This is a genomic window from Agrococcus citreus (assembly GCF_039527715.1).
In the GTDB taxonomy this organism is placed as follows: domain Bacteria; phylum Actinomycetota; class Actinomycetes; order Actinomycetales; family Microbacteriaceae; genus Agrococcus; species Agrococcus citreus.
In genome coordinates this window covers 167,058-208,300 of the sequence record NZ_BAAAKK010000003.1, presented here as the reverse complement: position 1 = coordinate 208,300, position 41,243 = coordinate 167,058, and the positions used below count along the sequence as shown (strand labels likewise).

The following is a 41,243-nucleotide window of genomic DNA, read 5'->3' as shown; positions in this document are numbered from 1 at the left end:
GTCCGGCTGCCGATCTCGGGTCCGCGGCGCGGGGCGGGGGCGCTCGGCGGAGGGTCCGGCTCAGAGCACGAGGTGCTGGCGGCCGTCGATGAGCTCGCGCGCGGCGTCGAGGTGGCCGGCGTGCGTCGCGGCATCGAGGATGACGTGCAGCAGCACCGCTGCGAGGTCGGGGAAGCGGTCGGCAGGCCAGTCCGGCTCAGGGCGCAGCGGGCGGGCCTCGAGCGGCAGCCCCGCGAGGATCGCGTCGGAGCGCGCGATGGCGTCGCGGTACTCCTGCACCACGGCATCCGTCGGTTCGTCGGCGTCCACGCGCCAGTCCGCGGGCCTGCCGGCGTCGACCGCCGGGTCGTCCTCGGGCCAGTCGTCGAGCGGCTCGCCCGCCATCACCGTGTGCAGCCAGTAGCGCTCGCCCCCGAGCGTCAGGTGCCGCACGAGCCCGATCGGCGACCAGCCCGACGGCAGCGCGGGCTTGCGCAGCTGCGCATCGGTGAGCCCGTCGATCGCGGCGAGCACGTGCCGCCGCTGCGCGTCGAGCGCGCCGAGCAGGAGCGAGCGGATGCGGTCGTCGTCGGCCATGCGCCGATCCAAGCACGCCGTGCGCCACGCCCGCACGAACGGGACCCCTCCCACCGAGCCGGACCCGGTGCACCGGGTCCGCGAGGGCGGAAGGGGTCCCGTTGCGGGAGCGCGGGGCTCAGCCCGCGAACCAGCCGCCGTCGTTCGGGATGATCGCGCCGTTGACGTTGCTCGCCGCGTCGGAAGCGAGGAACGCGAGCAGGTTGGCCTGCTCGATGGGCTGGGCCGTGCGCAGGGCCGACTGGTGCACGGGCGTGATGGCGCCCAGGCCCTCCATGTCCATGTTCTGCTGGATGTCGGCGGTCATCACGTTGGTCTCGACGCCACCGGGAGCGACCGCGTTGGCGCGGATGCCCTGCTTGCCGTAGGTGTACGCCGTGTTGCGCGTGAGGCCGACGACGGCGTGCTTCGACGCCGTGTAGGCGGCGCCGGCCGCAGCGCCGCGGATGCCCGCCGCCGAGGCCACGTTCACGATCGACCCGCCGCCGGCCGGCAGCATCACGCGCAGCGCCGCGCGCGTGAGGAAGAAGGGGCCGTCGAGGTTGACGCGCATGATGCGGCGCCAGACGTCGTCCTCGGTGCTCGCCGCGCCCGCGAAGCGGTCCATGATGCCCGCGTTGTTGATGAGCACGTCGAGCTTGCCGTGGCGCTCGACGGCGGCCGCGACGATCGAGTCGGCGACGGCGACGTCGCCGATGTCGCCGATGACGGCGGATGCGGTGCCGCCTGCGGTCTCGATGCTCGCGACGGTCTCGTTCGCGGTCTCGGCGATGTCGCAGACGACGACGGTCGCGCCGAGGCTCGCGAAGAGCTCGGACGTGGCCTTGCCGATGCCGCTGCCGCCGCCGGTCACGATCGCGACCTTGCCGGTGAGGTCGATGACGCTCATGGGTCCTCCTTGGAGACGTTCGAAGTGCCAACAGTGTTGACGATGTCTCATCAGAGTTGCCCTGTCTCCTGTGCATCGCCTATGCGGCGCGCGGCCGTGGGGGACCCCTGATCGAAGGCTGAGGTCGACGCGTCGCCATCCGCATCCGCCCTCGGCTCACCGCCGCGGCTACGATGGGATCGGTCGCGACTGGCGCAGAGGTGGAGCACCACCGGGGAGCGGCCGAGCCAGTGGGAGACATCCCCGTGCCGCGCGCCTGGGCATCCGAACCCATGACGCGCGCCAGCGCACCAGCGAAGGAGCAACCGTGACCGACCGCCTGCCCTCCACCTTCAACAGCCCGCTGCTCGAGGTCGATCCCGAGATCGCCGCCGTGCTCCAGCAGGAGCTCGACCGACAGCGCGACTACCTCGAGATGATCGCGAGCGAGAACTTCGTGCCCGTTGCCGTGCTCGAGGCCGCGGGCTCCGTGCTCACGAACAAGTACGCCGAGGGCTACCCGGGCCGCCGCTACTACGGCGGCTGCGAGGCCGTGGACGTCGCCGAGTCGCTCGCGATCGAGCGCGCGAAGTCGCTCTTCGGCGCCGCGTTCGCCAACGTGCAGCCCCACTCGGGCGCGACCGCGAACGCGGCCGTGCTGCACGCGATCGCCCGCCCCGGCGACACGATCCTCGGCCTCTCGCTCGACCACGGCGGCCACCTCACGCACGGCATGAAGATCAACTTCTCCGGCCGCCTCTACGACATCGTCGCCTACGGCGTCGACCCCGAGTCGAGCCGCGTCGACATGGAGGAGGTGCGCCGCCTCGCCGTCGAGCACAAGCCGAAGGTGATCATCGCCGGCTGGTCGGCCTACCCGCGCCAGCTCGACTTCGCTGCGTTCCGTGCGATCGCCGACGAGGTCGGCGCGCTGCTCTGGGTCGACATGGCGCACTTCGCCGGCCTCGTCGCCGCCGGGCTGCACGCGAACCCGGTCGAGCACGCGCACGTCGTCTCGTCGACCGTCCACAAGACCATCGGCGGCCCCCGGTCGGGCTTCATCCTCACGAACGACGCCGACATCGCGAAGAAGATCAACTCGGCCGTCTTCCCGGGCCAGCAGGGCGGCCCGCTCATGCACGTCATCGCCGCGAAGGCGACGGCGTTCAAGCTCGCCGGCTCGGAGGAGTTCAAGGAGCGCCAGGAGCGCACGCTCCGAGGCGCGCGCATCCTCGCCGATCGGCTCATGCAGCAGGACGTGGCGGATGCCGGCATCACCGTGCGCTCGAACGGCACCGACGTGCACCTCGTGCTCGTCGACCTGCGCGACGCCGCGATCGACGGCAAGCAGGCCGAGGACCTCCTGCACGAGATCCGCATCACCGTCAACCGCAACGCGGTGCCGAACGACCCGCGCCCGCCGATGGTGACGAGCGGCCTCCGCATCGGCACGCCGGCGCTCGCGACGCGCGGCTTCGGCGACGAGGAGTTCACCGAGGTCGCCGACGTCATCGCGCTCGCGCTGCTCCCGGGCGCCGACCTGCCGGCGCTCCGCGCCCGCGTCGCGAAGCTCGCCGAGGCGCTCCCGCTCTACCCGGGCGTCGGCCCGAGCGGCCAGCCCGAGGCGGTGCACGAGCTGAGCTCGAGCGTGGATCGATGACCGCACGCACGCTCGACGGCAACGCCACCGCATCCGCCATCAAGGCGGAGCTGCGCGACCGCGTCTCGGCGCTCGCCGCGAAGGGCGTCACGCCCGGCCTCGGCACGCTGCTCGTCGGCGACGACCCCGCGAGCCTGTCGTACGTCAAGGGCAAGCACCGCGACTGCGCGGAGGTCGGGATCACGTCGATCCGCGTCGACCTGCCCACGGGCGCGTCGAGCGCCGACGTGCGCGCGGCCATCCGCGACCTCAACGACGCCCGTGAGGTGACCGGCTACATCGTGCAGCTGCCGCTGCCGCCCGGGCACGACGAGCACGCGATGCTCGAGCTCATGGACCCGGCGAAGGATGCCGACGGCCTGCACCCGGTGAACCTCGGCCGGCTCGTGCTCGGCGTCGACGGGCCGATCGACTCGCCGCTGCCGTGCACGCCCGCCGGCATCGTGCGGATGCTGCGGCACCATGACATCGAGATCGCCGGCGCGACCGTGGCGGTCGTCGGCCGCGGCTTGACCGTCGGCCGGCCGCTCGGCCTGCTGCTGACGCGGAAGGGCATCGACGCGACCGTGACGCTCTGCCACTCGCGCACGCCCGACCTCGCCGCGCAGGTGCGCGAGGCCGACATCGTCGTGGCGGCGGTGGGCGTGCCGGGGCTCATCAAGGCCGACTGGGTGAAGCCGGGCGCCGCGGTGCTCGACGTGGGCATCACGCGCGGGCTCTCGGCCGAGACCGGCAAGGTCAAGCTGCTGGGCGACGTCGACCCCGCCGTGCGCGATGTCGCAGCGTGGGTTTCGCCCGTGCCCGGCGGCGTCGGCCCGATGACGCGCGTCATGCTGCTCGACAACGTGGTGCAGATGGCCGAGAAGGCGGTCCGCTCCCGCTGACGCGCCGTGATCTCGAGACGCGGCCGGCTTCGCCGGCAGCTCCTCGATCAGCGTGGTGCTAGCGGGCGCGGTAGGCGTCGCGCAGGGCGGGGTAGTAGTCGTCCCACTCGGGCATCGGGTGCCCGCCGAGCGCCGCGACGAGTCGGTCGAGGTACCACTCCCACCCCGGCGCGACGTCGGGCAGCGCGGAGAGCGCCACGTCGTGGTGCGTGAAGCGGATCGTCGTGCCCGAGCCCGGCTCGTGGCCGCCGTCGATGAGCTCGACCTCGAGGCTCCAGGTGCCGGCCTCGTCGGAGGTGAGCACTGCCAGGCGCTCGGGCGCCTGGCAGTCGAGGATCTCGACCGCGCTCGTCGCCTCGCCCTCCTCGGCGGTCAGGCTCACGACCACCTCGCCCGAGTCGGGGTCGCCCGCGTAGGTGCCGAACCACAGCCCGAGCTCGCGCGACTCGCTCAGGAACGGCCACACCGCGATCGCATCGGCCGTCACCTTGCGCTCGAGCGTGAGCTCGACCGACTCGCCGTGCCGCGTGACGGTGCCCGTGCGTGCGATGCCCATGTCGCTCCCTCCGATGCGGCCGAGCCTACGCATCCGGTCGCGGCGATCGCCACCGCGAGATGCCCCGTGGCGACCGCCGCAGCGTCAGCCCGCGCCGAGCGCGTCGACGTAGACCTGGATGCGCGTGCTGTAGACCTCGGCGTTGCGCGCGATGCCGACGCGCTCGTCCTCCGTCGTCTCGCGCCGCACCTTGCCGGGCACGCCTGCGACGAGCGAGTTCGCGGGGATGACGGTGCCCTCGGTGACGAGCGCGCCGGCGGCGACGATCGAGCCCGTGCCGATGACGGCGCCGTTCATGACGGTGGCGTGCATGCCGATGAGCACGTCGTCCTCGACGGTGCAGCCGTGCACGACCGCGTTGTGCCCGATCGAGACGCGCGCGCCGATCGTGAGCGGCGAGCCCGCGTCGACGTGGAGCGAGCAGGAGTCCTGCACGTTGCTGTCGTCGCCGATCGTGATCGGCTCCTCCTCGGCGCGCACGCTCGCGCCGGGCCAGATGCCGACGCGTTCGCCGAGCGAGACGTCGCCCGCGACGACGACCCCCGGCATCACGAGCGCCGAGTCGGGCACCTGCGGTGCGAGGCCGGGCAGCGGGATGATCGTGGCGCGCTCGTGGACCGTCATGGCGCCAGCGTAGCCGGGCGTATCCTCGCCGCATGAGGATCGAATCGCTCGAGCCGCACCAGGTGTTCGTCTTCGGGTCGAACGCCTCCGGCCAGCACGGCGCGGGTGCCGCGCGCACCGCGCACGAGCGCTTCGGCGCGGTCTGGGGCGAGGGGCACGGGCTGCACGGCCAGTCGTACGCGATCGACACCATGAGCGGGCTCACGGTCATCGCCCACGAGGTCACGACGTTCCTCGCCTTCGCGGCGGAGCATCCCGAGCTCGAGCTGCTCGTGACCGAGATCGGCTGCGGCATCGCTGGCTACTCGCCCGAGCAGATCGCGCCGCTGTTCCGCGACGCGCCCGAGAACGTCGTGCTGCCGGCGCGCTTCCTGGCGGTGCTCGAGCGCTCCTGACCACCGCTTCGCAGCAGTGCTGATGCGGTTCTCGGAGAAGTGGGGTACTAAGTGGGGTGCGGCTCCACCGGGTCGCCTGACCCGCAGGAGGCACCGTGTCGACGACGACCGCAGCTCCCGGCGCCAACGGCGCCGCCGACCCGCCCACTGAGCCAGCGAGGCGCGGGCGGCGCGCGAGGGCCCCGAAGGCGCGGATGACGAAGATGCAGCGCCGCGAGGCGCTCACGGGCATCCTCTTCATCTCGCCGTGGATCGTCGGCTTCCTCGTCTTCACCCTGGGCGCGATGGTCTACAGCCTCGTCATCTCGTTCAGCCGCTACCAGCTGGCGACCGACACCGCCCGGCCGATCGGGTTCGCGAACTACCAGCAGCTCATCGAGGACCCGAAGATCGTCACGGCGCTCGGCAACACGCTGTACTACGCGGTGCTCGCGGTGCCGCTCGAGGTGATGCTCGCGCTCGGGCTCGCCATGCTCCTCAACAGCGCGAAGCGCGGTGCGGGCTTCTTCCGCACCGTCTTCTACCTGCCGAAGATGACGCCGGTGGTCGCCACCGCATCCGTCTTCCTGCTGCTGCTCAACGGCAGTCAGGGTGCGATCAACCGCGGGCTCGCGGCGATCGGCATCGAGGGACCGCAGTGGCTGCTCGACCCAGCGTGGGTCAAGCCGTCGATCGTGCTCATGACGCTGTGGGGCGTCGCGGGCACGATGGTGATCTTCCTCGCCGCGCTGCAGAACGTGCCGCGCGACCTCTACGAGGCGGCGTCGCTCGACGGCGCCGGCGCGGGGAGGCGCTTCTGGAACGTGACGCTGCCGATGATCTCGCCCGCCGTGTTCTTCAACGTGCTCGTGCTGACGATCGCGGCGTTCCAGATCTTCGACCAGGCGTTCCTGCTGTTCCACCGGCAGACGGGGGCGGGGACCTCGGATGCGTCGCTGTTCTACGCGATCTACCTGTTCGACCAGGCGTTCCGGCAGTTCAACTTCGGCTTCGCGGCCGCGATGGCGTGGCTGCTGTTCCTCATCATCCTGGTGATCTCGCTCATCCAGATGCGCGTGGGCAACCGGTTCGTCTACTACGAGAGCGAGGACGCCAAGTGAGCACGCCCATCCAGGCCGGTCCTGTGCAGGAGGCCTACGCGCTCGGCGCCGAGCGCGAGCAGGAGACCGCCGACACCGAGGGGTCGTCGAGCGACGGCAGCGGCGGCGGCCGTCGCGGTCGACCGCAGCGTCGCCGTCCGCGCGGAGCGCCGCTCTCGCCGATGCAGCGCGTCGGGGAGGTCGCGCGCTGGGTGCTGCTGCTCGTCTGCAGCGCGCTGTTCCTCTACCCGTTCGCGTGGCTGCTCGCCGCGAGCCTCAAGCCGCGCGGCGAGGTCTTCGACAACCGCCTCATCCCGCAGACCTGGGTGCCCGAGAACTACGTGCAGGTCTTCAACGAGCTGCCGCTGCTCAACTGGCTCGGCAACAGCATCCTGATCGCGGTCCTCGCGGCGGGACTCGTTACCCTCTCGAGCTCGCTCGTGGCCTTCGGCTTCGCCTACTTCCGCTTCCCCGGTCGCAAGGTGCTGTTCGGCGTCGTGCTCGCGACGATGATGCTGCCCGGCGCGGTCACGCTCGTGCCGCAGTTCCTCATCTGGAACCAGCTCGGATTCGTCGGCACGCACGTGCCGCTGTGGGGCGCGAACCTGTTCGGCTCGGCGTTCTACATCTTCCTGCAGCGGCAGTTCTTCCTCGGCCTGCCGAAGGAGCTGTTCGAGGCCGCTCGGATCGACGGGCTGAACGCGTGGGGGCAGTTCTGGCGGATCGCGTTCCCGCTCTCGATCCCGTCGTTCGTGATCGTGTTCCTGTTCGAGTTCCAGGCGAGCTGGAACAACCTGCAGGGTGCCCTCATCTACCTCAACGTCGGCTCGGCGGAGGGCTACACGGTGCCGCTCGGCATCGCGAGCGCCATGACGAAGTACGACCCGTCCACCGGCGGGCACGGCGACTACCAGTTCGTCATGGTGGCGGCGCTCATCGTCACGCTGCCGATGCTCATCCTGTTCGCCTTCGGGCAGCGGTCGTTCATCGAGGGCCTCGCGACCTCGGGTCGCAAGGGGTAGTCGAAGGCACCGGCGCACACGCGACGAGGGCGGGAGCGGCATCGCCGCTCCCGCCCTCGTCGGTGCATCGGTCGGCTACTCGACCGCGACCTGGTCGTAGGCGCGCTGCGCGGCCTCCTGCGCGGCGGCCAGTGCCTCCTCCGCCGAGCTGTCGCCGAGCAGGATCGCCTGCATGGCGTTCTGCAGCTCCGTCTGGATCTGCTGGCCGGCGGGGGAGCCGCCGATCGAGGTGCCCTCCGCGGCGACGTCGTAGTACGCGTCGATCGCCTCCTGGAACCCGGGGTATCCCTCGGCCGAGGCGAAGTTCTCGCGGATCGCCGTGTCGCTCTCGGGTGAGCCGGTGAAGAGACCGGCGTTGATGCCGAGCCGCTCGGGCTCCTCCTCGGTGGTCGCCGCTCGCGCCTCGGCAGCGGCCTGCCAGGCCTCGGGCGACGTGAGCTCGAGCGCCCACGCGCACGACGCCGAGGGGTTGGCGGCGCCGGCGGGGATGACGAAGGACGAGCCGCCCGCGGCGGTGAACGGGTCACCCTCTTGGTCGCGGATCGCGACCGCGCCGATCTCGACGTCCTCCGCGTACGGCGTGAGCACGTTGACGTACCACTGGTCGAAGACCGCGGCGCCGACCTGGTCGGTGACGTAAGGGTTCCCGTCGCCGAAGATGTCGAACGAGTCGACGAGGCTCGAGACCTCGGCGAAGCCGCCCTGCGCGTCGTAGAGCTGCTGCAGGAACTCGGCGGCCTGGACGTTCTCGGCGCGGTCGAGCGTGGGAGCACCCGACTCGTCGACGATGCCGCCGCCGAACGACAGCATCCACGCCGCAGCCTTCGAGACGCCCTGCGGGTCGAAGCCGACGCGCGAGAGCGAGCCGCCCTCGGTGGCCGTCATCGCCTCGGCGGCGTCGATCATCGCGACCGGGTCGCTCGGGTCGAGGTCCTCAGGGGCCACGCCGGCCTCCTCCATGACGCGGGCGTTCGTGAGGATGAGCGGCGGCTGGTAGAACTGCGGCACCGCCCACACCTGGTCATCCCACGTCACGTCCTGCACCACCTGCGGGTACCAGCGCTGCTGCGGGTCGACCTCGTTGGCCGAGAAGCACGCGTCGAGCGGCATGAGCAGCCCTTGCGCGGCGTAGGTGGCGACGAACTGCCGGTCGATCTGCACGACGTCGGGCACCGAGCCGGACGCCGCGAGGGTGGTGAACTTCTGCGCGTCGAAGGCGGTCTGGTCGAGCGTGATCTCGACGCCCTCGAGCTGTGCGGCGGCGTGGTCGAGTCGAGCCTGGCCCACGTCGTCGGTGTTCTCGAAGCCCCAGCCGCTCATCGCACCGCTCGGGTCGGCGCCGAAGTCGGCCTCTTCGCCGGCCGTCCCGCCGCCGCATCCGGTCAGCAGCAGCGCTGCTGCGATGGCGCCGGCGGCGCCTGCACGTGCTCGCATGTCGGTCTCCTCGTGTCGGATGGCCGGACGCGGCCCGCGTCGGCTCTTGGCCGGAGCGTACCGCCAACGTGTACCCCGGTCGAGAAGCGCTTCTCCAGGTTCGAGGGGCCCGTTCGGCCGACCGCTCGGCTTGCCTCTACGGTTGGGGGAGGATGCTCGCGTCCCGCCCCCGTAGCCCAACCGGCAGAGGCAGCGGACTTAAACTCCGCCCAGTCTGGGTTCGAATCCCAGCGGGGGCACGAGCGCTGCAGGCCGGGTGGTCGGCTCAGGCGCCGCTGCGCCGATACCCGCCGCTCGCGGTGCGCTCGACGAGCCCCTCGTCGACGAAGGCGTCGAGCCAGCCGCGCATGGGCCACGACCCCCACCGATCGTGGAAGAGCGCGCCGTTGCGGAGGATCGCGTCGAGGTGGCGTCGGGGTGGGTCCTCGATCGGATGGTGCTGGTGGAAGGCGCGCGCGCTGCCCACCCACGCCATGGGGACGTCGAGGGACCGCGCGGTCCACGCGAAGTCGGTGTCCTCGCCGCCGTAGCCGACGTAGGCCTCGTGGAAGCCGCCGATCCGCCGCCAGAGGTCGGCGGTGAGCGCGAACGAGAGCGACCAGAAGAGATCGTGCGAGCCGCCGATGACGACGTCGCCGGGCGGGGGAGCGGGTCGGGCGGGATGCGGTCGGTCGAGCGAGGCGAGCCCGTCGAGGTCGTAGCCGCCGGCGGGCGCCGGATCGAGGTAGGTGACGGGTCCCGACAGCAGGTGCTCGCGCGTCGCCGCGGCGCTCGCGGCATCCGCGTACGCATCGACGAGCCCGGGCGCGGGCAGGCAGTCGACGTCGAGGAGCACGAGCACGTCGGCGCCGCGCGCGAGCGCCTCCCGCGCGCCGAGGTTGCGCGCGCGGGCGAGCGGCAGGGAGCCGGCGTCGAGGTCGGTCTCGACGACGCGCGTGCCGCCCGCGGCGCGCGCCTCGCGCGCGAGCACCGGGTCGTCCATCACGACGAGGATGCGCTCGTCCGGCCTGCGGCGGGAGCGCTCGAGCGCCGCGCGCTGCAGCGCCCAGTGCTCGTGCCGGCCGTGCGCGATCGTGACGACCGCGACCCTCGTCACGCGGGCACCCGCTCGGCCGCGGCTGCGATCACGGCAGCCGCGCGCTCGGCGCCGCGGCCGTCGTTCCACGCCTGCCAGCGGCCGGCGTCGAGCCGCGAGGCGGCGCGCAGCAGCTCAGGCCATCGGGTCGCCGGCAGCTCGGGCAGCACGAGCGCGGGCCAGTCCGCCCCCGCGAGCACGGCCGCGGTCACGTGCTGCTCGTCATGGGGCCGGGGCTGCGGGATCACGACCGCGGGCCGCCGCGCCGCCGCGACCTCGGCGATCGCGCTCTCGCCCGCGTGCGTGATGACGACCGACGCGGTGCGCAGCACCTCCCACGGATCGTCCGACCAGCTCCCGTTCGCGCCCAGGTGCATCCAGTCCCACTCCGGTGCCTCGGCGCGCGCCCGGCTGATCGCCTCGGCCGTGAAGCCGTCGCCGCCGGCGCCGCCGAAGACGACCGCGCGGCGACCGGGGCCGGGGGCGGCAGCGCTCGATGGCGCGAAGCGCGAGATCGCGCCGACGGCGTGCAGGCGCTCGCCGAGCGGCGGCAGGCCAGCGAGCATGCCCGTCGCCTCCGGCGGCCACGCCCCGATGATGCCGGTCGAGACGCCGAAGCCCAGCTCGTGCGCCGGGTCGGTGCGCCGGCCCGGCATCGCGACCGTGACGACGGGCACCCCGTGCAGTCGCGCGAGCACCGCGACCTCGACCGAGACGTCGACGACGAGCGCCCGCGGCCGCTCGTCGGCGATCCAGCGCGCGATGCGCGCCATGCGCGCACGCAGGCCCGGGTGCCCCAGCGGCGCCCAGTGGAGCATCGTGCCCGCGTCGGGATCGAGGGGCGCTGCCGTCTCGTCCGAGTCGAGCGGCACCCAGGCGCCGGTCCACTCGGCCGGCCTCGGCAGGCTCGAGAGCCCCGTGACCGGGCCGTCGAGCGCCGACGCGATCGCGATCGCTCGAGACAGGTGACCGCGGCCGTGGTGGTGGATGTAGTAGCCGATCACGCCGCTCGCCGCTCCTCGGCGAGCGACGCGTAGCTGCGCTCGTACGCGTCGACCATCGCGTCGATCGAGCAGTGGGCGACCGCGTGCGCCCGCGTCGCCTCGCGCGAGAGCTCGCGCGCCTCGAGCATCGCGCGAGCGAGCTCTGCGGTGTCGTCGGTCGCGCAGAGGCGGCCGCTCTCGGGCGAGATCACCTCGGTGAGCCCGCCGCGGGCGAGGGCGGCGACGGGCGTGCCGCTCGCCATCGACTCGGCCGCGACGAGCCCGTACGGCTCATCCCACACGGGGGTGACGACCGTCACGGATGCTCGCCCCACGTGCCGCGCGAGCGCCGCGGAGTCGAGGTGGCCGAGGTGCCGGATGCGGTCGTCGAGGTGCGGCGCGATCTCCGCCGCGAAGTAGTCCTCGTCGAGCACCGGCCCCGCGAGGTCGAGCGGCATGTCGGCGAGCTTCGCGGCCCGGATCGCGAGGTGCGGGGCCTTCTCGGGCACGAGCCGCCCGAACCAGATCGCTGGTCCGCCGCCGGGGCCGGGCGTCCATCGGCTCGTGTCGACCCCGTTCGGGATCACCGTCGCGTGCACCGCGCGCTGCCACTGCCGAGCGGTGAAGGCGCTGACCGAGACGAACCGCGAGCGCGCCTCCGCGTAGTGCGCTGCCGACTCGAGCCACGGCGTCGGGGGTGTGTGGAGGGTCGTGAGCATCGGCACGGGGATCGCGGTCGACATGGCCACCGGCAGGTGATGCAGGGAGTTGTTGTGGATGACGTCGAACCGGTCCGCGCCGGTGGCGACGAGGTCGAGGCAGAGGCCGAGGTAGGCGTGGTGCTCGCTCATCCACTGGTCCGGCGGGGCGGCGATGTCCCGGCGCGCGCCGGGCGAGGCCTCGAAGGGCGCGGTCTCGAGCGTGTGTGCACCGAGCAGCGGGTCGGAGCCCTCGGCTGCGAACAGCGTGACCGAGTGCCCGCGGGCGACGAGCGCGCGCGTGAGGGCGTGCGTGTGCGCCTCGAGGCCGCCGACGAAGGGCTCGGCGACCGGGAACCGGCTCGAGGCGATGAGGCAGATCCGCAGCCCGCTCACGTCACGAGCGATTCGTAGAGGCGCGCGTGCGCGCTCGCGATCTCGTCGCGCTGCGACACCCGGTGCTGCACGCGCAGCGGGGCGGGCGCAGGCGAACCGTATGCGCGGTGGAGCGCGGCGCGGAGGGACGCCGGGTCGAAGTCGTCGTCGTGGTTGCGGTACTCGAGCACCGGGCCCTGCTCGCGGTAGTAGCCGCAATCGGGCGCGATGACCGCGGTGCCGAGGTCGCGGCACGCCTCGAGCCACCCCGAGTGCGTGCCGAACCGGTACGGGAGCACCGACACGTCGAGCGACCCGAGGTAGGCCCAGAGCGCGTCGTCGTCGAGGAAGTCGTGCACGTGGAGCTCGAGCAGCCCGTCGGCCGCCGCCCGCTCGAGGAACTCGGCGAGCGGACGCTCGAACCGCTCCCCGGCGCGCAGCACGTCGGTGTGGCCGTTCACCTGGAGCACCGCGTTCGGCAGCTCGCGCACGGCCTCCGCGAGCACGCGCAGCACGGGCAGCGGATTCATGCTCGAGCGCAGGCTCTTGACGTGCACGCCGACGCGGAACGGTTCGCCGGCGGCGCGCTGCATGCGGTCCGCGGTCTGGCGCATGGTCTCGAGGTCGACGACGTGCGGGTGGGGCAGCACGAGCGCCTCGACGCCCCAGCGTCGACGGATCTCGGCCGCAGCGCCCGGCGTCAGCGTGATGAGCGCATCTGCTGCGGGGACGAGCACGTCGAGCTGCTCGTCGTGCGCGTTCCGGGTCGCGTGGTGGGGGTTGCGCAGATCGTGCACCGTGTAGACGAGCGGCCTGCCGGTCTCGCGCAGGGCGTCGACGAGCTCGGCGAGCTGCGCGGGCGTGCGGGCGTCGAACCCGAACTGGAGGTGCATGAGGTCGAACTCGGGATGCGTGCGCACCCACTCGGGCTCGAGCATCGTGGGCGGCCACCACTTCGCGCCCGCGGGTCGTGCCGGATCATCGGGGTCGGGATCCGGCAGGCGCTCGACGAACGGCAGCTGCAGCCGGTCGGTGACGGGCGCGAGGTGCTGCACGTACACGTGCGCGGCCGGGACCGAGGCGACGCGGATCGTGCGGCGGTCGCTCGGTCGCGCGTCGATGGCAGCGCCGCTCGGGCGCGTCGTCGTCATGCTCGTGCTCCTCCATCCCCGTCGGCGCGTGCAGCACGGATGTACCCCACTCCCCGTCCGCAGTATGCACCGAAAGGCTGGATGCGCAACCGCGAGCGCGGAGCCGCCCCGATCTCCTAGGCTCGCGGCATGCGGCCGCCCACAGGACAGCAGTTCACCCTCTCGCGCACCGTCGACGGCAAGGAGCTGCGCGCGACGATCACCGAGGTCGCCGCAGGGCTGCGCGAGCTCAGCTTCGACGGCGTCGACCTCGTCGAGCCGTTCCCCGAGCACGCCAGGCCGGCGAAGGGCCAGGGCATCGTGCTCGCGCCGTGGGGCGGTCGCGTCGCGGGCGGCGACTGGGAGCTCGACGGCGCCACCCAGCGGCTGCCGATCACCGAGCGGGATCTCGGCAACGCGAGCCACGGCCTGCTGCGCTTCTTCCCCTACCGGGTGCTCGAGCACTCCGAGTCGCGCGTTGTGCTGCAGGCGACCATCCACCCGCAGACGGGCTGGCCGTTCCTCGTCGACACGACCGTCGCCTACGAGCTCACCGACGACGGGCTGCAGGTCTCGCACGAGGCGACGAACGTCGGCACCGAGCGCGCCCCGTGGGCGTGCGGAGCGCATCCGTACCTCGCCGTCGGCGACACACCCGCCGATCGCCTCACCCTCACGGTGCCGGCCGGTCGGGTCTTCAACGCCGTCGACCTCATCCCGACCGAGGAGACGCTCGTCGACGCGATGGATGCGTCGGCCCCCGACCTGCGAGCGGGCCGCCGGCTGGCCGAGCTCGACATCGACCACAACTACGGCGGGCTCGAGTTCGTCGGCGGCGTGGCGACGTCGTCGCTCGTCGACGACAGCGGCCGGGGCGCGGAGCTCTGGCAGGACTCGTCGTACCCCTACGTCGTCGTCTTCACGCCGAGCGACTTCCCGGCGGCGGGCGGCCCGAAGCACGCCGTCGCGATCGAGCCGATGAGCGCGCCGGCGAACGCGCTGCGGTCGGGCCAGTCGCTCGTCTGGCTCGAGCCCGGCGAGTCGTGGGCCGGCCACTGGGGCATCGAGCCGGTCGGCTTCTAGCCGCGCCGCGCCCGCCGGTTTGGCGCGGGCGACGGGCAGGACGAGAATCGTGAGCGCACGTCGCGCTGCGGCGGAGCATCGCGCGATGGAGGCACAGATGGGCACGCAGCGACCGGACGACGACGTGAGCGCACCGGCGGGCTACGCGCCCGGTGTGCCCGGTCGCGTCGAGGTGCCCGACGTCTCGCTCACGACGGTGCTGCACGATGCGATCGGCGCGCATCCCGACCGGCCGGCGCTCGACTGGTACGGCGCGACCACGACCTACGCCGAGCTCGGCGAGCAGGTGCGCGCGGCGGCCGCGGCGCTCGCGGCCGCCGGCGTCGGCGCCGGCGACCGGGTGGCGCTCGTGATGCCGTCGTGCCCGCAGGCGGTCGTCGCGTTCTACGCCGTGCTCGAGCTCGGCGGCGTGGTCGTCGAGCAGAACCCGCTCTCGCCGCGCGACGAGCTGCAGCGGTCGTTCACCGACCACGGCGCGCGCGTCGCCGTCGTTTGGGACAAGAGCGCCGACACCGTCGCCGGGCTGCGGCTCGAGCACGAGCTCACCCTCTTCACCGTCGACATCAGCCGCGCGCTGCCGCTCACGAAGCGGCTCGCGCTCCGGCTGCCGATCAGGAAGGCGCGCGAGACGCGCGCGGCGATGACCTCGCGGCCGTCGGCCGGACGCTCGTGGGACGACGCCGTGCGCCCGCGCCGCGGAGCCGCGACCGCGCCCCGCCCGCACGTCGCCGATCCCGCCGACGTCGCGCTCCTGCAGTACACGGGCGGCACGACCGGCGCGCCGAAGGCCGCGATGCTGACGCACCGCAACCTCGTCGCGAACGTCGCGCAGAGCCGCGCGTGGGTGCCCGACCTGCAGGATGGCCGCGAGGTGCTCTACGGCATCCTGCCGCTCTTCCACGCCTACGGGATGCTGCTGTGCCTGCTCATGTCGGTGCGGCTCGGCGCGTGCCTCGTGCTGTTCCCGCGCTTCGACGTCGACCAGGTGCTCGAGGCGATGGAGCGCCGTCCCGCGACCTTCCTGCCCGGCGTGCCGCCCATCTACGCGCGGCTCGCGGATGCGGCGGAGGAGCGGGGCATCGACCTCACCTCGGTGCGCTTCGCGATCTCGGGCGCGATGCCGCTGCCGGCCGAGCTCGTCGAGCGGTGGGAGCGCCTGACCGGCGGCGTGCTCGTCGAGGGCTACGGCATGACCGAGACGTCGCCGATCGCGCTCGGCAACCCGCTCGCTCCGACGCGGCGACCCGGCTCCGTCGGGCTGCCCTTCCCCTCCACCGAGATCCGCGTCGTCGACCCCGACGAGCCATCCGTCGACCGCCCGCCGGGCGAGCCGGGCGAGCTGCTCATCCGCGGCCCGCAGGTGTTCGAGGGCTACTGGCAGCAGCCCGAGGAGACCGCGAAGGTGCTGCTCGCGGACGGCTGGCTGCGCACGGGCGACATCGTCGAGCGCAGCGACGACGGCTTCGTCACGATCGTCGACCGCATCAAGGACCTCATCATCTCGGGCGGCTTCAACGTCTACCCCTCCGAGGTCGAGGAAGCGCTGTGCTCGCACCCGCTCGTCGCGCACGCGGCGGTCGTGGGACTCCCGGGCAAGGACGGCAGCGAGGACGTCATGGCGGCCGTCGTGCCGGTCGAGGGCGAGGCGCCGACGGAGGACGAGCTGCGCCGCCACGTGCGCGAGCGGATCGCCGCCTACAAGGCGCCGCGCCGCATCCGCATCGTCGACGCGCTGCCGCTGTCGCCGGTCGGCAAGGTGCTGCGGCGCGAGGTGCGCGAGCTGCTGCAGGCGGAGTGAGCGCGCGGAGAGCTCTCAGGCGCATCCCACGAGGCTCTCACGTCGGCTGACTAGCCTCGCCCGCATGTCGACCACCGCTCCTGCACGCACCACGCTGCTCACCGCCCTCGCGCTCTCCGGGGCGCTCGCGCTCGCGTCATGCTCGTCGACGCCGCAGATCGACGATCCGAGCGAGACCGCGACCGCGCCGACCGCGACCGCCGAGACCTCCGAGAGCTCGTCGCCCAGCGAGACGGCGTCCGCGTCGCCCGACGCCACGCAGGGCGGCGATGCCGCCGGCCCCGGGATCGAGGGCGCCATCGCCGCGATCGAGCTCGCCGAGTCGGAGACCGGCGCCACCGCCTTCGAGATCGACGACGAGGACGACGACGCCTCGTGGGAGGTCGACCTCGCGGACGGCACCGAGCAGATCACCGTGCTCGTGAGCGGCGACGGCGCGAGCGTGGTCTCGACTGAGCGCGAGGGCGACGTCGACGACGACGACCGTGCCGCGCTCGACGCCGCGGGCATCTCGCTCGTCGAGGCGATCGAGGCGGCCGCCGCCGAGGCCGGCGACGCAGCCTTCGACGACGCGTCGCTCGAGGACGACAGCGACGGCCCGGCGTGGGAGGTGTCGTTCCGCGACGAGATCGAGGTCCACGTCTCGGTCGCCGACGGTTCGATCCTGCGCGTCGACCGCTGACGGGCGTCAGGAGCCGGGCGCGGTGCCCGGCTGCGCGGCGACCACCGGCTGCCGCAGGATCGTGCGCCGCTTCGCGGGGTCGACGCGCCGGGCGTCGCTCAGGTAGATCTCGTGGTGGCGGCCCGTCATGCGCAGGCCGCGCTCGGGGATGAAGTCCCGGTGCATCCGCTCGAGCGCCGGCCCCTCGTCGTCGAACGCGCCGACGTGGAGCGTCTGCACGCACCGGCCCTCGGCGAGCGGCTCGAGGCGGACGTCGTGGAGCCGCGCGGGCGCGCGCTTCGCCGCGACGGCCGCGACCGCGTCGTCGACCATCGCGCCGTCGATCCAGTCGGGCACGAGCATGAGGAGCGTCCACTGCCAGTTCGCCTTGTCGCGGACGATCGTGAACGCATCCATGTCGTCCGCCCACCACAGGCCCTCGAGCGGCATGACGGCGTAGTCGCGGCCGAGCTCGCGCTTGCTCGCGAACTTGAGCGCGTACGCCACCGGGTAGAGCGCCTCGAGCGCCTCCGCGAACGCCGGCCCGTTGGGGTCGCCGCGGCCGTCGAGCATGAGGTACTGCAGCTCGGGCACGTCGACGATCCGCAGCTCGCCCGGCTTCGCCCGATACGCGTCGAGCGAGCGCTTGAGATCGACCTTCTCCACCGACGCGCACCTCCGCGGCAAGGCTAGGGCGATGCATCCGATCCTGCGCCCCGTTGACGGCTCGCCGACGATGCCGTACCTTCGCAAGGCTGTGCACCCGCACGGCAGGCACGTCGAGAGGTGGCGATCGTGAGCGCGAAGCGCGAACGAGCAGAGGTCCGGGTCTACCCGCACCTCGATCAGCCACGCTCTCCGGCGCCGGCCGCGTAGCCCTCCAGCTCCGCGCGTCCCGCGACCGACAGGGTCCGGGACGCCTGCTCCTCGAATGGGGGAGACTGCCCGCATCCTGAGGCAGCTCCCACCGCGCCTCCCGGCGCACCCATCGAAGGAAAGCCACCATGGAGACCATCTCCGAGCGGCTGCTGTCGTGGGCGAGCATCCTCGAGGCATCGACCCTCGAGCAGGCTCGCACCGCGTCGCGCATGCCGTTCATCTACCCGCACCTGGCACTGATGCCGGATGCGCACCTCGGCCGCGGCGCGACCGTCGGCTCGGTCATCCCGACGCTCGGCGCGATCATGCCCGCGGCGGTCGGCGTCGACATCGGTTGCGGCATGATCGCCGTGCGCACGCAGCTGACGCGCGACGACCTCGCGGACCGCGACCTCGCCGAGCTGCGCGAGCAGATCGAGCGCAGCATCCCGCTGTCGGCCGGTCGCGACAACCGCTCGGTGCGGCCCACGGCCGAGCCGCGCGTCGCCGAGCTCGAGCAGCTCGCCGAGCGCGCCGGCTTCGACCCCGAGCGCTACGCGAAGCACTGGCGGCTGCAGGTCGGGTCGCTCGGCAGCGGCAACCACTTCATCGAGGTCTCCGTCGACGAGACGGATGCGGTGTGGATGTTCCTGCACTCCGGCTCCCGCGGGGTGGGCAACAAGATCGCCCAGCACCACATCGGCGTCGCGCAGCGGTTCGCGAAGCAGTCGTGGATCGAGCTCCCCGACCCCGACCTCGCGTACCTCGTCGAGGGGACGCGCGAGTTCGACCGCTACATCGCCGAGCTGCGCTGGGCGCAGCGGTTCGCGCTGCTCAACCGCGAGGAGATGATGGATCGGGTCGCCGACCAGCTCGGCCGCTTCGTCGGTGCTCCGATCGAGGAGCTCGAGCGGATCAACTGCCACCACAACTTCACCGAGTCGGAGACGCACTTCGGCAAGCGGGTGTGGGTGTCGCGCAAGGGCGCGATCCAGGCCGACGCGGGTCGGCCGGGGCTCATCCCGGGCTCGATGGGCACCGCCTCGTACGTCGTGGAGGGGCTCGGCAACCCGCGGGCGCTCGACTCCGCGCCGCACGGCGCGGGGCGCAGGCTCTCGCGGAACGCCGCTCGTCGCACCTTCTCGCGCGACGAGCTGCGCGAGGCGATGGTCGGCATCGAGTACCGCGACACCGACGCGTTCATCGACGAGATCCCGCAGGCGTACAAGCCGATCGACGAGGTCATGGCCGACGCGGCCGACCTCGTGCGCATCCGCCACACGCTGCGCCAGCTCGTGAACGTGAAGGGCGACTGAGCCGCGCCGAGCGGTGGTCCCTCGGGGCCACCGCTCGGGGGCGGGTCCGCCGCTCGTCGAACCCGAGTGCTCGGCGACCGAGCGGCGCTCAGGCGTCGTGCCAGGCGAGCAGCTCGGCGGTCAGCTGGTCGAGGTGCTCGGGAGGACCCATCTCGGCGAACCACAGCCAGAGCCTGGCGGCGTGGATGGGCACCCACGGCCGCAGCGCATCCGGATCGGCGCCGTATCCCTCTGCGATCGCGTCGAACGAGCGCGGATCCTTCCGCGCCGCACCCCATGCCGCGCCGGCGAGCTCGCGGAGCGGGTCGCCCAGGTGCGCCTTCTCCCAGTCGAGCACCGCGGTGATGCGGCCGTCGACTGCGAGCAGGTTGCCGTCGCCCCAGTCGCCGTGGCAGAACACCGCAGGGGTCGCCGGAGGGATCGTCAGAGGGAGCGGCGGACCGCCCGCGTCGACGTAGCGGCGGATGGTGCGTGCGTCGTCGGGCGCCGCGGGCAGCTCCGCAGGGGGCTCGATCCCGTGCAGCCTGCGAAGCAGGGCGGCGGATGCGCGCAGGCCGTCGAGCCGGACATCGGGATGGACCTCGTCGAGCCGCTCGCCCGGCATCCGCGTCATGAGGATCGATCCCGGCGCGACCTCCACCAGCTCGGGGACGTGGAGCCCGCTGCCGGCCAGCGTGCGCAGCGCGAGCGCCTCGGTGTCGTGGCCGAGCGGGTCCGGCAGGCGCTTCTCGACGAGCGTGCGCCGGCCGCACTGCACCAGTCGGACGTGCCCGCTCGCTCCCTGCCGCATCCGACCATCCTCGCAAGCCGGCCGCGAGTGCTGTGCGCTCGCGCTCAGGAGCCGACCGCGACCGAGTGGATCTCGAGCTGATCGATGCCTGTGAAGTCGGCAGGGTTGCAGGTGTACAGGGGCATCGAGTTGGCGATGGCCGTCGCGGCGATGAGTGCGTCGTAGGCGCGCGCGGCCGGCTTCCTCCCCGCGGCTCGGAGCGATGCGGCGACCACGCCGAAGGCTCGAGCGGCGGCCGCATCGAACGCGATCACCTCGAAGTCCGCCTCGGCCTGCTGCAGGTGGGCCTGCCGCGCCGCGCGCTCCGCCTCGGTCGCGGCGACGTGGGGACCGACGGAGAGCTCGGCCAGCGTCACGGCGCTGATGACGCAGTCGTCGGGGAGCGAGCCAGGATCGGTCACCCGGCCCAAGAGGATGACGGTCGACGTGTCGAGCAGGCCTCGCTCCACGGTCATATCGATGCGTCCAGCAGCTCGTCGACGTCGCGTCGCAGGGCGTCGATGTCGATCGGTGGCAGCGCCCGTCGACGGGCGATCAGCTCCTGCGGCGGGGCGCTGCGGCGCCGCAGCGGTGACAGCTCCGCAACTGCCCTGCCGTCGCGAGTGACGACGAACGTCTCTCCGTCGACGACGCGATCGAGGACCTCTCCGCCCTTGTTGCGCAGCTCGCGCACGGTCACCGTGCTCATGCGGAGAATGTATCACCGGTGATACAGCGGGTCCATGGCCACCCGCCGGGACGCCGAACCGGATGCAGTGGGCCCGGTGGGGCTCGAACCCACGACCAGCGGATTAAAAGTCCGACGCTCTACCGACTGAGCTACAGGCCCGCGGGTCCAAGGGTAGTCGCGGCGCCGGGCGGCTCGGGCCGCCCGCGGCTGACGTCGCTGCGGGGGTCAACCCCCAGGATGATTCGGGCGATCCTCCCTACCCCGAGCGGCCGCGAGGGTCCAGAGTGATGCACGGAGACGGCGCGATCGCGCTCCCGCGCTCGACGCATCCGCCACCCAGGAAGCCGCATGACCTCCCAGACGCCAGCACGCACGCAGCCCGACGCCGACGGCGCGCCCGCTGCGGGCCATCTCGAGACGCAGCGCATCCTCTCGACGACCGATCCTGCGATCGGCCTCACCGCCGCCGAGGTCGCCGCCCGCGTCGCCGACGGCCGCGCGAACCGGCTCGCGAACGCCTCGAGCCGCAGCCTGCTGTCGATCCTGCGCGTCAACCTGCTCACGCTCTTCAACCTCGTGATCGCGGTGTGCACGGTCGTGCTGCTCGTGCTCGGCCGCTGGCAGGATGCGCTGTTCTCGTTCGCGGCGATCGCGAACGTGGTGATCGGGGTCGTGCAGGAGCACGGCGCCAAGCGCAAGCTCGACAGCCTCGCGCTGCTGCACGTCCAGCGCTCCACGGTGCTGCGCGACGGGGAGCGCCTCGACGTCGCAATGGAGGAGCTCGTGCAGGACGACATCCTGCTGCTGCGACGCGGCGACCAGGTGCCGGCCGACGGCGTCATCGTCGCGACCGAGGGTGTCGACCTCGACGAGTCGCTGCTCACGGGGGAGTCGGAGCCGCAGCTCAAGCACGTCGGCGACGGCGTGCTCTCGGGCTCGGCGGTCTCGGCGGGCTCCGCCTCGGTGCAGCTCACGAGCGTCGGCGGCGACTCGTTCGCGGCCCGCCTCACCGCCGAGGCGCGCCGCTTCTCGCTCGTGCACTCCGAGCTGCGCGCCGCGCTCAACCGGGTCGTGAAGTGGATCTCGATCGCGCTCGTGCCGCTCATCGCGATCGTGCTCAACGGCCAGATGCAGGCGCGCGGCGGCTGGGCGACCGCGATCGAGAGCGGCGCCTGGCAGGACGCGGTCGTGCTCTCGACCGCCGCGATCTCGGCCTCGGTGCCGCAGGGGCTCATCCTCATGACGTCGATCGCGTTCGCCGTCGCCGCGGTGAAGCTCGCCCGCAACCAGGTGCTCGTGCAGGAGCTCGCCGCCGTCGAGGGCCTCGCCCGCGTCGACGTCATCTGCCTCGACAAGACCGGCACGCTCACCGAGGGCGACGTCGAGCTGCTCGAGGTCACGCCCGTCGTCGACGGCGCGTGCGCGCCGGCGGTGGCGGCGGATGCGCTGGCGGCCGTCGCGGTCGCGCCCGGCTCGCCCGCGTGGCCAGCCGCGCTCGCGTGGTTCGGGCACGACCCCGACGCGAACCCCACCGCGCGGGCGATCCGGCCGGCGCTCGCGGCGCCCGCGCTCACCCCGAGCTGCGTCATCGGCTTCTCCTCCGCGCGCCGCTCGAGCGCCGTCGCCTTCCAGGACGGCGACGCCCGCGGCACGTGGGTGCTCGGCGCCCCCGAGTCCGTGCTCGGCGAGGCGCCCGAGCACGCCCCGATCATCGAGCGGGCGCTCGAGATCGCCGCCGCCGGCCGCCGCGCGCTCGTGCTCGCGCACGCGGCGCATCCGATCGACCACGCGCAGGCCGAGCGGCACGAGCTGCCCGCGCTCACGCCCGTCGCGGTGCTCGCGTTCGGCGAGCACGTGCGCGACGACGCGGCCGCCACGCTCGACTACTTCCGCGCGCAGGGCGTCGAGGTGCGCGTGCTCTCGGGCGACCACCCGCGCACCGTCGGCGCGGTCGCGCGCCAGGTCGGCATCCCGCTCGAGGGCGACGCGTACGACGCGCGCCACCTGCCCACCGACATCGAGACGCTCGAGGCCGTGCTCGCCGACCACCACGTGCTCGCGCGCGTCACGCCCGGGCAGAAGCGCGGCATCGTCGAGGCGCTGCAGGCGATGGGCCGCACGGTCGCGATGACGGGCGACGGCGTCAACGACGCGCTCGCCCTCAAGACCGCCGACCTCGGCATCGCGATGGGGGAGGGGGCGCCCGCGACGAAGGCCGTCGCCCGTCTCGTGCTGCTCGACGGCCGCTTCTCGCACCTGCCGCAAGTGGTCGCCGAGGGCAGGCAGGTGATCGCCAACATCGAGCGCGTCTCGCGCATCTTCCTGACGAAGACGACCTACGCGTTCACGCTCGCGCTGCTCTTCGGCGCGCTGCTCGTGCAGTACCCGTTCCTGCCGCGCCAGCTGTCGGCGACCGACGGCCTCACGATCGGCATCCCCGCCTTCTTCCTCGCCCTCATGCCCGCCGCCACCCGCTACGTGCCCGGCTTCCTCGGCCGCAGCCTCCGCTTCACGATCCCCTCCGGCGTCACGGTGGCGCTCGCGGTGCTCGCGATCACGCTCATCGGGCGCGGCGCGGATGCCGACGAGCGCCAGGTGCAGACCGCCGCCGTGTTCACGCTCACCGTCTGCGGGCTGTGGGTGCTCGGCATCGCGTGCAGGCCGTTCACCGTCACGCGCGCGGCGATCGTCGCGCTCATGGTCGCGGCGCTCGTGACCGCGGTGCTCGTGCCGTTCGTGCGCGACTTCTTCCAGTTCCAGCTGCCCGACGCGCAGCTGCTGCTCACGGCGATCGGCATCGGGCTCGTGGGCAGCGCGCTCATCGAGCTGTGGCACCGGCTCGCGCCGAAGCTCCCGGCGGCGATCGTCGCCGACGCGTGACCCGCGCCGGCCGGGCGACACGCGGGCTCGGGACGGGCGGATGCATGCAGCACCCGGGCAGGGGAACCTAGGCTCTTCACAGACCCGTCACGAGGAGCACCATGACCACCGCATCCCGCCGTCCCGTCACCGCCGCGCTCATCGGCGCGGCGATCGTCACCCTCACCGCCGGCTGCGTGTTCACGCCGCCCGCGCTGCCGGCCGCGCCGACCGAGACCGTCGCGGTGCCCGCACCCGACGGGCCCGCGCCCACCGAGAGCGCGTCGAGCGAGCCTGCCGAGCCGAGCGAGACCGCCGCCGCCGAGGGGCAGTACGAGATCACCGCCGAGGGCCAGGACGGCTCGGTCTGGAGCTTCGAGGTCACCGACAGCCGCGTCGTCGAGGCCGATTCGAGCGGCGATCCCGCCGAGCCGGGCAACCAGCTCGTCGAGGTGCTCATCGACGCCGAGATCCTCGAGGGCGAGCCCGACTTCTACTACGCGTTCCACGTCTACGTCGTCGACGACGCGACCGGCACCGAGTACGGCCTCAGCACGGGCAGCTCGTTCTACGCCGAGAACGACCTGTTCGCCGCCGGGCGCGAGCCGTCCTTCACCGGCGGCGTCGGCATCTTCCAGGTGCCCGCCGGCATCGGCGTCGACCACGTGCGCGTCACGACCGACCAGGGCGGCGCCTGGGACTTCACGCGCTGACCCGCCCAGCCGGATCGGCGGGGCATCCGCGATGATGGTGGGGATGGCTGAGCACTTCAAGCGCCCCACCCGCTTCTCGAACGACTGGTTCGCCAGGATCGAGGGCGACGTCGACCCTGCCGTGCGCCTGCAGCTCGCGAGCGAGACGGCGCAGGCGCTGCTCGCGCGCGTCCGCTCGGGCGCCGACCCCGAGGTGGTCGAGCGCCTGCTGCGCGTCGCCCGCGACGACGGCATCGACACCGTCGCCGAGCTGTGGTCGCACGCGCGCCCGCACTCGCTGCCGGGCGCGCTGTGGCGCGTCAACCTGCTGCACGCGCTCGTCACGCAGCGCGCGGTCGACGCGGCGCTGCTCTACCAGCAGGGGGCGGATGCGCTGCCGACGGCCGCCCCGGTCGTCGCGGGCGTGCCGGCGCCGGCGACGCCCGACGAGCTGCGCTCGCTGACGGAGACGATCCTGCGCGGCGTGTTCTCGGGCGACTTCGCGCTCGCGCTCGAGCGAGCCGCCGCGTTCGCGACGGTGACGGCCGCGGGCGCGATCGAGTCGGCGCACGTGGACGAGGCGACGCATCCGGAGCGCGCGAGCGAGCGCACCCGGCTCGCCGCCACCCTCACCGACATCGCGGGCGACCTGCGGGTGTGCGCGCGCATGTGGCGCTCGGAGAGCCTCGTCTGAGCGTGCCCTGAGCGCAAGACGCCCGATCCGGCCGTAGGCTCAGCGAGTCGACCGCGCACCCCGTCGGCATCGAGAAGGAGACCGACATGGCACGCCGCCCCCTCGCCGCCGCGCTCATCCTGGGCGCGAGCGCCCTCGTCCTCACCGGCTGCCTGCCGATGCCCCCCGCAGCGCCCGTGCTGCCGCCGACGAGCGGTCCCACCGAGCCGACCGAGTCGAGCGATCCGGCCGAGCCCGGCACCACCGACGCGCCGACGGAGTCGAGCGAGCCGAGCGCGTCAAGCGAGCCCTCGGAGCCGTCCGAGCCGTCGGACGGCGCCTTCGACTTCACGGTCGACGACGGCGCGGGCGACACGTGGTCGTTCACGGTGACCGGTGTGGAGGACAACCCGCCCATGGACTCCGGCTCCCCGGAGCCCGGCACGTACTTCGTCGGCATCCTCTTCGACGGCGAGCACGTCGAAGGCACCGCCGACTTCGATACGTGCTTCGACTTCTTCGTGGTCGGCAGCGACGGCGTCGAGTACGACTGGCGCGACACGATCGGGGTCACGGCGCAGGACGACATCTTCTTCGCCGACTCCAACGCGTTCACGCAGGCGCGCGCCGCTGTGCAGCTGCCCGAGGGCGTCGAGCCCGACCAGGTGATCGTGCGCACGCGCTTCGGCCCCGGCGAGGAGATCGTCCTCGACGTGGAGTGACGCGCACCGCAGAGCACGTCCAGAGCGCCCGGGAGCACCCGGGCGCTCTGCGCGTTCCGGCACGCATTCCCGGGCGCTCCGGCCGTTCGCGGGGAGCGCATCGGGGTGCGCGTCGAGGTGCCGTTCGCTACCCTTGACGAGCCGGGCCGCGTAACCCCGGGCTCCAATATTCGCCGCTGCGAGCGGCCTTCCGCCGAGAGGCGTTTCGCGGCCCGGCACTCACGTCCCCGGGCGGTTCCCGCGGGTGGTCACGACACGCCGCCCCGACCGCCGCGCGCGCGGCGTGTCGTGACCACCCGCGCTGCCGGCTGCGGCGTGTCGTGACCACCCACGGGTCGGGCCGGCCGGTGTCGGGTTCCCGGCCGGTCGAGTTCACCCGCTGTTCACCTGCGCGGGGCCGGGCCGCCACCCTCGGTGCCTACCGTGAGATGCGGCGTGCGAGAGCGCGCCTTCCCAGGGCTCTCCCCCCTGCACCATGCATCTTCGAAGGGAACACACCCGTGAAGTTCACGAAGCTCGGCCGCGCTGCGGTCGTCGCAGTCGCTGGCACGATCCTGCTTAGCTCCTGCGCAGCCAACGAGCCGGCGGGCGATGCGCCCGCCGGCTCCGACGCACCCGCCTCGACGCTCTCCGGCGACCTCGCCGGCGCCGGCGCGTCGTCGATGGGCGCCGCGCAGGAGGCCTGGGTCGCCGGCTTCCAGACCGCGAACCCCGCCGTGAACGTGACGTACGACCCGGCCGGCTCGGGTGCGGGCCGCGAGCAGTTCATCGCCGGCGGCGTCTCGTTCGCCGGCTCTGACGCCGTGCTCAAGGACGACGAGCTCGAGGGCACCTTCGGCGCCTGCGTCGCCGACACCCTCCCCGTCGACCTGCCCGTCTACATCTCGCCGATCGCGGTCATCTTCAACGTCGAGGGCGTCGACTCGCTCAACATGGACGCCGCGACGATCGCCGGCATCTTCTCCGACCAGATCACGAACTGGAACGACCCGGCGATCGCCGAGCAGAACCCTGACGTGACGCTGCCGGATGCGCCGATCACGGCCGTCCACCGCTCGGACGACTCGGGCACCACCGAGAACTTCACCGAGTATCTGACCGCGACGGCCGGCGACGTCTGGACCGAGGGCGTCTTCGAGACGTGGGCCTACGGCGGCGAGGGTGCGCAGGGCACCTCCGGTGTGGTCGACGCCGTGAGCAACGGCACGAACACGATCGGCTACGCCGACGCCTCGCGCGCCGGTTCGCTCGGCACGGTCGCGCTCAAGGTCGGCGAGGAGTACGTGCCGTTCTCGCCCGAGGCCGCAGCCGCTGCCGTCGACGCGTCGCCGCGCATCGAGGGACGCCACGAGGGCGACATCGCGGTCGAGCTCGACCGCACGTCGACCGAGGCGGGCACCTACCCGCTCGTGCTCATCTCGTACGCGATCGCCTGCACCGACTACACCGACGACGCCCAGGCGGAGCTCGTCAAGGAATACCTGACCTACGTCGCCTCGGCCGAGGGCCAGGAGGCCGCGCAGGCCAACGCCGGCAACGCTCCGATCTCGGATGCGCTGCGCGAGCAGATCCTCGCTGTCGTCGACACGATCCAGTAGGACAGACTGAAGCCGGCCCTCGGGCCGCAGCCGTCCGGCCGGGGCGCTCGCACGCCTCGGCCGGACGCTTGCCCCGGTCCCGTCCCGACTCCGCTGGGAGCCCCATGACCACCGCTGTACCGGTCGCTTCGCGAGCCGCTGCTCCGAACCGACCCGCCGACGTCGTCTTCAAGGCGATCTCCACGACCGCCGGCGTGCTCATCCTCGTCGCGCTCGCCGGCGTCGCGATCTTCCTCGTCGCGCAGGCCGTGCCCGCGATCATCGGCCCGCTGCCCGACGACGACAGCTTCCTCGCCTGGGTCTGGCCGCTCACCTTCGGCACGCTCTGGTCGGCGTTCCTCGCGATGCTCATGGCGGTGCCGCTCGCGATCGCGATCGCGCTGTTCATCACGCACTTCGCGCCCCGCCGCCTGGCGCAGGGCCTCGGCTACCTCATCGACCTGCTCGCGGCCATCCCCTCGGTCATCTACGGGCTGTGGGGCATCACGGTGCTCGCGCCGTTCCTGCAGCCCGCCTACGGCTGGCTCGCCGAGAACCTCGGCTGGATCCCGCTGTTCACCGCGCCCGCGTCGGGCACCGGGCGCACGATCCTCACCGCATCCATCGTCCTGGCCGTCATGGTGCTGCCGATCATCACGGCCCTGTGCCGCGAGATCTTCCTGCAGACGCCGCGGCTCAACGAGGAGGCGGCGCTCGCGCTCGGCGCGACGCGCTGGGAGATGATCACGATGGCGGTGCTGCCGCACGGCCGCTCCGGCATCATCGCATCGTCGATCCTCGGCCTCGGCCGAGCGCTCGGCGAGACGATGGCGGTCGCCATGGTGCTCGCCTCCGCCGGTGCCGTCACGTTCGTCGTGGTCGGCTCGCAGAACCCCTCGACCATCGCGGCGAACATCGCGCTGCGCTTCCCCGAGGCGCACGGCATCACCGTCAACATGCTGATCGGCTCCGGCCTCGTGCTGTTCGCCATCACGCTCGTCGTCAACGGCCTCTCGCGGTGGATCATCGCGAAGACGACCGTCGACGGAGGCAGGTAGTCATGACCATCACGACCGAAGCCCCCGCGCGCCGCGAGGCCGCGAACCCGCTCACCGCCGGCCAGCTGCCGAAGTGGGGGCCCTGGGCGCTGCTCGGGGTCGCGCTCGTCATCGGCGCGGCCGTCTCGGCGCTCGTCGCCGGCGCGAGCGGCACGCAGTTCAGCATCGTCGCGACCGTCGCCGTCGGATTCGTCCTCTACCTCGTCGCCGTGACGGTCGTGAGCCAGCTCATCGAGGGCGGCCGCAAGGCGACCGACCGGCTCGTCACCGGCATCGTGGTGGGCGCCTTCCTGCTCGCGCTCGTGCCGCTCGTCTCGCTCATCGTGACCGTCGTCGCGAACGGCGCCGCGCGCTTCGACATCGAGTTCTTCACCTACACGATGCGCAACATCGTCGGCGAGGGCGGCGGCGTGCTGCACGCGATCGTCGGCACCGTGCTCGTCACGCTCTGGGCGGCGATCATCTCGGTGCCGGTCGGCATCTTCACGGCCATCTACCTCGTCGAGTACGGCCGCGGCCGCCTCTCGAAGGCGATCACGTTCTTCGTCGACGTCATGACGGGCATCCCCTCGATCGTCGCAGGCCTCTTCGCCTACGCGCTCTTCGCGCTCTTCGCCGGCGAGGGCGTGCGGAGCGGCTTCGGCGGCGCGGTCGCGCTCAGCCTGCTGATGATCCCCACCGTCGTGCGCTCGACGGAGGAGATGCTCAAGCTCGTCCCGAACGACCTGCGCGAGGCGTCGCTCGCCCTCGGCGTGCCGAAGTGGCTCACGATCGCGAAGGTCGTGCTGCCGACCGCGCTCGCCGGCATCGTCACGGGCGTCACGCTCGCGATCGCGCGCGTGATCGGCGAGACCGCGCCGCTGCTCATCATCGCCGGCTTCACGACGAACATGAACTACAACGTGTTCGACGGCCGGATGATGACCCTCCCCGTGTTCGCCTACAACCAGTACGTCAGCCCCGGCGTGCAGGAGCAGGCCTACTTCGACCGCGCGTGGACCGCCGCGCTCGTGCTCATCCTCATCGTCATGCTGCTCAACATCGGCGCGCGCCTCATCGCGCACTTCTTCGCGCCGAAGGCCGGAAGGTAACCCGACATGTCCAAGCGCATCGAAGTCAACGACCTCGACGTCTACTACGGCAGCTTCAAGGCCGTCGAAGGGGTGTCGGTCGAGATCGAGCCGCGCGCCGTCACGGCGCTCATCGGGCCATCGGGCTGCGGCAAGTCGACCGTGCTCCGCACGCTGAACCGGATGCACGAGGTCATCCCGGGCGCGTGGGTCGACGGCGAGGTGCTGCTCGACGGCGCCAACCTCTACGGCCCGGGCGTCGACCCGGTGAACGTGCGCCGGCAGATCGGCATGGTGTTCCAGCGCCCCAACCCGTTCCCGACGATGACGATCCGCGAGAACGTGCTCGCGGGCGTGCTGCTCAACAACCGCCGCATGTCGAAGGGCGACCAGGACGACCTCGTCGAGCGCTCGCTGCGCGGCGCCAACCTCTGGAACGAGGTGAAGGACCGCCTCGGGCTCCCGGGCTCGGGCCTCTCGGGCGGCCAGCAGCAGCGACTCTGCATCGCTCGTGCGATCGCCGTCAGCCCCGATGTGCTGCTCATGGACGAGCCGTGCTCGGCGCTCGACCCGATCTCGACGCTCGCGATCGAGGACCTCATCGAGGAGCTCAAGCAGGAGTACACGATCGTGATCGTGACCCACAACATGCAGCAGGCGAGCCGCGTCAGCGACAAGACCGCGTTCTTCAACATCGCGGGCACCGGCAAGCCGGGCAAGCTCATCGAGTTCGACGAGACGACGAAGATCTTCTCGAACCCGTCCGTGCAGGCGACCGAGGACTACGTCTCCGGCCGCTTCGGCTGATCCGCCGGCCCAACCCGCACGCCGCGCAGGGTGGTCACGACACGCCGTGTGCGCACTACTGCTGACGGCGTGTCGTGACCACCCCGCGCACCCGCGTGGGCGGGCGGATGCGTCAGCCCGCGGCGGGCGAGTGCGTCTCGATCGCGACGAGCGCGGGCTCGGCGCCGGCGCTCACGTGCAGCACGGTGAACTCGGCCGTGTGCAGCATCGACGCGCGGTGCGTGCGCTCCGACTCCCGCGCATCCGCCGCGTGCACGACGGCCGTGACGATCTCGGGGATGATCGGCGCGTGCGAGCACAGCACGGTGCCGCGGCGCTTGCGCACCGCCTTGCCGATGCGCGCCTCGAGCGCTGCCCGCGGGTCGACCGACGACTCCTGGCTGATCTCGGCGGTCGCCTTGGGGGCAATGCCAGTGCGCTCGGCGAGCGGCGCGACCGTCTGCACGCAGCGCAGCGCGTCGGAGGTGACGATCCGCTGCGGCCCGTACGCCGCGATCCCCGCGGCGATCGACTGCGCCTGCCGCTCGCCCCGGTCGGTGAGCGGGCGCGTCGCATCGGCGCCCTCCCACGAGAAGGCGTTCGCGGCCTTCGCGTGGCGCAGCGCGACGATCGGGAAGGTGCGCGCGTGCCCGGCCGCGAGCCGCTCCTCGAAGCGCTCGACGATGTGCACGTCGTGCTCGTAGGTGCAGCGCGCCTTCGCGGCCTCGATCGGCAGCCACGTGAGCTCGAGGATCTCGTCGTTCGGCTCGAACGGGGCGCGCGCGACCTCCTGCTCGTCGACGAGCGCCTGCCAGTAGTAGACGACCTTGTCGCGCCCGTCGGGCAAGCGGTACTCGCTCGTGCCGAGCGGCGCCTCGAGCGTGATCCTCAGGCCCGTCTCCTCCTCGATCTCGCGCGCGGCGCACTCCAGCAGCGTCTCGCCCGGATCGAGCTTGCCCTTCGGCAGCGAGTGGTCGCGGTGCTGCGTGCGCTCCACGAGCAGCACGAGCACCTCGCCCTCGACCTCGCGCCACACGAGCGCGCCCGCCGCGAGCAGCGGCGTCTCCGGGCTCATCGGCCGGCGCGCTTCCGACGCTGGATCTGCAGCATCCGATCGCGGTGGAGGTCGTCGAGCGGCGAGCCGTCCTCGGCGTAGAAGCGGCGCGTCCACGTGCCGTCGGACTCCGCCCACCACGACTGCGTCTGCGGCGACATCGCCTTGTCGAAGTGCTGCTGGATGTCGCGCTTGTGCTCGCTCGAGGTGAGCTGGATGAGCACCTCGACGCGGCGGTCGAGGTTGCGGTGCATCATGTCGGCCGAGCCGATGAAGACCTCGGGGTCGCCGTCGTTCCAGAAGATGAACACCCGCGAGTGCTCGAGGTAGCGGCCCACGATCGAGCGGATCGTGATGCGCTCGCTCAGCCCCGGCACGCCCGGCTTGATCGAGCAGATCCCGCGCACCCAGATCTCCACGTCGACGCCCGCGCGGCTCGCGCGGTAGAGCGCGTCGATGATCTGCTCGTCGACGATCGAGTTGACCTTGATGCGGATGCGCGCGGTGCGGCCGTCGAGCGCGGCGCGCGTCTCGCGCTCGATGCGCTGCAGCAGCCCCTTGCGCAAGTGGCGCGGCGCGACGAGCAGCCGCTGGTACGACTTCTCCTTCGCGTAGCCCGAGAGCTCGTTGAACAGCCGCGTGATGTCGCGGCCGACCTGGTCGTTGTCGGTGAAGAGGCCGAAGTCCTCGTAGATGCGGCTCGTCTTCGGGTTGTAGTTGCCCGTGCCGATGTGGCAGTAGCTGCGCAGCCGGCCGTTCTCGCGGCGCACGATCATCATGAGCTTGCAGTGCGTCTTGAGCCCGACGATGCCGTAGACGACGTGCACGCCCGCGCGCTCGAGCTGGCGCGCCCAGCGGATGTTGGCCTGCTCGTCGAAGCGCGCCTTCACCTCGACGAGCGCGAGCACCTGCTTGCCCGCGGCGGCGGCGCGGATGAGCGCGGCGACCACGGGGGAGTCGCCCGACGTGCGGTAGAGCGTCTGCTTGATCGCGAGCACGTCGGGGTCGTCGGCGGCCTGCTCGAGCAGCGCCTGCACGCTCGTCGCGAACGACTCGAACGGGTGGTGGACGAGCACGTCCTTGCGCGTGATCGACTGGAAGAAGTCGGTGCGCTCATCCTGGTCGGTCGGCAGGAACGCCGCCGCGGTGACGGGCACGCGCTTCGTGTAGCGCAGGTCGGGCCGGTCGATGCCGGCGAGCTGGAAGAGCCCGCTGAGGTCGAGCAGGCCCGGGAGCCGGTAGACCTCGGAGTCGGTGATGCCGAGCTCGTCGACGAGCAGCGCGAACGTGTCGTCGTCGATGTCCTCCGAGACCTCGAGCCGGATGGGCGGGCCGAACTTGCGGCGCGACAGCTCGTGCTCGAGCGCCTGGATGAGGTTCTCGGTGTCGTCCTCGTCGATCGTCACGTCCTCGTTGCGCGTGACGCGGAAGGCGTGGTGCTCGACGATCTCCATGCCCGAGAACACCTCGTCGAGGTTGTTCGCGATGAGCTCCTCGAGCGGCAGGAACCGCTGCGAGTGGCCGCCGCGGGGCAGCTCGACGAAGCGCGGCAGCACCGCGGGCACCTTGAGGCGCGCGAACTGGTCCTCCGGCTCGCCGGGCACGCGCACGCGCACGGCGAGGTTGAGCGAGAGCCCCGAGATGTACGGGAACGGATGCGCGGGATCGACCGCGAGCGGCATGAGCACGGGGAAGATCTCGGCCTCGAAGCGCGCCGACATCGCCTCCTGCTCGGCATCGGTCAGCTGGTGCCAGCGGACGACGCTGATGCCGGCGACGTCGAGCTCGGGCTGGAACGACTCGAGCGCGATGCGGGCGTGGCGCTGCTGCAGGTCGTGGGCGCGCTGCACGATCTGCTGGAGCAGCTCGGCGGGCGCGATGCCGACGTTCGTCGGCACGGCGAGGCCGGTCGCGATGCGGCGCTTGAGCCCGGCGACGCGCACCATGAAGAACTCGTCGAGGTTCGAGGCGAAGATCGCGAGGAAGTTGGCGCGCTCGAGCAGCGGCGTGTTCGGATCCTCGGCCATCTCGAGCACGCGCTCGTTGAAGGCGAGCCACGAGAGCTCACGGTCGAGGAACCGGTCGGCGGGCAGGCCGTCGACTGTCTCGCCGCCCTGCAGCTCGGCCGACCAGTCGAGCTCGGCGTCGTAGTCGTCGAAGTCGGCCTCGTTCGCGTCGTGGAAGCTCTGCTCCTCCTCGAGCGTCCGCGGGGAGCGCTCGGTCCTGCGCTCCTCGCCGAGCTGACCGGTGGTGCTCCCGGTCGCGCCCCCGCTGGTGCTTGTCGCTGCGCCGTCTGTCATGCGCCAATCATGTCAACCATCGGTCGACGGCGCGTGCCTCCACCGCACATCGATCGCCCACCGCTCGAAGCCGGCCCGCTCGTAGAGCGCGAGCGCGGGGGCGTTGTCGCCCTCGACGTAGAGGTGGGCGGTCGTCGCGCCGAGGGCGCGCATCCGCACGAAGACGGCAGCGAGCATCCGCTTGCCGAGCCCCGCTCCCTGCCGTGCCGGCGAGACGCCCAGCACGTAGAGCTCGGCGATGTCGCCGTCGGGCTTGACCCAGCCGAAGGCGTCGAGGCCGCCAGAATCCGATGCACCCGTGCCGTCGATGACGACGAGGTTCGCGTCGTCGTGCCACGGCTCGGCCATGCGGGCGGCGAGGTCGTCGGCCGTCATGCGGCCCTGCTCGGGGTGGTCGGCGAAGGCGACCGCGTTGAGGGCGAGCAGGGCGGATGCGTCGGCGGGCTCGAACGGCCGGACGCCGTCGGGCAGGCGGTCGGGCACCTCGGCCGGCGCCGCCGGGACGGGGGCGCGCAGCTGCAGCAGCGTGCGCACGCTCGTCATGCCGAGTGCCTCGGCGATCGCTCGGGCGGCCGGCAGGTCGCCGTGGGACCAGGCGTCGAAGGTGCCGAGCTCGTCGGCGACGCGACGCGCGAGCGCGAGGCCGCGGCCCTGCCCGCGGGCGTCGGGCGCGACCGCGAGCTCGACCTCGCGATCCCGGTCGCTCACGACCGCGAGCGCATGCGCGTCGCCGATGGTGCGGCGCTCGCCGCGCTCGAGCTCGACGAGCGCCTGGTCGTTGAACGGCGGCACGCCGTCGTGCGCGGCGCACGCCGCGGCGAGGGCGCGCGCCTGCTGGATCGCCGTGTCGCCGCTCACGCGTCCACCAGCTCGAACCGGTAGCCGACGCCGCGCACCGTGCCGATGACGCTCTCGAGGTCGCCGAGCTTCGCGCGCAGGCGCCGCACGTGCACGTCGACGGTGCGGGTGCCGCCGAAGTAGTCGTAGCCCCACACCTCGCTCAGCAGCTGCTCGCGCGTGAACACGCGCGCCGGGTTCGAGGCGAGGAAGCGCAGCAGCTCGAACTCCTTGTACGTGAGGTCGATCGGTCGGCCGTCGACCTTGGCCTGGTAGCTCGCCTCGTCGATCGAGAGGCCGCTCGCGACGATCGGGGCGCTCGCCTGCACCCTCGAGATGGCGAGGCGGATGCGCGCCTCGAGCTCGGCGGGGCCAGCCGAGTCGAGCACGATGTCGGTCACGCCCCACTCCGCGGTGACGGCCGCGAAGCCGCCGTCGCCGAGCACGAGCAGCAGCGGCGCGGCGTCGCGCTCGAGCAGCCTGCACAGCTGCTTCGCGGCGGCGAGCTCGGCAGCTCCGTCGACGATGAGCAGGTCGGCGTCGGGGGCGTGCGCGACCGCTTCCGCCGTGCCGGGGAGCATCGTCACCCGATGCTCGAGGAGCTCCAGGTTCGGCAGCACGCCCCGGTCGCGGCGGGTGAAGATCACGACGTGCGCCATCCAGCCTCCTGCCTGCTCCGATCCTATGGCGCGGCGGGAGGGCGGTTGTGCCACGGGGGAGATAGGTCACAATGGGGCCGTGTCGTGGCAATGGGGGAGCGTGTGGCCCGTCTGGGCGCTCGCCCTCGTGGGTGCGATCGTCGTCGGCGTGCTGCAGCCGTCCGACGGGCTCGTCTGGCTGCCGATCGTGCTGGGCGGGTGCACGCTCACCGCGTTCGCGATCCAGCTGGCCGGGCCGACGATGCCCGGCATCGTCGGTCGGCTCGCGGCCGCCGTGCTCGGCTCGGTCGTCATCCTCGCCGTGGCGACCGCGATCCTGGTGCCGCTGGCGCTGCTGTGAGCGCGCCGCGCCCAGCCCCGCGGTGCCGGAAGTCGGCTACGATCGAGCCATGGCTGGAATCCCCATCGTCGCCCTCGAGATCTTCTACCTCGGCCTGCTCGGCCTCGCGATGCTGGCGATCTTCGGCGTCTCGTTCGTCGTGATCCGCAACCTCTTCAGGGGCCAGCGCTAGCCGATGCTCGAGCTCGACCCCACGCTCCCGGCCGAGCTGGGCCCGCTCCAGTGGCTCATCGGCACGTGGGAGGGCACCGGCGTGCTGTCGTTCCCGGTGGGCGACCGCACGATCGAGCATGAGTTCGCCCAGCGCGTCTCCTTCGCGCACCACGGGCACCCCTACCTCACCTACGAGGCCTACGCATGGCGGCTCGACGACGAGCTGACGCCGCTCGCCGCCGAGACGGGCTTCTGGCGCCTCGCGCGCCCCGTCGCGCCGTCCGACGCCGGTCCCGGCATGCTGCCGCCGGAGGGCGAGCCCGCCTATCCCGACGCCGAGTCGGTCGAGTCGCTCCGGCGCCCCGACGGCTCCTTCGAGCTGCAGGCGCTCATCGCGCACCCGACCGGCGTCGCCGAGCTCTACCTCGGCACGATCGCGGGCCCGCGCATCGATCTCGCGACCGACGCGGTGCTGCGCGGCGCGAGCGCGAAGGAGCACACCGCATCCACCCGCATGCTCGGGCTCGTCGACCAGCACCTGCTGTGGGCGTGGGATCTCGCGGCGCTCGGGCAGGGCCTCGAGAGCCACGCCTCGGCCCGGCTCGCGCGCATCGTGCCGAGCGAGGCGAACGAGCAGTGAGCGCGCTCGCGAGCCGCATCCCCGGCGCCGTGCTCGGCGACGACGGGCTGCCGCTGCACGTCGGCAACCCGATGGCCGAGCAGCGCAGGCTCCGCCGCGACGCGCTCGTGCTGCTGCCTCGCGATGTGCTGCGGCTCACCGGCCCCGACCGGCTGCCGTGGCTCGACTCCATCAGCTCGCAGGCGATCGCGCAGCTGCCCGCGGGGGCGTCGGCCGAGACGCTCGTGCTCTCGCCCGAGGGCCGCATCGAGCACGTGCTGCGCCTCGTCGAGACGGGCGACGCGCTGTGGGTCGTCGTCGACGCCGGTGCGGGCGACGCGCTCGAGGCGTGGCTGACGCGGATGCGCTTCTTCAAGGAGGTCGTCATCGAGCGGCCCGAGGTGGTCGTCGTGGGCGCCGCGGGGGAGCCCGCGGGCGCGCTCGCGTGGATCGACGGCTGGCCCGAGGTCGCGCCGGGCGGCGTGCGCTATGGCGAGCCGACGGGTGAGCCGTGGCGCTGGTCGGAGTCGATCCTCACGGCGGCCGAGGCGGATGCGCTCGACCCGACCCGCTTCGTCGGCACGATGGCGGCGGATGCGCTGCGCATCGCCGCGGGACGTCCCGCGCTCGCCGAGGTCGACGAGCGCTCGATCCCGCACGAGCTCGACTGGCTGACGACCGCGGTGCACCTGTCGAAGGGCTGCTACCGCGGGCAGGAGACGGTCGCGAAGGTGCACAACCTCGGGGCACCGCCTCGCCGCGTGGTGCTGCTGCACCTCGACGGCAGCCAGAACGCGCCGGTCGTGCCCGGCGACCCGGTGCTCCGCGGCGACACGGACGTCGGCACGGTCACGTCCTCGGCGATGCACGACGAGCTCGGCCCGATCGCGCTCGCGGTCGTGAAGCGCAGCACGCCGACCGACGAGGACCTCACCGTGCGCACCGCGGAGGGCGTGCTCGTCGCGGCCGGCCAGCAGGTGCTCGTGCCGCAGACCGCCGGCCACGCGCACCGCCCGCCGCGACTCCCGCGCCTCGGCGCCGTCACGCGTCCCACCCGCTAGCCCCGAGCATCCGCCCGGCTCGCTCCCCGGGCTGTTCACGACGCGGGGTGGTCGCGCCGCGGGGTGGTCACGACACGCCGCGCGAGCGCCGTGGGGTGGTCACGACACGCCGTGGGCGCGCGCCCGGCGACGGCGTGTCGTGACCACCCGCCGCACCCGCCTCAGGCGCGAGGGGCGACCGCGCTCCAGGCGACCGTGAGCTCGCCGAGGCGGGAGCGCGCGGGGCCGCCCGCGACCGGCCAGCCCGCGCGGCGCATCCGTCGCACCGTCGACTGCCAGCGCTGCACGGCGCCGAAGTCGGCGAGCGGCGCGTCGCTCGCCCACGCGCGGTCGAGGTCGCCGAGCAGCGAGTGCACGCGCTCGCCCGGCACGTTGCGGTGGATGAGCGCCTTCGGCAGCCGCTCGGCGACGACCGACGGCGCCGGCATCGCGTCGGTGCCGAGCTCGTCGACCTTGAGCGCGATCGTGAGCGATCGGGGCTGCGGTCGCCGGTCGGCGGATGCGTCGAGCGCGACCCACGCGCACACGCGCCCCACCTCGTTCGAGGTGCCCTCGACGAGCAGGCCTCCCGGCGCGAGCCGACCCAGCATGGTCGCCCAGTGGCCCGCGACCTCGTGCTCGTCGTACTGCCGCAGCACGTTCATCGCGCGGATGACGTGCGGGCGCCGGGGTGCTGGCACCTCGAAGCCGCCGCGCGCGAACGACACCCGGGCATCCGCGGCGATCGCGCGGCCGTAGCGCGCCGGTCCCGCTGCCCGGGCGAGCGCGAGCTGCGCGGTCGCGCCCGCGACGCGCGCGGGGTCGATCTCGAGCCCGAGCACCTCGACGCCGGCGTTCGCGCGCGCGAGCCGCCCCTGCAGCTCGAGGCTCGTGGTCGCGCTCGCGCCGTAGCCGAGGTCGACGACGAGGGCGCCGGGCACGCGCGCCGCGGCCTGGGCGGCGATCCAGCGGTCGACGCGGCGGAGCCGGTTCACGCCTGTGGTCCCGCGGGTGACGCGGCCGTCGGGTTTTTGCACGAGGAACAATTCTGCACCCCGATGTGGCCCCTGCCGTACACGCCCCTTCCGCGGCGACGCGTAGCGATATATCGTTGACCATCGTCGAGCATCACGACGACGCCACGATGCGAGGAGGACACCATGCATGGATCGTTCGCAGGCGGAGGATTCGCCGGCGGCCCTCGGGGCTTCGACGCCCGGCCCGGCGCGGGCGTGTGGGAGGCGATGGACCAGCTGCGCTCGGCGTTCGAGCGGCGCGGCAGCACTCGGATGGGCCGCGGCGACGTGCGCGCGGCGGTGCTCGCGCTGCTCGCCGAGCGGCCGATGCACGGCTACCAGATCATCCAGGAGATCGACGAGCGCTCCGGCGGCGCCTGGAAGCCGAGCCCCGGCTCGGTCTACCCGACCCTGCAGCTGCTCGCCGACGAAGGGCTCATCACCGCCGAGGAGGCGAACGGTCGCAAGACCTACGCGCTCACCGAGGGCGGCAGGCTCGAGGCCGAGGCGGCCGCAGAGCGGCAGGCGCCGTGGCTCGCGTCGAGCGAGCGGGAGGGCGGCTTCTCGGCGCTCCCGAAGGCGGGCATGGAGCTCGCGCAGGCCGCCGCCCAGGTCGGGCGCACCGGCAGCCCCGAGCAGGTGCAGCACGCGGTCGCCGTGCTCGACGACGCGCGCCGTAGGCTCTACTCGATCCTCGCTCAGGACTGACCCGGGTGCCAGCCGCACGTCGGGCGCTAGGAGACACGATGCCCGACGTCGGCAGCACCCGTGCGCGCTACCGCCGCATCCTGCGCTTCGCGGCGAGGCACCTCGTCGTGCTGTGGTGGTTCGAGCTCGTGCTGCCGCGCTTCGGGCTCGCTCGGCTCGCCGCCCGCGGTCGCCCCGCGCGGCTCACGCGCCTCGCGCGCAGGTTCCACGTGCTCGCCGTCGACCTCGGCGGGCTCATGATCAAGGTCGGGCAGTTCATGTCGTCGCGGCTCGACGTGCTGCCACCCGAGATCACGCGCGAGCTCGAGGGGCTGCAGGACGAGGCGCCCGCGGTGCCGTTCGCGCGCATCCGCGAGCTCGACGAGCGCGAGCTCGGCATGCCGCTCGACCGCGCCTACGCCGCGGTCGACGAGGTGCCGGTCGCCGCCGCCTCGCTGGGCCAGGCGCACCGCGCGACGCTCTCGCCGCTCGACACCGCCGACACCGGCATCGAGCGAGCGGTCATCAAGGTGCAGCGGCCCGGCATCGACGCGATCGTCACCGTCGACCTCGCGGCGCTCCGTCGGGTCGGCGGCTGGCTGCGCCGCGTGCGGCTCGTCGCCGACCGGGTCGACGTGCCCGCGCTCGTCGAGGAGTTCGCCGTCACGAGCCTGCACGAGATCGACTACCTGCACGAGGCCGCGAACGCCGAGCGCTTCGCCGCCGACTTCGCCGGCGATCCGCGCGTGCAGGTGCCTGAGATCATCTGGGAGCGCACCACCCGCCGCGTGCTCACGCTCTCCGACGTCTCGGCGATCAAGATCAACGACCTCGACAGCCTCCGAGCCGCGGGCATCGACCCGGCCGAGGTGGCGCGCGCATTCGCCGCCGTCATGTTCGACCAGTTCTTCTCGCACGGCTTCTTCCACGCCGACCCGCACCCCGGCAACCTCTTCGTCACGCCCCTGCCCGCCGCCGACGCCCGGGCGGATGCGTCGGGCCCGGCCTGGCGGCTCACGTTCATCGACTTCGGGATGATGGGCGAGGTGCCGAGCGGCACCCGCCGGGGCCTCCGCCGTGCGTTCATCGCGGCGGCCGGGCGCGACGGCAAGGGCCTCGTCGACGCGATCCGCGACGTCGGCGCGCTGCTGCCCTCCGCCGACATGGGCGAGCTCGAGCGCGCCATGACGCACGCGTTCGCGCGCTTCGGCGGCCTGGGCTTCGCCGAGCTGCGCGACGTCGACCCGCGCGAGTTCCGCGACTTCGCGCTCGAATTCCAGGACCTGATGCGGTCGCTGCCGTTCCAGCTGCCCGAGGACTTCCTGCTCATCATCCGCGCCGCGTCGCTCACCTCCGGCGTCTGCAGCACGCTCGACCCCACCTTCAACCTGTGGGACTCCGTCGAGCCCTACGCGGCCACGCTGCTGCGCGAGGAGCGCGGCAACGTCGTGCAGGGCGTCGCGCAGGAGGCCGTCGCGACCGCGGGCGTGCTCGCACGGCTGCCGCGGCGGCTGGATGCGGTGATGACGCGGGTCGAGGAGGGTCGCGTCGCGATCTCCACGCCGCGGCTCGAGCGCCGAGTCGCCCGGCTCGAGCGAGCGGCGAGCCGGCTCGCCTCGGCGATCGTGTTCGCCGGCCTGCTGCTCGCCGGGGCGCTGCTGCGCCCGGACGACGAGGTGCTCGGCGCCGTGCTCATGGGCGCCTCGTCGCTGCCGCTCCTGCACGTCGTGCTCGCCCCCGTGCTCGGCCGCCGCGGCCCCGACTGACGCTGCCGGACCTCTTCCACCGGACGGGACCCGGTGCACCGGGTCCCGGAAGGTGGAAGCGGTCCGCGGAGGACGCATCCGACCCAACTAGGCTGGCGGCATGACCGAGCGCACCCTCATCCTGCTCCGCCACGGCCAATCGACGTGGAACGAGAGCAACCAGTTCACCGGTTGGGTCGACGTGCCGCTGACGCCGAAGGGCGAGCAGGAGGCGAAGCGCGGCGGTGAGCTGCTGCGCGAGCACGACGTGCTGCCCGACGTGCTCTACACGTCGCTCCTCACCCGCGCGATCAAGACCGCCAACATCGCGCTCGACGCGGCCGGGCGCGACTGGATCCCCGTGACCCGCTCGTGGCGGCTCAACGAGCGCCACTACGGCGACCTGCAGGGCAAGGACAAGGCGGAGACGCTCGAGCAGTACGGCGAGGAGCAGTTCATGCTCTGGCGCCGCTCGTTCGACACGCCTCCGCCGCCCATCGCCGACGACAACCAGTACTCGCAGGCCGACGACCCCCGCTACGCCGACATCGACGGCGAGGTGCCCGCGACCGAGTGCCTCAAGGACGTCATCGAGCGTTTCCTGCCCTACTGGGAGTCGACGATCACGAAGGACCTCGAGGCCGGCAAGACCGTGCTCATCACCGCGCACGGCAACTCGCTGCGCGCGCTCGTGAAGCACCTCGACGGCATCTCCGACGACGACATCGCCGCGCTCAACATCCCCACGGGCATCCCGCTCGTCTACCGCCTCGGCGACGACAACATGCCCGTCGCTCCGGGCGAGTACCTCGACCCCGAGG

42 protein-coding genes, 2 tRNA genes and 1 riboswitch are annotated in these 41,243 nt (G+C 72.7%); of the genes, 25 read left to right on the top strand and 19 right to left on the bottom strand.

Annotated features, from left to right (window positions below; genetic code table 11):
* Positions 1-60: 60 nt before the first annotated feature.
* Both ABD106_RS06345 and ABD106_RS06340 read right to left on the bottom strand, forming a co-directional pair.
* Positions 61-576 (bottom strand): DinB family protein, encoded by a 516-nt coding sequence (locus ABD106_RS06345; RefSeq protein WP_343918513.1) that lies wholly within the window; start codon positions 574-576, stop codon positions 61-63.
* 118 nt (positions 577-694) lie between these two features.
* Entirely contained in the window at positions 695-1,465 is a 771-nt protein-coding gene (locus tag ABD106_RS06340) for an SDR family NAD(P)-dependent oxidoreductase (RefSeq protein WP_343918511.1), read from the bottom strand.
* A gap of 175 nt (positions 1,466-1,640) precedes the next feature.
* Positions 1,641-1,734, top strand: a riboswitch (ZMP/ZTP riboswitch).
* A gap of 38 nt (positions 1,735-1,772) precedes the next feature.
* Here ABD106_RS06340 and glyA point away from each other — a divergent pair.
* Together glyA and ABD106_RS06330 are read left to right on the top strand one after the other, a co-directional pair.
* Entirely contained in the window at positions 1,773-3,104 is a 1,332-nt protein-coding gene (glyA, locus tag ABD106_RS06335) for a serine hydroxymethyltransferase (protein ID WP_343918509.1), read from the top strand.
* Entirely contained in the window at positions 3,101-3,988 is an 888-nt protein-coding gene (locus tag ABD106_RS06330) for a bifunctional methylenetetrahydrofolate dehydrogenase/methenyltetrahydrofolate cyclohydrolase (protein WP_343918507.1), read from the top strand. The genes glyA and ABD106_RS06330 overlap by 4 nt, the downstream gene beginning before the upstream one ends.
* Before the next feature lie 58 nt (positions 3,989-4,046).
* On the opposite strand, the gene ABD106_RS06325 is transcribed toward ABD106_RS06330, so the two are convergent.
* Both ABD106_RS06325 and ABD106_RS06320 read right to left on the bottom strand, forming a co-directional pair.
* Positions 4,047-4,544, bottom strand: a complete 498-nt coding sequence (locus ABD106_RS06325) for an SRPBCC domain-containing protein (protein ID WP_343918505.1) — start codon at positions 4,542-4,544, stop codon at positions 4,047-4,049.
* Between the two features lie 84 nt (positions 4,545-4,628).
* Entirely contained in the window at positions 4,629-5,168 is a 540-nt protein-coding gene (locus ABD106_RS06320) for a gamma carbonic anhydrase family protein (protein ID WP_343918503.1), read from the bottom strand.
* A 32-nt stretch (positions 5,169-5,200) separates the two neighbouring features.
* Between ABD106_RS06320 and ABD106_RS06315 the strand changes: the two genes are divergently transcribed.
* The 3 genes from ABD106_RS06315 to ABD106_RS06305 all read left to right on the top strand — a co-directional run bounded on the left by ABD106_RS06315 (position 5,201) and on the right by ABD106_RS06305 (position 7,664).
* Complete coding sequence (locus tag ABD106_RS06315) at positions 5,201-5,563, top strand: A1S_2505 family phage non-structural protein (protein WP_343918501.1); 363 nt, start codon at positions 5,201-5,203, stop codon at positions 5,561-5,563.
* Positions 5,564-5,757: 194 nt separating this feature from the next.
* Positions 5,758-6,663: a carbohydrate ABC transporter permease gene (locus tag ABD106_RS06310; protein ID WP_343918499.1), complete on the top strand. Its 906-nt coding sequence runs from the start codon at positions 5,758-5,760 to the stop codon at positions 6,661-6,663.
* Positions 6,660-7,664 (top strand): carbohydrate ABC transporter permease, encoded by a 1,005-nt coding sequence (locus ABD106_RS06305; RefSeq protein ID WP_343918497.1) that lies wholly within the window; start codon positions 6,660-6,662, stop codon positions 7,662-7,664. Before ABD106_RS06310 ends, ABD106_RS06305 begins: the two co-directional genes overlap by 4 nt.
* 75 nt (positions 7,665-7,739) lie before the next feature.
* Here the strand turns inward: ABD106_RS06305 and ABD106_RS06300 are convergent, their stop codons facing one another.
* Positions 7,740-9,098: an ABC transporter substrate-binding protein gene (locus ABD106_RS06300; protein ID WP_343918495.1), complete on the bottom strand. Its 1,359-nt coding sequence runs from the start codon at positions 9,096-9,098 to the stop codon at positions 7,740-7,742.
* Between the two features lie 165 nt (positions 9,099-9,263).
* On the opposite strand from ABD106_RS06300, the gene ABD106_RS06295 reads away from it, so the two are divergent.
* Positions 9,264-9,337: transfer RNA gene (locus ABD106_RS06295), tRNA-Leu, on the top strand.
* 26 nt (positions 9,338-9,363) lie between these two features.
* Here ABD106_RS06295 and ABD106_RS06290 read toward each other — a convergent pair.
* Genes ABD106_RS06290 through ABD106_RS06275 form a run of 4 tightly spaced genes read right to left on the bottom strand, consistent with a single transcriptional unit; the run spans position 9,364 to position 13,380 of the window.
* Complete coding sequence (locus ABD106_RS06290) at positions 9,364-10,194, bottom strand: glycosyltransferase family 2 protein (RefSeq protein ID WP_343918493.1); 831 nt, start codon at positions 10,192-10,194, stop codon at positions 9,364-9,366.
* Positions 10,191-11,177, bottom strand: a complete 987-nt coding sequence (locus tag ABD106_RS06285) for a glycosyltransferase (RefSeq protein WP_343918491.1) — start codon at positions 11,175-11,177, stop codon at positions 10,191-10,193. Before ABD106_RS06285 ends, ABD106_RS06290 begins: the two co-directional genes overlap by 4 nt.
* Complete coding sequence (locus tag ABD106_RS06280) at positions 11,174-12,250, bottom strand: glycosyltransferase family 4 protein (RefSeq protein WP_343918489.1); 1,077 nt, start codon at positions 12,248-12,250, stop codon at positions 11,174-11,176. Before ABD106_RS06280 ends, ABD106_RS06285 begins: the two co-directional genes overlap by 4 nt.
* Complete coding sequence (locus tag ABD106_RS06275; RefSeq protein ID WP_343918487.1) at positions 12,247-13,380, bottom strand: glycosyltransferase family protein; 1,134 nt, start codon at positions 13,378-13,380, stop codon at positions 12,247-12,249. The genes ABD106_RS06280 and ABD106_RS06275 overlap by 4 nt, the downstream gene beginning before the upstream one ends.
* Before the next feature lie 129 nt (positions 13,381-13,509).
* Between ABD106_RS06275 and ABD106_RS06270 the strand changes: the two genes are divergently transcribed.
* The 3 genes from ABD106_RS06270 (at position 13,510) to ABD106_RS06260 (ending at position 16,922) form a co-directional block, all read left to right on the top strand.
* Positions 13,510-14,442: an aldose 1-epimerase family protein gene (locus tag ABD106_RS06270; RefSeq protein ID WP_343918485.1), complete on the top strand. Its 933-nt coding sequence runs from the start codon at positions 13,510-13,512 to the stop codon at positions 14,440-14,442.
* An 85-nt stretch (positions 14,443-14,527) separates the two neighbouring features.
* Entirely contained in the window at positions 14,528-16,240 is a 1,713-nt protein-coding gene (locus tag ABD106_RS06265; protein WP_343918483.1) for a long-chain-fatty-acid--CoA ligase, read from the top strand.
* Positions 16,241-16,304: 64 nt separating this feature from the next.
* Positions 16,305-16,922 carry a PepSY domain-containing protein gene (locus tag ABD106_RS06260; RefSeq protein ID WP_343918481.1) on the top strand — a complete coding sequence of 206 codons (618 nt, stop codon included), beginning with the start codon at positions 16,305-16,307 and terminating at the stop codon, positions 16,920-16,922.
* A 6-nt stretch (positions 16,923-16,928) separates the two neighbouring features.
* Here the strand turns inward: ABD106_RS06260 and ABD106_RS06255 are convergent, their stop codons facing one another.
* Complete coding sequence (locus ABD106_RS06255; protein ID WP_343918479.1) at positions 16,929-17,567, bottom strand: GyrI-like domain-containing protein; 639 nt, start codon at positions 17,565-17,567, stop codon at positions 16,929-16,931.
* 338 nt (positions 17,568-17,905) lie between these two features.
* Here ABD106_RS06255 and ABD106_RS06250 point away from each other — a divergent pair, with 338 nt between their 5' ends.
* Positions 17,906-19,075, top strand: a complete 1,170-nt coding sequence (locus ABD106_RS06250) for an RtcB family protein (protein WP_343918477.1) — start codon at positions 17,906-17,908, stop codon at positions 19,073-19,075.
* 88 nt (positions 19,076-19,163) lie between these two features.
* Here the strand turns inward: ABD106_RS06250 and ABD106_RS06245 are convergent, their stop codons facing one another.
* From ABD106_RS06245 to ABD106_RS06230, 4 genes are all read right to left on the bottom strand, one after another.
* Entirely contained in the window at positions 19,164-19,865 is a 702-nt protein-coding gene (locus tag ABD106_RS06245; RefSeq protein ID WP_343918475.1) for a phosphotransferase family protein, read from the bottom strand.
* A 44-nt stretch (positions 19,866-19,909) separates the two neighbouring features.
* A complete protein-coding gene (locus ABD106_RS06240) occupies positions 19,910-20,320 on the bottom strand; it encodes a type II toxin-antitoxin system VapC family toxin (RefSeq protein WP_343918473.1) in 411 nt (136 codons plus the stop codon).
* Positions 20,317-20,553 (bottom strand): type II toxin-antitoxin system Phd/YefM family antitoxin, encoded by a 237-nt coding sequence (locus ABD106_RS06235; RefSeq protein ID WP_343918471.1) that lies wholly within the window; start codon positions 20,551-20,553, stop codon positions 20,317-20,319. The genes ABD106_RS06240 and ABD106_RS06235 overlap by 4 nt, the downstream gene beginning before the upstream one ends.
* A gap of 68 nt (positions 20,554-20,621) precedes the next feature.
* Positions 20,622-20,694: transfer RNA gene (locus tag ABD106_RS06230), tRNA-Lys, on the bottom strand.
* 189 nt (positions 20,695-20,883) lie between these two features.
* Between ABD106_RS06230 and ABD106_RS06225 the strand changes: the two genes are divergently transcribed.
* From ABD106_RS06225 to pstB, 8 genes are all read left to right on the top strand, one after another.
* Positions 20,884-23,415 (top strand): HAD-IC family P-type ATPase, encoded by a 2,532-nt coding sequence (locus tag ABD106_RS06225; RefSeq protein ID WP_343918469.1) that lies wholly within the window; start codon positions 20,884-20,886, stop codon positions 23,413-23,415.
* 101 nt (positions 23,416-23,516) lie between these two features.
* Positions 23,517-24,107 carry a hypothetical protein gene (locus ABD106_RS06220; protein ID WP_343918467.1) on the top strand — a complete coding sequence of 197 codons (591 nt, stop codon included), beginning with the start codon at positions 23,517-23,519 and terminating at the stop codon, positions 24,105-24,107.
* 43 nt (positions 24,108-24,150) lie between these two features.
* Positions 24,151-24,780, top strand: coding sequence for a DNA-directed RNA polymerase subunit beta (locus ABD106_RS06215; RefSeq protein WP_343918465.1), 630 nt, complete (start codon positions 24,151-24,153; stop codon positions 24,778-24,780).
* Positions 24,781-24,866: 86 nt separating this feature from the next.
* Positions 24,867-25,481, top strand: a complete 615-nt coding sequence (locus tag ABD106_RS06210; protein ID WP_343918463.1) for a hypothetical protein — start codon at positions 24,867-24,869, stop codon at positions 25,479-25,481.
* 500 nt (positions 25,482-25,981) lie between these two features.
* Entirely contained in the window at positions 25,982-27,079 is a 1,098-nt protein-coding gene (locus ABD106_RS06205; RefSeq protein WP_343918461.1) for a phosphate ABC transporter substrate-binding protein PstS, read from the top strand.
* Between the two features lie 104 nt (positions 27,080-27,183).
* Entirely contained in the window at positions 27,184-28,116 is a 933-nt protein-coding gene (pstC, locus tag ABD106_RS06200) for a phosphate ABC transporter permease subunit PstC (protein WP_343918459.1), read from the top strand.
* Positions 28,117-28,118: 2 nt separating this feature from the next.
* Entirely contained in the window at positions 28,119-29,207 is a 1,089-nt protein-coding gene (gene pstA, locus ABD106_RS06195) for a phosphate ABC transporter permease PstA (RefSeq protein WP_343918457.1), read from the top strand.
* Positions 29,208-29,213: 6 nt separating this feature from the next.
* Positions 29,214-29,993 (top strand): phosphate ABC transporter ATP-binding protein PstB, encoded by a 780-nt coding sequence (gene pstB / locus ABD106_RS06190; RefSeq protein ID WP_343918455.1) that lies wholly within the window; start codon positions 29,214-29,216, stop codon positions 29,991-29,993.
* Positions 29,994-30,105: 112 nt separating this feature from the next.
* Here the strand turns inward: pstB and ABD106_RS06185 are convergent, their stop codons facing one another.
* Genes ABD106_RS06185 through ABD106_RS06170 form a run of 4 tightly spaced genes read right to left on the bottom strand, consistent with a single transcriptional unit; the run spans position 30,106 to position 34,822 of the window.
* Positions 30,106-31,047 carry an NUDIX hydrolase gene (locus ABD106_RS06185; protein WP_343918453.1) on the bottom strand — a complete coding sequence of 314 codons (942 nt, stop codon included), beginning with the start codon at positions 31,045-31,047 and terminating at the stop codon, positions 30,106-30,108.
* A complete protein-coding gene (locus tag ABD106_RS06180; RefSeq protein ID WP_343918451.1) occupies positions 31,044-33,326 on the bottom strand; it encodes an RNA degradosome polyphosphate kinase in 2,283 nt (760 codons plus the stop codon). The genes ABD106_RS06185 and ABD106_RS06180 overlap by 4 nt, the downstream gene beginning before the upstream one ends.
* 12 nt (positions 33,327-33,338) lie before the next feature.
* Positions 33,339-34,184 (bottom strand): mycothiol synthase, encoded by an 846-nt coding sequence (gene mshD, locus ABD106_RS06175; protein WP_343918449.1) that lies wholly within the window; start codon positions 34,182-34,184, stop codon positions 33,339-33,341.
* The gene (locus tag ABD106_RS06170; protein WP_343918447.1) at positions 34,181-34,822 is read right to left on the bottom strand and encodes a response regulator transcription factor; all 642 of its coding nucleotides are present in this window, start codon (positions 34,820-34,822) and stop codon (positions 34,181-34,183) included. The genes mshD and ABD106_RS06170 overlap by 4 nt, the downstream gene beginning before the upstream one ends.
* Positions 34,823-34,901: 79 nt before the next feature.
* On the opposite strand from ABD106_RS06170, the gene ABD106_RS06165 reads away from it, so the two are divergent.
* From ABD106_RS06165 to ygfZ, 4 genes are read left to right on the top strand one after another with little or no spacing between them, the layout of a single operon-like run.
* Positions 34,902-35,162, top strand: coding sequence for a hypothetical protein (locus ABD106_RS06165; protein ID WP_343918445.1), 261 nt, complete (start codon positions 34,902-34,904; stop codon positions 35,160-35,162).
* A 49-nt stretch (positions 35,163-35,211) separates the two neighbouring features.
* Positions 35,212-35,334 carry a hypothetical protein gene (locus ABD106_RS06160; RefSeq protein WP_343918443.1) on the top strand — a complete coding sequence of 41 codons (123 nt, stop codon included), beginning with the start codon at positions 35,212-35,214 and terminating at the stop codon, positions 35,332-35,334.
* A 3-nt stretch (positions 35,335-35,337) separates the two neighbouring features.
* The gene (locus ABD106_RS06155; protein ID WP_343918441.1) at positions 35,338-35,955 is read left to right on the top strand and encodes a heme-binding beta-barrel domain-containing protein; all 618 of its coding nucleotides are present in this window, start codon (positions 35,338-35,340) and stop codon (positions 35,953-35,955) included.
* Positions 35,952-36,995, top strand: coding sequence for a CAF17-like 4Fe-4S cluster assembly/insertion protein YgfZ (gene ygfZ, locus ABD106_RS06150; protein ID WP_343918439.1), 1,044 nt, complete (start codon positions 35,952-35,954; stop codon positions 36,993-36,995). Before ABD106_RS06155 ends, ygfZ begins: the two co-directional genes overlap by 4 nt.
* Before the next feature lie 161 nt (positions 36,996-37,156).
* On the opposite strand, the gene ABD106_RS06145 is transcribed toward ygfZ, so the two are convergent.
* Positions 37,157-37,969, bottom strand: coding sequence for a class I SAM-dependent methyltransferase (locus ABD106_RS06145; RefSeq protein WP_343918437.1), 813 nt, complete (start codon positions 37,967-37,969; stop codon positions 37,157-37,159).
* A 165-nt stretch (positions 37,970-38,134) separates the two neighbouring features.
* On the opposite strand from ABD106_RS06145, the gene ABD106_RS06140 reads away from it, so the two are divergent.
* The 3 genes from ABD106_RS06140 to ABD106_RS06130 all read left to right on the top strand — a co-directional run.
* The gene (locus tag ABD106_RS06140) at positions 38,135-38,698 is read left to right on the top strand and encodes a PadR family transcriptional regulator (protein WP_343918435.1); all 564 of its coding nucleotides are present in this window, start codon (positions 38,135-38,137) and stop codon (positions 38,696-38,698) included.
* Positions 38,699-38,736: 38 nt separating this feature from the next.
* Positions 38,737-40,443, top strand: a complete 1,707-nt coding sequence (locus ABD106_RS06135) for an ABC1 kinase family protein (RefSeq protein ID WP_343918433.1) — start codon at positions 38,737-38,739, stop codon at positions 40,441-40,443.
* A 100-nt stretch (positions 40,444-40,543) separates the two neighbouring features.
* Positions 40,544-41,243 (top strand): phosphoglyceromutase (locus ABD106_RS06130; protein ID WP_343918431.1); only part of this gene is annotated, 700 nt, incomplete at its 3' end.

Excerpts from the sequence above, each read along its gene's own strand:
- ABD106_RS06345 (WP_343918513.1), bottom strand. The coding sequence starts at position 576 with ATGGCCGACGACGACCGCATCCGCTCGCTCCTGCTCGGCGCGCTCGAC.
- ABD106_RS06340 (WP_343918511.1), bottom strand. The coding sequence starts at position 1,465 with ATGAGCGTCATCGACCTCACCGGCAAGGTCGCGATCGTGACCGGCGGC.
- ABD106_RS06330 (WP_343918507.1), top strand. The coding sequence starts at position 3,101 with ATGACCGCACGCACGCTCGACGGCAACGCCACCGCATCCGCCATCAAG.
- ABD106_RS06325 (WP_343918505.1), bottom strand. The coding sequence starts at position 4,544 with ATGGGCATCGCACGCACGGGCACCGTCACGCGGCACGGCGAGTCGGTC.
- ABD106_RS06320 (WP_343918503.1), bottom strand. The coding sequence starts at position 5,168 with ATGACGGTCCACGAGCGCGCCACGATCATCCCGCTGCCCGGCCTCGCA.
- ABD106_RS06315 (WP_343918501.1), top strand. The coding sequence starts at position 5,201 with ATGAGGATCGAATCGCTCGAGCCGCACCAGGTGTTCGTCTTCGGGTCG.
- ABD106_RS06310 (WP_343918499.1), top strand. The coding sequence starts at position 5,758 with ATGACGAAGATGCAGCGCCGCGAGGCGCTCACGGGCATCCTCTTCATC.
- ABD106_RS06300 (WP_343918495.1), bottom strand. The coding sequence starts at position 9,098 with ATGCGAGCACGTGCAGGCGCCGCCGGCGCCATCGCAGCAGCGCTGCTG.
- ABD106_RS06275 (WP_343918487.1), bottom strand. The coding sequence starts at position 13,380 with ATGACGACGACGCGCCCGAGCGGCGCTGCCATCGACGCGCGACCGAGC.
- ABD106_RS06270 (WP_343918485.1), top strand. The coding sequence starts at position 13,510 with ATGCGGCCGCCCACAGGACAGCAGTTCACCCTCTCGCGCACCGTCGAC.
- ABD106_RS06265 (WP_343918483.1), top strand. The coding sequence starts at position 14,528 with ATGGAGGCACAGATGGGCACGCAGCGACCGGACGACGACGTGAGCGCA.
- ABD106_RS06260 (WP_343918481.1), top strand. The coding sequence starts at position 16,305 with ATGTCGACCACCGCTCCTGCACGCACCACGCTGCTCACCGCCCTCGCG.
- ABD106_RS06250 (WP_343918477.1), top strand. The coding sequence starts at position 17,906 with ATGGAGACCATCTCCGAGCGGCTGCTGTCGTGGGCGAGCATCCTCGAG.
- ABD106_RS06245 (WP_343918475.1), bottom strand. The coding sequence starts at position 19,865 with ATGCGGCAGGGAGCGAGCGGGCACGTCCGACTGGTGCAGTGCGGCCGG.
- ABD106_RS06240 (WP_343918473.1), bottom strand. The coding sequence starts at position 20,320 with ATGACCGTGGAGCGAGGCCTGCTCGACACGTCGACCGTCATCCTCTTG.
- ABD106_RS06235 (WP_343918471.1), bottom strand. The coding sequence starts at position 20,553 with ATGAGCACGGTGACCGTGCGCGAGCTGCGCAACAAGGGCGGAGAGGTC.
- ABD106_RS06225 (WP_343918469.1), top strand. The coding sequence starts at position 20,884 with ATGACCTCCCAGACGCCAGCACGCACGCAGCCCGACGCCGACGGCGCG.
- ABD106_RS06220 (WP_343918467.1), top strand. The coding sequence starts at position 23,517 with ATGACCACCGCATCCCGCCGTCCCGTCACCGCCGCGCTCATCGGCGCG.
- ABD106_RS06215 (WP_343918465.1), top strand. The coding sequence starts at position 24,151 with ATGGCTGAGCACTTCAAGCGCCCCACCCGCTTCTCGAACGACTGGTTC.
- ABD106_RS06210 (WP_343918463.1), top strand. The coding sequence starts at position 24,867 with ATGGCACGCCGCCCCCTCGCCGCCGCGCTCATCCTGGGCGCGAGCGCC.
- pstC (WP_343918459.1), top strand. The coding sequence starts at position 27,184 with ATGACCACCGCTGTACCGGTCGCTTCGCGAGCCGCTGCTCCGAACCGA.
- pstA (WP_343918457.1), top strand. The coding sequence starts at position 28,119 with ATGACCATCACGACCGAAGCCCCCGCGCGCCGCGAGGCCGCGAACCCG.
- pstB (WP_343918455.1), top strand. The coding sequence starts at position 29,214 with ATGTCCAAGCGCATCGAAGTCAACGACCTCGACGTCTACTACGGCAGC.
- ABD106_RS06185 (WP_343918453.1), bottom strand. The coding sequence starts at position 31,047 with ATGAGCCCGGAGACGCCGCTGCTCGCGGCGGGCGCGCTCGTGTGGCGC.
- ABD106_RS06180 (WP_343918451.1), bottom strand. The coding sequence starts at position 33,326 with ATGACAGACGGCGCAGCGACAAGCACCAGCGGGGGCGCGACCGGGAGC.
- ABD106_RS06170 (WP_343918447.1), bottom strand. The coding sequence starts at position 34,822 with ATGGCGCACGTCGTGATCTTCACCCGCCGCGACCGGGGCGTGCTGCCG.
- ABD106_RS06160 (WP_343918443.1), top strand. The coding sequence starts at position 35,212 with ATGGCTGGAATCCCCATCGTCGCCCTCGAGATCTTCTACCTCGGCCTG.
- ABD106_RS06155 (WP_343918441.1), top strand. The coding sequence starts at position 35,338 with ATGCTCGAGCTCGACCCCACGCTCCCGGCCGAGCTGGGCCCGCTCCAG.
- ABD106_RS06140 (WP_343918435.1), top strand. The coding sequence starts at position 38,135 with ATGCATGGATCGTTCGCAGGCGGAGGATTCGCCGGCGGCCCTCGGGGC.
- ABD106_RS06135 (WP_343918433.1), top strand. The coding sequence starts at position 38,737 with ATGCCCGACGTCGGCAGCACCCGTGCGCGCTACCGCCGCATCCTGCGC.